General features: G+C 58.4%; 47 protein-coding genes, 2 tRNA genes and 2 pseudogenes. 40 read left to right on the top strand and 11 right to left on the bottom strand.

Annotated features, from left to right (window positions below; all coding sequences use genetic code 11):
• Nucleotides 1-202: 202 nt before the first annotated feature.
• From coxB to EXR36_03785, 4 genes and pseudogenes are all read left to right on the top strand, one after another.
• Nucleotides 203-997 (top strand): annotated as a pseudogene (gene coxB / locus EXR36_03770) (cytochrome c oxidase subunit II).
• Nucleotides 998-1,321: 324 nt separating this feature from the next.
• Nucleotides 1,322-1,798 carry an SURF1 family protein gene (locus EXR36_03775; GenBank protein MSQ58770.1) on the top strand — a complete coding sequence of 159 codons (477 nt, stop codon included), beginning with the start codon at nucleotides 1,322-1,324 and terminating at the stop codon, nucleotides 1,796-1,798.
• Between the two features lie 49 nt (nucleotides 1,799-1,847).
• Nucleotides 1,848-2,345 (top strand): cytochrome C oxidase subunit I, encoded by a 498-nt coding sequence (locus tag EXR36_03780; protein MSQ58771.1) that lies wholly within the window; start codon nucleotides 1,848-1,850, stop codon nucleotides 2,343-2,345.
• Nucleotides 2,346-2,402: 57 nt separating this feature from the next.
• On the top strand, nucleotides 2,403-3,305 hold the full coding sequence (locus EXR36_03785; protein MSQ58772.1) for a protoheme IX farnesyltransferase: 903 nt from the start codon (nucleotides 2,403-2,405) through the stop codon (nucleotides 3,303-3,305).
• 72 nt (nucleotides 3,306-3,377) lie between these two features.
• On the opposite strand, the gene EXR36_03790 is transcribed toward EXR36_03785, so the two are convergent.
• Entirely contained in the window at nucleotides 3,378-3,890 is a 513-nt protein-coding gene (locus EXR36_03790; protein ID MSQ58773.1) for a DUF1269 domain-containing protein, read from the bottom strand.
• A gap of 185 nt (nucleotides 3,891-4,075) precedes the next feature.
• On the opposite strand from EXR36_03790, the gene EXR36_03795 reads away from it, so the two are divergent.
• From EXR36_03795 to EXR36_03825, 7 genes are all read left to right on the top strand, one after another.
• On the top strand, nucleotides 4,076-5,284 hold the full coding sequence (locus tag EXR36_03795) for an MFS transporter (GenBank protein MSQ58774.1): 1,209 nt from the start codon (nucleotides 4,076-4,078) through the stop codon (nucleotides 5,282-5,284).
• Nucleotides 5,285-5,579: 295 nt separating this feature from the next.
• Nucleotides 5,580-6,932: a c-type cytochrome gene (locus EXR36_03800; GenBank protein ID MSQ58775.1), complete on the top strand. Its 1,353-nt coding sequence runs from the start codon at nucleotides 5,580-5,582 to the stop codon at nucleotides 6,930-6,932.
• Nucleotides 6,933-6,984: 52 nt separating this feature from the next.
• Complete coding sequence (locus tag EXR36_03805; GenBank protein ID MSQ58776.1) at nucleotides 6,985-8,832, top strand: cytochrome c oxidase subunit I; 1,848 nt, start codon at nucleotides 6,985-6,987, stop codon at nucleotides 8,830-8,832.
• On the top strand, nucleotides 8,829-9,500 hold the full coding sequence (locus EXR36_03810) for a cytochrome-c oxidase (GenBank protein ID MSQ58777.1): 672 nt from the start codon (nucleotides 8,829-8,831) through the stop codon (nucleotides 9,498-9,500). The genes EXR36_03805 and EXR36_03810 overlap by 4 nt, the downstream gene beginning before the upstream one ends.
• A gap of 16 nt (nucleotides 9,501-9,516) precedes the next feature.
• A complete protein-coding gene (locus tag EXR36_03815) occupies nucleotides 9,517-10,239 on the top strand; it encodes a bb3-type cytochrome oxidase subunit IV (protein MSQ58778.1) in 723 nt (240 codons plus the stop codon).
• An 8-nt stretch (nucleotides 10,240-10,247) separates the two neighbouring features.
• The gene (locus tag EXR36_03820; GenBank protein MSQ58779.1) at nucleotides 10,248-10,595 is read left to right on the top strand and encodes a cytochrome C oxidase subunit IV; all 348 of its coding nucleotides are present in this window, start codon (nucleotides 10,248-10,250) and stop codon (nucleotides 10,593-10,595) included.
• A gap of 95 nt (nucleotides 10,596-10,690) precedes the next feature.
• A complete protein-coding gene (locus tag EXR36_03825; protein MSQ58780.1) occupies nucleotides 10,691-11,278 on the top strand; it encodes an SCO family protein in 588 nt (195 codons plus the stop codon).
• 47 nt (nucleotides 11,279-11,325) lie between these two features.
• On the opposite strand, the gene rpoH is transcribed toward EXR36_03825, so the two are convergent.
• The 4 genes from rpoH to ftsY form a co-directional block, all read right to left on the bottom strand.
• Nucleotides 11,326-12,183 carry an RNA polymerase sigma factor RpoH gene (gene rpoH / locus EXR36_03830; GenBank protein MSQ58781.1) on the bottom strand — a complete coding sequence of 286 codons (858 nt, stop codon included), beginning with the start codon at nucleotides 12,181-12,183 and terminating at the stop codon, nucleotides 11,326-11,328.
• Nucleotides 12,184-12,259: 76 nt separating this feature from the next.
• On the bottom strand, nucleotides 12,260-13,165 hold the full coding sequence (locus tag EXR36_03835; protein ID MSQ58782.1) for an FtsX-like permease family protein: 906 nt from the start codon (nucleotides 13,163-13,165) through the stop codon (nucleotides 12,260-12,262).
• Entirely contained in the window at nucleotides 13,162-13,815 is a 654-nt protein-coding gene (locus tag EXR36_03840; protein ID MSQ58783.1) for an ATP-binding cassette domain-containing protein, read from the bottom strand. The genes EXR36_03835 and EXR36_03840 overlap by 4 nt, the downstream gene beginning before the upstream one ends.
• Before the next feature lie 19 nt (nucleotides 13,816-13,834).
• Nucleotides 13,835-14,791: a signal recognition particle-docking protein FtsY gene (gene ftsY / locus EXR36_03845; GenBank protein ID MSQ58784.1), complete on the bottom strand. Its 957-nt coding sequence runs from the start codon at nucleotides 14,789-14,791 to the stop codon at nucleotides 13,835-13,837.
• Here ftsY and EXR36_03850 point away from each other — a divergent pair, their 5' ends adjacent.
• From EXR36_03850 to EXR36_03870, 5 genes are read left to right on the top strand one after another with little or no spacing between them, the layout of a single operon-like run.
• A complete protein-coding gene (locus tag EXR36_03850) occupies nucleotides 14,792-16,189 on the top strand; it encodes an insulinase family protein (protein MSQ58785.1) in 1,398 nt (465 codons plus the stop codon).
• 13 nt (nucleotides 16,190-16,202) lie between these two features.
• Nucleotides 16,203-17,504, top strand: a complete 1,302-nt coding sequence (locus tag EXR36_03855; GenBank protein ID MSQ58786.1) for an insulinase family protein — start codon at nucleotides 16,203-16,205, stop codon at nucleotides 17,502-17,504.
• Nucleotides 17,488-18,057 (top strand): 16S rRNA (guanine(966)-N(2))-methyltransferase RsmD, encoded by a 570-nt coding sequence (gene rsmD / locus EXR36_03860; protein MSQ58787.1) that lies wholly within the window; start codon nucleotides 17,488-17,490, stop codon nucleotides 18,055-18,057. Before EXR36_03855 ends, rsmD begins: the two co-directional genes overlap by 17 nt.
• Nucleotides 18,050-18,532 carry a pantetheine-phosphate adenylyltransferase gene (locus EXR36_03865; GenBank protein ID MSQ58788.1) on the top strand — a complete coding sequence of 161 codons (483 nt, stop codon included), beginning with the start codon at nucleotides 18,050-18,052 and terminating at the stop codon, nucleotides 18,530-18,532. Before rsmD ends, EXR36_03865 begins: the two co-directional genes overlap by 8 nt.
• Nucleotides 18,533-18,534: 2 nt before the next feature.
• The gene (locus EXR36_03870) at nucleotides 18,535-18,801 is read left to right on the top strand and encodes a YfhL family 4Fe-4S dicluster ferredoxin (GenBank protein ID MSQ58789.1); all 267 of its coding nucleotides are present in this window, start codon (nucleotides 18,535-18,537) and stop codon (nucleotides 18,799-18,801) included.
• Here EXR36_03870 and mutM read toward each other — a convergent pair.
• From mutM to EXR36_03895, 5 genes are read right to left on the bottom strand one after another with little or no spacing between them, the layout of a single operon-like run.
• Nucleotides 18,770-19,582 carry a bifunctional DNA-formamidopyrimidine glycosylase/DNA-(apurinic or apyrimidinic site) lyase gene (gene mutM / locus EXR36_03875; protein ID MSQ58790.1) on the bottom strand — a complete coding sequence of 271 codons (813 nt, stop codon included), beginning with the start codon at nucleotides 19,580-19,582 and terminating at the stop codon, nucleotides 18,770-18,772. The genes EXR36_03870 and mutM overlap by 32 nt on opposite strands.
• Nucleotides 19,582-20,451, bottom strand: a complete 870-nt coding sequence (locus EXR36_03880) for a DUF4340 domain-containing protein (GenBank protein MSQ58791.1) — start codon at nucleotides 20,449-20,451, stop codon at nucleotides 19,582-19,584. The genes mutM and EXR36_03880 overlap by 1 nt, the downstream gene beginning before the upstream one ends.
• An 8-nt stretch (nucleotides 20,452-20,459) precedes the next feature.
• Entirely contained in the window at nucleotides 20,460-21,815 is a 1,356-nt protein-coding gene (locus EXR36_03885) for an ABC transporter (GenBank protein ID MSQ58792.1), read from the bottom strand.
• A complete protein-coding gene (locus EXR36_03890) occupies nucleotides 21,812-22,555 on the bottom strand; it encodes an ABC transporter permease (protein MSQ58793.1) in 744 nt (247 codons plus the stop codon). Before EXR36_03890 ends, EXR36_03885 begins: the two co-directional genes overlap by 4 nt.
• On the bottom strand, nucleotides 22,552-23,520 hold the full coding sequence (locus EXR36_03895) for an ABC transporter ATP-binding protein (GenBank protein ID MSQ58794.1): 969 nt from the start codon (nucleotides 23,518-23,520) through the stop codon (nucleotides 22,552-22,554). Before EXR36_03895 ends, EXR36_03890 begins: the two co-directional genes overlap by 4 nt.
• A 254-nt stretch (nucleotides 23,521-23,774) precedes the next feature.
• Between EXR36_03895 and EXR36_03900 the strand changes: the two genes are divergently transcribed.
• From EXR36_03900 to EXR36_03945, 10 genes are all read left to right on the top strand, one after another.
• Nucleotides 23,775-25,607 carry a tetratricopeptide repeat protein gene (locus EXR36_03900; GenBank protein MSQ58795.1) on the top strand — a complete coding sequence of 611 codons (1,833 nt, stop codon included), beginning with the start codon at nucleotides 23,775-23,777 and terminating at the stop codon, nucleotides 25,605-25,607.
• Nucleotides 25,608-25,622: 15 nt separating this feature from the next.
• The gene (gene lolB, locus EXR36_03905; protein ID MSQ58796.1) at nucleotides 25,623-26,216 is read left to right on the top strand and encodes an outer membrane lipoprotein LolB; all 594 of its coding nucleotides are present in this window, start codon (nucleotides 25,623-25,625) and stop codon (nucleotides 26,214-26,216) included.
• 20 nt (nucleotides 26,217-26,236) lie between these two features.
• A complete protein-coding gene (locus EXR36_03910) occupies nucleotides 26,237-27,091 on the top strand; it encodes a 4-(cytidine 5'-diphospho)-2-C-methyl-D-erythritol kinase (GenBank protein ID MSQ58797.1) in 855 nt (284 codons plus the stop codon).
• Between the two features lie 7 nt (nucleotides 27,092-27,098).
• Nucleotides 27,099-27,173: transfer RNA gene (locus EXR36_03915), tRNA-Gln, on the top strand.
• 79 nt (nucleotides 27,174-27,252) lie between these two features.
• Entirely contained in the window at nucleotides 27,253-28,203 is a 951-nt protein-coding gene (locus EXR36_03920) for a ribose-phosphate pyrophosphokinase (GenBank protein ID MSQ58798.1), read from the top strand.
• Between the two features lie 132 nt (nucleotides 28,204-28,335).
• On the top strand, nucleotides 28,336-29,049 hold the full coding sequence (locus EXR36_03925; protein MSQ58799.1) for a 50S ribosomal protein L25/general stress protein Ctc: 714 nt from the start codon (nucleotides 28,336-28,338) through the stop codon (nucleotides 29,047-29,049).
• Nucleotides 29,050-29,119: 70 nt separating this feature from the next.
• Nucleotides 29,120-29,692 carry an aminoacyl-tRNA hydrolase gene (locus EXR36_03930; protein MSQ58800.1) on the top strand — a complete coding sequence of 191 codons (573 nt, stop codon included), beginning with the start codon at nucleotides 29,120-29,122 and terminating at the stop codon, nucleotides 29,690-29,692.
• Between the two features lie 68 nt (nucleotides 29,693-29,760).
• Nucleotides 29,761-30,849 carry a redox-regulated ATPase YchF gene (ychF, locus tag EXR36_03935; GenBank protein MSQ58801.1) on the top strand — a complete coding sequence of 363 codons (1,089 nt, stop codon included), beginning with the start codon at nucleotides 29,761-29,763 and terminating at the stop codon, nucleotides 30,847-30,849.
• A 169-nt stretch (nucleotides 30,850-31,018) separates the two neighbouring features.
• Nucleotides 31,019-32,239, top strand: coding sequence for a DUF4102 domain-containing protein (locus EXR36_03940; GenBank protein ID MSQ58802.1), 1,221 nt, complete (start codon nucleotides 31,019-31,021; stop codon nucleotides 32,237-32,239).
• A gap of 19 nt (nucleotides 32,240-32,258) precedes the next feature.
• On the top strand, nucleotides 32,259-32,474 hold the full coding sequence (locus tag EXR36_03945) for a hypothetical protein (protein ID MSQ58803.1): 216 nt from the start codon (nucleotides 32,259-32,261) through the stop codon (nucleotides 32,472-32,474).
• 212 nt (nucleotides 32,475-32,686) lie between these two features.
• Here EXR36_03945 and EXR36_03950 read toward each other — a convergent pair.
• Nucleotides 32,687-32,809: pseudogene (locus tag EXR36_03950) on the bottom strand (DUF853 family protein).
• A gap of 129 nt (nucleotides 32,810-32,938) precedes the next feature.
• Here EXR36_03950 and EXR36_03955 point away from each other — a divergent pair.
• From EXR36_03955 to EXR36_04020, 14 genes are all read left to right on the top strand, one after another.
• Nucleotides 32,939-33,664, top strand: coding sequence for a YebC/PmpR family DNA-binding transcriptional regulator (locus EXR36_03955; protein MSQ58804.1), 726 nt, complete (start codon nucleotides 32,939-32,941; stop codon nucleotides 33,662-33,664).
• Between the two features lie 6 nt (nucleotides 33,665-33,670).
• Nucleotides 33,671-34,213: a crossover junction endodeoxyribonuclease RuvC gene (ruvC, locus tag EXR36_03960; protein ID MSQ58805.1), complete on the top strand. Its 543-nt coding sequence runs from the start codon at nucleotides 33,671-33,673 to the stop codon at nucleotides 34,211-34,213.
• The gene (gene ruvA / locus EXR36_03965) at nucleotides 34,210-34,791 is read left to right on the top strand and encodes a Holliday junction branch migration protein RuvA (protein ID MSQ58806.1); all 582 of its coding nucleotides are present in this window, start codon (nucleotides 34,210-34,212) and stop codon (nucleotides 34,789-34,791) included. Before ruvC ends, ruvA begins: the two co-directional genes overlap by 4 nt.
• 90 nt (nucleotides 34,792-34,881) lie before the next feature.
• Nucleotides 34,882-35,658, top strand: a complete 777-nt coding sequence (locus EXR36_03970; protein ID MSQ58807.1) for a hypothetical protein — start codon at nucleotides 34,882-34,884, stop codon at nucleotides 35,656-35,658.
• Between the two features lie 15 nt (nucleotides 35,659-35,673).
• On the top strand, nucleotides 35,674-36,714 hold the full coding sequence (ruvB, locus tag EXR36_03975) for a Holliday junction branch migration DNA helicase RuvB (GenBank protein MSQ58808.1): 1,041 nt from the start codon (nucleotides 35,674-35,676) through the stop codon (nucleotides 36,712-36,714).
• 67 nt (nucleotides 36,715-36,781) lie between these two features.
• Nucleotides 36,782-37,225, top strand: coding sequence for a tol-pal system-associated acyl-CoA thioesterase (ybgC, locus tag EXR36_03980; GenBank protein MSQ58809.1), 444 nt, complete (start codon nucleotides 36,782-36,784; stop codon nucleotides 37,223-37,225).
• Nucleotides 37,222-37,908, top strand: a complete 687-nt coding sequence (tolQ, locus tag EXR36_03985; GenBank protein ID MSQ58810.1) for a protein TolQ — start codon at nucleotides 37,222-37,224, stop codon at nucleotides 37,906-37,908. The genes ybgC and tolQ overlap by 4 nt, the downstream gene beginning before the upstream one ends.
• Nucleotides 37,909-37,912: 4 nt before the next feature.
• On the top strand, nucleotides 37,913-38,341 hold the full coding sequence (gene tolR, locus EXR36_03990) for a protein TolR (protein ID MSQ58811.1): 429 nt from the start codon (nucleotides 37,913-37,915) through the stop codon (nucleotides 38,339-38,341).
• Nucleotides 38,341-39,165 (top strand): cell envelope integrity protein TolA, encoded by an 825-nt coding sequence (locus EXR36_03995; protein MSQ58812.1) that lies wholly within the window; start codon nucleotides 38,341-38,343, stop codon nucleotides 39,163-39,165. Before tolR ends, EXR36_03995 begins: the two co-directional genes overlap by 1 nt.
• A gap of 104 nt (nucleotides 39,166-39,269) precedes the next feature.
• Nucleotides 39,270-40,610 (top strand): Tol-Pal system protein TolB, encoded by a 1,341-nt coding sequence (tolB, locus tag EXR36_04000; protein MSQ58813.1) that lies wholly within the window; start codon nucleotides 39,270-39,272, stop codon nucleotides 40,608-40,610.
• Between the two features lie 355 nt (nucleotides 40,611-40,965).
• Nucleotides 40,966-41,325 (top strand): peptidoglycan-associated lipoprotein Pal, encoded by a 360-nt coding sequence (gene pal / locus EXR36_04005; protein MSQ58814.1) that lies wholly within the window; start codon nucleotides 40,966-40,968, stop codon nucleotides 41,323-41,325.
• A gap of 11 nt (nucleotides 41,326-41,336) precedes the next feature.
• Nucleotides 41,337-42,185: a tol-pal system protein YbgF gene (gene ybgF / locus EXR36_04010; protein ID MSQ58815.1), complete on the top strand. Its 849-nt coding sequence runs from the start codon at nucleotides 41,337-41,339 to the stop codon at nucleotides 42,183-42,185.
• Nucleotides 42,186-42,250: 65 nt separating this feature from the next.
• Nucleotides 42,251-43,366 carry a YeeE/YedE family protein gene (locus tag EXR36_04015; protein MSQ58816.1) on the top strand — a complete coding sequence of 372 codons (1,116 nt, stop codon included), beginning with the start codon at nucleotides 42,251-42,253 and terminating at the stop codon, nucleotides 43,364-43,366.
• A gap of 81 nt (nucleotides 43,367-43,447) precedes the next feature.
• Nucleotides 43,448-43,523 (top strand) — tRNA-Lys (locus EXR36_04020).
• Nucleotides 43,524-43,691 lie beyond the last annotated feature (168 nt).

A 43,691-nucleotide genomic window follows, 5' to 3' on the forward strand; every position in this document is an offset into this window, starting at 1 on the left:
TACATCGAAGAATCCAGGCTGCTTGGGTTTGGGTTGCTTCCTGCGTTTGTCTTTCTTCATCGGCCTCGGGATCACTTTGCGCTTCGAGCCTTTTTATCACATCGATTCCATACACACTACTCTAGAATGCTGAATTATTAGAGGTGCCCTTAAGCAGCAACTCAAGAATTAACGGTAGATCGGTCAATACGTCGGGGAGATCATGACTAGAACACAACGCATGGCGGCGGGCCTTGCCCTGTCCTTTGTCGGCACTAGCGCCTGGGCGGAGTACAAGCTGGGATTACAGGCGCCGCAGTCTGAATTAGCGCAATCCGTCTATGATCTGCACACCATCATCACTTGGATTTGTGTCTGGATTTTTGCCGGCGTGTTCGGTTTCATGCTGGTGTCCCTCATCAAGCACCGCAAATCCGTGGGACATCAGGCAGAGCAGTTCCACGAGCACGCCGTCGTCGAGATACTGTGGACGGTCATTCCCGTAATCATTCTAGTTGCGATGGCGTTTCCCGCAACCAAAGCATTGCTGCACCAGCGCGATACTTCCTCACCCGACATCTCGGTGAAAGTCACCGGCTACCAATGGAAGTGGCATTACGATTATCTGCAAGATGGTGTGAGTTTCTATAGCAATCTGGCTACACCAAGGGATCAGATCGAAGGCAAGGCCTCCAAGGGAGAGCACTACCTTTTGGAAGTGGACAACCCCATGGTGGTCCCCATCGGTAAAAAGATCCGCGTGCTCTTGACCGCGGCCGATGTGCTCCATGCTTGGTATCTTCCCGCCTTCGCCGCTAAACAGGATGCGATACCTGGTTTCATCAAGGACTTGTGGTTCAAACCCACTGCCACGGGAACCTTTCGCGGCCAATGCGCGGAGCTTTGCGGTAAAGAACATGGCTTCATGCCCATCGTGGTCAAGGTGGTAACCGAAGACGAATACAAGCAGTGGCTAGCCGGCCAACGGGCGAAACAACCGGCCACCGCTGAGCCTCCCGCCCCAAAGGTCCCCGCCGCGCCAGCCGCGGCAGCATCAATCGGTGGTAAGGCCACCTACGAGAAGACTTGCCAGATGTGTCATCAGCCTGGTCTCATGAACGCACCTAAGTTTGGTGACAAGGCCGCTTGGGGCCCGCGGGCCGCCCAGGGTCAAGACACGCTCTACGAACACGCGATCAAAGGCTTCAAGACCATGCCACCCAAAGGGGGTGCGATGGATACGCCAGACGCGGACGCCAAGGCTGCGGTGGACTACATGGTCGAAGCGGCGAAGTAATCATCCCCGTCATCGAGAAAAAATCTAGGAGAGTGTAGATGGAAGCTGCTCGCGACCCACACCATCTTCCTCGACAACCGCGTTCGAAACGGTGTGGCGGGATTCGAAGTGATTACGCCTCTGGCATTGACGGACAAAAAGGCGGTGGCAATCAATCGTGGTTGGATGGCGGCGCCGCCGGATCGATCGATCCTTCCCAATACGGACACTCCATTGGACGTAGTTAAGGTGATCGGCGTCGTACTGCCGCCCTCCACCCTATTCCTGGAGCTGTCTCGGGACACCATCGCCGGACGGGTATGGCAGAACTTGGATCTAGACCAGTACGCCCGGCACACAGGTCTTGAACTTGTGCCGGTGGTGATACAACTCGACAACGACCTGTCCGATGGGCTCAGCCGGCAATGGCCTCGCCCGGATTTTGGAGCCGGCAAACATCGCGCCTACGCCTTGCAGTGGTACAGCATGAGTGTGGCCATCTTTCTTCTCTATCTATTGCTCAATGTCCGGCGCACAACGTAGCGGCAAATCTATTCTCATTCTGCTCGGCGTTATCGCCGTACTTCCTATTGTGGGATCCTACCTCCTGTATTCGTTCTGGAAGCCCGCCCCATTCGTCAATTACGGCGAACTGGTTGTACCCGAGGTGGTCATCACTCCCGCGCCAGACGACGCCATGAGCCAGACACTGAAGGAAGTCTCTGGAAAATGGGTGCTTGCCATGGCGGACTCGGGCTCGTGCGGGGAGTTTTGCCAGAAAAAGCTCTACTACCTCCGCCAGATCCGGCTGACCCAGGGCAAATACATGGGGCGGATAGAGCGCCTATGGATCATCACCGATGAGGTGAGGCCCAATGAATCCGTGCTGAAGGACTTTCAAGGTACCCGAGTCGTTTCCGCGCGTGGAAGTGCATGGGTCGGACGGATCCCGGTAAAAACCTCGCTCACCGATCATCTGCTCATCATCGATCCGCTTGGAAACGTGATCCTGCGCTATCCTCGCGACCTCGATCCCTCGGCGATGAAAAAAGATCTGCAACGGCTGTTACGAGCCTCTCGCGTTGGGTGAGTGATTTTTGCGGCGGGATGATAAACTTCGTGCCGCTTTCCGACAGCGATGATTCCAATGACCACCGGTACCACCACCTCCGCGCCGCTTCGTCTTAGGCTTCAGCAGTTCTTCGCGCTTACCAAGCCGCGGGTCGTATCGCTGATCGTGTTCACCGCGGTGATTGGGATGTTCCTGGCCGCGCCCGGATGGGTACCGCTGCAATCGCTCTTCTTCGCGACGCTGGGCATCGCGCTGATCGCAGGGGCCGCGGCCGCTATCAATTGCCTGGTCGAGCAGAAGATCGACGCGCTGATGGCACGCACACGCGGGCGTCCCTTGCCCATGGGACAGGTCTCCGCGGCAGAGACGCTGTGGCTCGCTGGTATGCTCGGCGGTGCCGGGCTTTTCGTGCTCTATGTCTTGGTGAACCCGCTCACCATGTGGCTCACGCTGGGGACCTTTGTGGGCTACGCCGTCATCTACACGGTGATTCTCAAACCTCTGACGCCGCAAAACATCGTAATCGGTGGGGCTTCGGGTGCCATGCCGCCGGTTCTGGGCTGGACGGCGGTGACCGGCGAGATATCCTCCGACGCACTACTGCTGTTTCTAATCATCTTCGCTTGGACTCCGCCGCATTTCTGGTCCCTGGCGCTTTACCGGACCAAGGATTATGCCCGTGCCGGTGTGCCAATGCTGCCGGTCACTCACGGAGCGAAATACACTCGGCTGCACGTGCTGCTATACACTATCGTACTGCTGGTGGTGTCCATTTTCCCTTTTCTAAGCCGGATGAGCGGCTTAATCTATCTAGCCTGCGCGCTGTTCCTCGGCGGATGGTTTCTGGCCTACGCAGTGCGTATGTATGTAGGTTACTCAGATGACCTGGCCAAGCGCACCTTTCGCTACTCGATCGTCTACCTCTTCGCACTATTTGCTGCATTGTTGATCGACCACTATTGGAAGATCCTGCTCTGAGATCGCGGCGACGACTTCCCCGCCGTGGCTCTGGCGGGGCGGTCGTGGCATCATTTAGGGATGGAACGCGAACTAGGGGAACGCCGGTATGCTGGACTCGACCCCATCGTCTTTGTCTTCCGGGTGGCGGTCGTGCAATAGCGTCTGAATCTCCTTGACACGCCGAAAAGGCACATCGACCATCATCAAGTATCGCCCTTCGTCGATATCCTTGCTGAAGACGAGCAACTTAGTATTGGGTACGCTTGCCGCGGCCATGCTCGACGCCCAAGTCCCGAACAACGCACCACCCGGGACCGTGATGAGGATGGTGACGAGCTGCAATTGGACGCCTAAGAGAGGCACGAATACGAGAACCGCGCCCAAAACCAATCCGCAGGCGCCTCCGATAACAAGGCCCAGTTCAGCACCATGGACCAAATCGGTCTTTTGCAGGACATTGGCCTCGTGCAATCCCTCCATGGGGGCACCGCGTCTTGCCAGGACATGGATGTGACCTTCGTAGATGCGGGCGAGCAGGAGATCGTTCATGGTCTGTTGTGCCGCCTTCAGATCAGGGCATATCACGTATAGTCTGCGTCGCATGGCAATATCCTCTCGGTCAAGACCACGGGATATAAAGGCCGATGCATTGAAACGCATGGCCGGCACATCGAAACAACTCTATTATGGGCCTTGTACCGGTTCTGTAGGGTCAAATCAACTCCCCCAGGCTGGCTGCGGCGGGTTTGCCCTTCTCCTTTATCCGGTTTTCTTACCCGATACCACCGATGAGCTCAACTGCCCGCTGGCGCACGCCGAACCTTGTGCTGATTTGCGGCGCGATGATTCTCGTGCTGAGCCTGGGCATTCGCCTGAGTTACAGTATGTTCGCGCAACCGATGAGCGTCGATTTTGCGTGGGGGCGCGGTAATTTCACCTTCGCATTGGCGCTGTCGAATGTGATCTGGGGACTGGCGCAGCCGTTTTTCGGCGCGTGGGCGGACAGGAAAGGCGCCGGGCGCGTAGTCGCGGTGTCCGGTTTGCTATTCGCCGGAGGTCTTGCTCTGATGACACTGGCTACGACCCCTTTGATGCTGTACGTCAGCTCCGGGCTGATGGTGGGTCTAGGGCTCGGTGGGGTGACTTTCGCCGTCATCCTCGGCGCGGTGGGCCGCGCGTTTCCGCCGGAGCGGCGCAGCCTCGCACTCGGCATTGCATCCTCAGGGGGGGCGTTCGGACAATTCCTGATGCTGCCGTTCGGGCAGATCCTGATTTCGGCAGTGGGATGGCAGAGCGCGCTGCTGGTGCTGGCCGGAACTGTCCTGGCGAGTGTTCCGCTTGCTGCGGCGATGGTGGAGCGGCAGCGTCCCCTGCACGCGGATGCCACCCCGCCATCGCTGCGTGAAACGCTTCGCGTGGCCTGCGCTCACACCGGATTCCGCTATCTGACGGCCGGCTTTTTCGTGTGCGGCTTCCAGGTGGCGTTCATCTTGGGGCAACTGCCCGCGTATTTATTGGACGTGAAGATGGCCCCCATGGTAGGGGTGAGCGCGTTGGCGCTGACCGGCTTGTTCAACATCGCGGGCCCCATTGTTTCCGGCTATCTGGGTGGGCGCCTAAGCAAGAAGTATCTGCTGTCGGGCATCTATATTCTGCGTGCATTGATCGTCACGATGTTTCTGGGAATTCCGGTTTCACCGCTGACGGCCTGTGTGTTCGCCGCAGCCACCGGTTTCCTCTGGCTGAGCACCGTGCCGCTCACCTGCGGCCTGGTCGTGCAGATCTTCGGCGTGCGTTTCGTGTCGGCGCTATTCGGCGTCGTTTTCCTCAGCTATCAGCTCGGTAATATTGTCGGCATGTGGCTGGCAGGGCATTACTTGGAACCCGGCGGTTCGTACGATCTTGTGTGGTTAGGCGGCATCGCCTCGGGGGTGATCGCAGCCATGCTCAATGTACTCATTGACGAACGGCCCCTCCAGGGCGCGGAGATGCGGTGATGGTTCCGGACTGGCGTGCCGTGCTTCGGTGGGCCGCGCTCGCGACCATGTGCCTAGTGCTCGCGATACTCGCTTTACGCGGGTACTATTCCACGCTGGTGCTAATCGACTTCGCCAACATAAGGCTTTGCACTCTCGCGGCGGCTGCGGCTTGAGGCTCTCGAAGCGCAAGTGGTAGGTAAGTAAGCCTTGAAGAATGTGTGCGGGTCGGTGTATTATCGTTTTCGGACGATGCTTCGTGCGGTTCATCCCATCTTGCCAACGGAGGTCCGTCCAATCAACGGAGGCCATAGCTATGATATTAGCAGTCGTGTTGGTGTTATTGATCCTTGGCTCCGTCCTGTTTCACTTCCTGAGCCCGTGGTATTTCACGCCGAATGCTTCCAATTGGGGCACGATCGATGACACGGTAAGCATCACGTTTTGGGTCACGGGAGCCGTCTTTGTCGCCATCAATTTGTTCATGGCCTATGCCGTGATGAGATACCGAAACCGCAAGGGAAATAAGGCGCACTACGAACCCGAAAACAAAAAGCTGGAGGTTTGGCTTACCGTGGTAACCGCCGTGGGGGTCGCTGCGATGCTGGCCCCCGGCCTGTTTGTGTGGGCGAAATTCGTCGAGGTGCCGCAAGACGCGGCGGTGTTCGAGGCGGTGGGCAAGCAGTGGCACTGGAGCTATCGCTTTCCCGGGACCGACGGCGTGATGGGCACCGTGAATGCTCGGTACGTCAGCGATAAGAACCCGTTTGGAATGAATCCTGACGATCCCAAGGGCCGCGACGATGTCTTGATCTCAAGCCCGGAAGTGCATCTGCCCCTCGGCAAGCCGGTCAAGGCGCTGCTCCGCTCTTTGGATGTGTTGCACAACTTCGCGGTAGCACAGTTCCGGGTCAAGATGGATCTGGTGCCCGGACTGGTCACCTACATCTGGTTCACCCCCACCCGAGCCGGGACATACGACGTTCTGTGCGAAGAATTATGCGGCATCGCCCATTTCACCATGCGTGGCAAGGTCGTGGTGGAAGAAAATCGCGAGTTTCAGGCGTGGTTAAGTAACTATCCGACATTCGCGCAATCCTTGGCCCAGGTGCCGGGCGATGCTGCTGCAGGGCAGCCACTGTTCGCAGTGTGTGCTGCCTGTCACGGCATGCAAGGGGAGGGTAACGTTGCGTTGAATGCGCCGAAGTTGAGCGGGCAAGGAGACTGGTATCTGAAACGGCAATTGAAGTATTTCAAGAACGGTGCCCGGGGTACACACGACAGGGATGTTTATGGTAAGCAGATGGCGCCGATGGCTGCGACGCTGGTGGACGCGGCTGCCATAGATAACGTGGTCGCTTATATCCAGACGTTGCCCGATAAACCTTCCCCCCCCACGTTGAACGAGAATGCCGCCATGGGCCAAAAGATCTATGCGACCTGCGCCGCCTGTCATGGTGCCCAGGGGCGGGGTGTACAGTCAATGAATGCCCCCCGGCTTGCCGGTATGAGTGATTGGTATTTGGTCACTCAGTTGAAGAACTACAAGCAGCGTATACGGGGCGCCCATCCAAACGATATGTACGGTACGCAGATGGTATCCATGGCAACGATTCTGGCCGATGACCAGGCAACCAAAGACCTAGTTACCTACATCAATACCTTTTGATAAAACTCACGCGAATCGAGCATCATCAAGAAATAGCGAAGAGGAGACATGAATGACCTATGTTGCGCATGACGAATCGGCATTCGTCCCACCCGCCGAAGTCGAAGAGATGGAACTCTACCATCCGAAAACTTTCATCGGGAAATACATCTGGAGCCAAGACGCCAAGGTCATCGCCATCCAGTACTCGATCACCGCCATTGGGGTGGGTTTGGTGGCTTTGGTATTGTCGGGATTGATGCGGCTGCAACTGGGATTCCCGCACACCTTTTCCTTTATCACACCAGGCAACTACCTTCAGTTTGTCACCATGCACGGCATGATCATGGTGATTTACCTGCTCACCGCGCTGTTCTTGGGGGGGTTCGGTAATTACCTCATCCCATTGATGGTCGGGGCCCGGGATATGGTTTTCCCATACGTAAACATGCTGAGTTACTGGGTCTATCTGTTCGCCGTGCTGTTACTGGTGGCGAGCTTCTTCGTGCCGGGCGGTCCCACGGGCGCCGGTTGGACCCTGTACCCGCCTCAGGCCATCCTAGAGGGCACTCCGGGGGCGACTTGGGGAATTATCCTGATGCTCGTATCGCTCATATTCTTCATCATCGGATTCACCATGGGCGGTTTGAACTACGTGGTGACCGTGTTGCAGGCGCGCACGCGCGGAATGACAATGATGCGTTTGCCCTTGACGATATGGGGCATTTTCATGGCCACCGTGCTGGCGATGCTGGCGTTTCCGGCCTTGTTCGTGAGCGCCATCATGATGATTTTGGACATGGTGCTGGGCACGAGTTTCTTCATGCCCGCAATCATTTCGAAGGGACAGCTCCTCGAGTTTAAAGGCGGCAGTCCGGTGTTGTTCCAACATCTGTTCTGGTTTTTTGGCCATCCGGAGGTCTACATCGTCGCGCTACCCGCGTTCGGCATCGTCTCCGACCTGCTCAGTGTTCATGCGAGAAAGAACATCTTCGGCTATCGCATGATGGTCTGGGCGATTCTGATCATCGGCGGCCTGAGTTTTGTCGTGTGGGCGCACCACATGTACGTGAGCGGGATGAACCCGTATTTCGGTTTCTTTTTCGCCACGACCACGCTGATCATTGCCGTCCCCACGGCCATCAAGGTCTACAACTGGGTGCTGACATTGTGGCGCGGCAATATCCACTTCACGGTGCCCATGTTGTTCGCCATTGGATTCATCTTTACCTTTATCAATGGCGGGATCACGGGGCTTTTCCTGGGTAACGTGACCGTGGACCTCCCGCTTTCCGACACGATGTTCGTGGTCGCCCATTTTCATATGGTCATGGCGGTCTCGCCTATCCTGGTGGTGTTCGGAGCGATCTACCACTGGTATCCCAAAATCACCGGGCGAATGCTGGACAATACTCTGGGAAAATTCCATTTCTGGGTCACGTTTCTTGGAACCTACGCCATTTACTATCCCATGCATTACTTGGGCTTCTTGGGCGTGCCCCGGCGCTACTACGCCGTCGAGAACATCGACTTCATCCCGCAGTCGGCGCACTCCTTGAACGCCGCTATCACCATCGCGGCGTTGATCACGGGCGCCGTGCAACTGGTGTTCTTGTATAACCTGATCTGGAGTTATTTCAAGGGCAAGCCATCGGGTGGCAACCCATGGGGCGCGACCACGCTTGAATGGCAAACGCCCGATACCCCGCCCAAGCATGGCAACTTTGGCGCGGCGCTACCGGCGGTCTATCGCTGGGCATACGACTATAGCGTACCGGGTGCCGAGAAGGACTTCATCCCGCAAAACCAGCCGCCAGGTCAGAAGACCAAAGGCATCGAGGATGCCCCTGATGCGAGCGAGCTTGGTCCACAAGGGCTCACCGCCTCGGACGTCCAGAAACCACCCGGCGGACACTCGTGACGATCTCCTTGGTGGTTTTGGCCGCTATTATGGCCATAGTGGTAGGGTGGCTATGGCGGCAAACGCTCGACGTCAAGCCCTGGATCGCGCAAGGCACGATGGAAAACGCCCGGGGTGAAAGTGCATTCTCCATCCCCTCCGTGAAGCTTGGTCTTGGTGTATTTCTGACGGTCGCCACGTCTTTGTTCGCGCTGCTCATCAGCGCCTATTTCATGAGAAGCATGAGCGGGGACTGGATTCCCTTGGCCGTCCCGAGAGTACTGTGGCTTAATACAGCAGTGCTGATCCTTAGCAGTGCCGCCATGCATTGGACATGGGTGGCCGCCCGGCGGGGACGGATGGATGGCGTAAAAAACGGCCTGACTGCCGCGGGGCTTTTCACCTTTACTTTTCTGGCCGGACAGCTCTGGGCGTGGCAACAGCTAAACGCCCCGAGTGACGTTGTATTGGCGAATCCAGCCAATGCATTCTTCTATCTTCTCACCGCGTTGCATGGCGCGCACCTGTTGGGCGGCCTGTGGGTCTGGGGCACGACCACCGCAAAAGTATGGTTTGGCGTTGAGGCCGGCAAAGTGCGCCTGAGCGTGGAATTGTGCGCGGTGTACTGGCACTTTCTGCTCTTGGTCTGGCTAGTTCTGCTCGCTCTGCTGTTGCATAAGTCTACATAAGGGGGGATTAAAGCATATGTCGCAACCCGCGCTGACGAGAGGGGCGGAAGTTCTGCCGCTATCTGAAGGCTTGCAAGGCGTCGTCGCCGACTGGTCTTCGGACCAGCGGGCATTCAAGGGCGTACCCTGGGGCAAGGCCATGATGTGGATCTTTCTCCTGAGCGATACCTTCATCTTCAGCTGTTTCTTGATTTCGTACATGACGGTACGAATGTCCACCACGGAGCCTTGGCCCAACCCCAGCGAGGTTTTTGCGCTGACACTCTTTGGCAACAAAATCCCCCTCATCCTGATCGCCATCATGACCTTTGTCTTGATCAGCAGTAGCGGGACGATGGCCATGGCCGTCAAATTCGGGTATGAAAAAAATAAAAAGGTGACCTTTATCTTGTTGCTGATCACCGCGGCTCTGGGTGCCACCTTCGTCGGCATGCAAGCCTTCGAGTGGACCAAGTTGATCATGGAAGGGGCGCGTCCGTGGGGCAACCCCTGGGGCGCGGCCCAGTTTGGCTCGGCGTTTTTCATGATCACGGGTTTCCACGGCACTCACGTGTCCATCGGCGTGATTTTCCTGATCATCGTGGCGATCAAGGTATTGCGAGGAGATTTGGATCGCCAGCGGCCAGGCTTTTTGACGGGTAGGAAGGGAAACTATGAGATCGTCGAAACCATGGGTCTGTATTGGCACTTCGTCGATCTGGTGTGGGTATTCATCTTTGCATTTTTCTATCTTTGGTAGGGGAGATCATGGAGCACGCGGAAGGACAACAGCAAGTACACGAGAAAGGGCAGCAGCATCCGATTGGCATTTATCTCAAGATCTGGGGCCTGCTGTTCGTTCTCAGCACCGCGTCGTATCTGGTCGACTACTTCCACGTTCAGGGCTACCTCAGGTGGTTTCTGATCATCGTGTTCATGTTGCTGAAAGCAGGGCTGATCGTTGCGTTCTTCATGCATATGATCTGGGAGCGCTTGGCCTTGATGTATGCCATCTTGGTCCCGCCGCTGTTGTTGATGGTACTTTTGGGCATCGGGGCGTTTGAAGCAGACTATACGTTCTTTACACGAGGTACGTTCTTCGGACACACGCCCTGAGCCAGGCTCGGTGATCGCCAGGTTGCCCGCGTGTCAGTGAGTCCGCCAGCGGAGTGCACAGCGCCGACCGGCGAACACGACTGGGAGATCCTGCTCTGAGACCCTTCGCCGCATTGGTGCTGTGTTTGGTAGTCCTCACGAGTTGTGACATTCGCCCAAAGGCGAGTTTCAATGCCACCGATATCACCGGAGCGGAGTTTGGCCGCGAGTTTGCCTTGGTCGACCACAATGGCACGGCACGCCGTTTGGCCGACTTCAAGGGCAAGGTGGTTGTCATGTTCTTTGGTTTTACCCATTGCCCGGATGTGTGTCCAACGACTTTGGCACAGATGGCCAAGGTGATGACGCAACTAGGCGAGAATTCCGCGAGCCGGGTTCAGGTATTGTTTGTTACCGTGGATCCCGAAAGGGACACTCAGGACGTGTTGAAGAACTACATCACCGCCTTTAACCCCAATTTTCTCGGCCTCAGGGGCGATCAGGATGCCCTTTCGCGCACGGCGAAGGAGTTCAAACTGGTGATCATGAAGAACGCCGAGACCTCTCCGGGCAACTACAGCGTCGATCACTCAACCCAGACCTTCGTCTACGATAGGCAGAATCGGTTGCGCCTGTTCGTGACCCACGGGCAGATCGAGGAAGCGCTGGCGCACGATATTGACCTGCTACTAAAGCAAGACTGAAACGCCGCAATCGCCGCGACGTAGTGTTAGCGCGGTTGACGGACGCTCTACCAGGCTGCGGGGATCAGCGCTCGCATCTTCTTCATAGCCTGCTGCTCGATTTGGCGAATGCGTTCCGCCGACACGCCGAATTCACCGGCCAAGTCATGCAGTGTCGCGGCCTCGTCCTCTGTTAACCAACGCGCCTCGATAATGCGGCGGCTTCGGCGGTCCAAACTACCGAGGGCGCGCTCGAGACCTTTGGCTTTAAGTCTCTCCGCTTGGTCATACTCGAGTATGCGGCCAGGTTCATCGTCCTGGTTCGACAGATAGGCGATGGGGCTGTAGGCATCGTCTTCGTCATTCGCAGGCTCTAGCGGGACATCTTGGCCGCCCAGCCTAGTTTCCATCTCCACGACGTCAGAGCTTCGCACGTTGAGTTGCTTGGCCATGTCGTCGGCTTCGACCCGGCTTAGGGTGCCCGAACTCTTTTTCATGCTGCGCAGGTTGAAGAACAGTTTGCGCTGCGCTTTCGTGGTGGCAATCTTGACGATGCGCCAGTTGCGCAGAATGTGCTCGTGGATCTCGGCGCGAATCCAGTGTACGGCGAACGAAACGAGGCGCACGCCCCGGTCGGGATCGAAGCGCTTCACGGCCTTCATCAAGCCGACGCTCCCTTCCTGGATCAAGTCGGAGTGGGGCAGCCCATAGCCCAGATATCCCCTCGCGATGGACACTACCAAGCGCAGGTGAGATAAAACCAACTGGCGCGCGGCTTCCAGATCGCCTTCTGCCTTGAATTGGCGAGCAAGCCGGGACTCTTCTTCCTCACTCAAGAGCGGGAATCGGTTGACGGCCTGGATGTATGCGTCCAGGCTTCCAAGACTGGCGGGTATCGGAAACGCTGCGGATAACGCATTGTTCATAGGGTAATTTCCTCCTTGGGGCAATATTAGCACTCGCGCCGTTAGAGTGCCAATACCAAAGAAGTTTCCCGCCTATTTAATATTCCAGGCGCCAAAGATGGCGGCTAACGGAGAGCCAAGCGCCCAGCAAGCCAAGTAGGCTCGCGGCCACCAGCAAGCTCCCGGCGTCCCAAACGCTTAGACCCTTGAGCTGAAACTGCCCGCTGTAAAACACCGCCAGATCGCTGAGATGGTAGTTAAGCCACGCCGCGATGAGTAATACCAATAAGCAGGCGACGACCGCCCCCGCAAGTCCTTGCACTGCTCCCGCATAGAGGAAGGGCCGGAGAATGTATCCGTGGGTAGCGCCGATGAGCCGGGTGACCTCGATTTCCTCTTGCCGGGTTAGAATTTGCAGGCGAATCGTATTGAAGGTGACGGCGATCACCGCTCCGCTCAATAGCAGCGCCAGCACGGCCACCAGCGCCTTGCCCACGCGCAACACAGCATAGAGCTTCCTCGCCCATTCGGCGTCGGCCTGAACGTGCTGGACCTTTGGCCATGCGCTCACCGCCAGCCGTATGCGTTCCAGCGTCTTTGGATTGTGGTCCTTGGCGGTGATCACGAAGGCGTCGGGCAGGGGGTTTTCGCCCAACTCTCCCAGCACATCCCCCAAATTGCTGCCCGCCTTGAGTTCCTCCAAGGCCTTATCCTTGGGAACAAAGTGAAAGGAGCCGGCATCGCCTAGCTTCTCCAACGCCTGGTTGGTCTTCGCAACATCACTCTGGGCCGCGTCCATGGCCATGAAAACGCTGAGTTGGGGTTCGCGTGACATTTGCCGCGACGTGCCTTGAAGGTTATCCAGGATCACATAGAGCACGGCGGGAAGGCTCAGAGCGATGCCGATCACCGACGCATTGAGAATCGCGACGACAGGACGAGTGCGGAAGCGGGATAGCACTTCGCGAAAAGACGTGAGTTGCTGGTTGGCCCACGGCTTCAAGCGCTCACCCGCCCTTCTTGTAGGGATAGCACGCGTCCTTGAAGCCGCGCTGTCACCTCGGGATCATGGGTGGCCACCACGCAGGTGACCCCGCTCGAGTTGAAAACGCGTAGCAATTCGGCGATTTCAATCGCGTAGGCGGGATCCAGATTTGCCGTGGGCTCGTCGGCGAGCAGCACCCTGGGGTTGTGGACGATCGCCCGCGCAATGCACAGCCGCTGCTTCTCTCCGCCAGACAACGTTACGGGGAGCGAGCTCTGTCTGGCCAATAGACCAACACGCTCGAGAGCGGCACGGGCTCTTCGAAGACTTTCGCTGCGCGCGACGCCTAGAATATCCAGAGGGAGGGTTGTATTGTCCAGCGCCGAGCGGTCATAGAGTAATTTATGGTCTTGAAACACTAGGCCGAAATGACGGCGGAAAAAAGGGACCGATCCGCGCCGCAATGCGCCGACATTCTGGCCATTCATCATGATGGTGCCCGAAGAGGGCCGCTCGATGGCTGCCATCAATTTCAGCACGGTGGTCTTGCCAGCCCCCGAATGCCCGATGAGCACCAGCATTTCTCCGCTCGCCACCGAGAAGGATGCACCGGCGAGGGCGGTGTGCCCGCCTGGATAGCGCTTGGTGACCTGCTCGAAGTTAATCACGCCATGCTCACATTCTTATTTAGTCGAACAGGGCGTCCACATAATCCTTGGCGTTGAAGGGGCGAAGATCGTCGATGTCCTCGCCCACCCCCACGAATCGAAGCGGTATGGGCTTGTGGCGCGCGATACCGGCGATGGCGCCACCCTTCGCCGTACCGTCCAGCTTCGTCAGCACCAAACCCGTAAGCCCGAGGGCATCGTCAAAGGCCTTTACTTGCGCCACCGCATTTTGCCCCGTGTTAGCGTCGAGCACGAGCAGCACTTCGTGGGGTGCATCGGGTATCACTTTGGTGACGACGCGCTTCACCTTCTTCAACTCGTCCATCAAGTGCAATTGAGTGGGCAAACGCCCCGCGGTATCCGCCAGCACGATGTCGGTCCCCTTGGCGATGGCCGACTGGAGGGTATCGAAGATCACCGCCGCCGGGTCACCGTCTTGTTGGCTTATGACGGTGATCTGGTTGCGCTCGCCCCAGGCGCGCAATTGCTCCACCGCGGCGGCGCGAAAGGTATCTCCCGCGGCCAGCATGATGGACTTGCCTTGGCCGCGAAAATACCACGCCAGCTTACCGATGGACGTGGTTTTACCGGCTCCGTTCACGCCAGCCACTAAAATGACAAAGGGCTTTTTTGGGGGAATCACAAGAGCTTGAGACAACGGAGACAGTAGTTCCAAAAGGCATTCCTTGAGAAACCTCTTCACTTCGCTGGGTTGCGTGACGCGTTCGCGCGCTACTCGTTGCTTGAGTTGCGCGAGCAGATATTCGGTCGGCGCGACACCGATATCGCAGCCGATGAGGATGGTCTCCAGCTCTTCGTAGAGCGCGTCGCCGATCTTGGCGTGGCGGCCGAGCAATTGCCCGAGCTGGCTACCCAGTTTGTCGCGCGTTTGCGAGAGACCTGCCTTGAGGCGGGTGAGCCAACCCGCGGGGTTCTCTCCCGCGGGTTGTTTGTTAGACTTCAGAAAACCAAGCATATGGACGCCACAATGTCGCGGGTGCGAATTCTATCTTACCGGTATTGGCGGTTAGCACTATTCGCCAATGCCGCGCTTTTCCTTGGCGCGGCCGGCGCAAATCCTCTGGATCGTACCCTTTCCAATGGCATGAAGGTCATCGTCAAGGAGGATCATCGCGCGCCCGTGGTGGTCTCCATGGTTTGGTACCGCGCCGGTAGCATCGACGAAGTCAATGGCAAGACCGGTGTCGCGCATGTGCTCGAGCACATGATGTTCAAGGGCACGAAGGAGGTGCCTCCCGGAGAATTCTCGCGCCAAGTGGCACGCGCGGGCGGGCGTGACAACGCTTTCACCAGCCGGGATCACACTGCTTACTTTCAGCAGTTGCAAAAGTCGCAGTTGCCACTCGCATTGAAATTGGAGGCCGACCGCATGGCTAACCTGGTGCTCTCCGACGAGGAATTCGCAAAGGAGATCCGGGTGGTGATGGAAGAGCGCAGGCTGCGCACGGACGACCAACCGCAAGCGCGCTTGTTCGAGCAAATCATGGCGGCGGTTTATGTGGCCCATCCCTACCGCACCCCCATCATCGGATGGATGAACGACCTGGAAAATATGACGGCCGAGGACGCGCGCGAGTGGTACCGGCGCTGGTATGCGCCCAACAATGCGGTTCTGGTCGTAGTGGGAGATGTCAAAACCGAGGAAGTATTCACGCTCGCGCAAGAAAAATTCGGTGGCATCGCGCGACGCCCGCTAGCCGCCCGTAAACCCCAGAAAGAGCCTGCGCAAATTGGCACCCGGCGCATTACCGTGAAAGTTCCCGCTGAGTTGCCCCGGTTGGTCATGGCCTATCAAGCGCCTTCGCTGCGCGACGTCAAACAGGACTGGGAGCCCTACGCGCTCGCCGTTCTCTCGGGCGTGTTGGACGGGCACGATGCGGCGCGCTTGGAAAAGAATCTCGTGCGGGAGACGAAAGCCGCGCTTTCAGCCGGCGCATCGTACAACGGGGTCAATCGCGGAGAAGCGCTTTTTTTCCTGGACGGGACGCCCGCGCCCGGGAAGTCTGTCCTAACCCTTGAAGCCGCGCTAAGAGAAGAAATCCGAAAAATCGCCGAGGACGGTGTCAGCGAACAAGAATTAAAACGCGTCAAGGCGCAAGTCGTGGCGAGCCAAGTCTATCAATTGGACTCCATGTTTAACCAGGCGCGCTTGATGGGCGCCTTGGAAATATCCGAATTGCCCTACGACTCCGCGCGCGAGCAAGGCGAAAGACTTCTCGCCATCACCAGCGCGCAAGTAAGCGCCGTCGCGAAGAAATACCTCACCGATGACAATCTCACGGTGGCGGTGCTGGACCCGCTGCCCGTGCAAGATCGTAAACCCGCCGCGGTACCGCCTTCCCTGCGGCACTAAGTAAGGACCTCGCATGCGACTGCTCTTGATTTTTCTCGCATGGGCGTGGGCTGGTCTCGCAACGGCCGCCTTGCCCATTCAACATTGGAAGACGAGCACCGGCGCACGCGTGTACTTCGTCGAGAGCCACGAACTTCCCATGCTCGACGTGAGTGCCGAGTTTCCCGCGGGTTCCAGCCAGGACACGGAGAAGAAATCCGGGTTGGCGGCCATGACCTTGCGCATGATGCGCCTGGGTGTTCAAGGTTTGGATGAGAACGCGATTTCCGAACAACTCGCGGACGTGGGCGCCGCGCTCGGAATGAGCTTCGACGTGGACCGGGCCGGCTATTCGCTACGGACCCTAAGCAAGAAGGAATTTCGCGATGCGGCGCTCGCCATCATGACCAAGGTGCTGAGCGAACCCACCTTCCCGGAGGCAGCGCTCGCACGCGAGGTGCAGCACTCCATATCGGAAATGAAGGAGTCCGAGATCAAGCCTGAAACCGTTGCCGCGCGCGCCTTCTCCAAGATGGTGTTCGCCGGCCACCCCTACCAACTGCGAGCGGGCGGCGAAGCCGGTACGCTTTCAACGCTGACGCGAGCGGACTTGGCGGAGTTCCATGCGAAACATTTCAACACGTCTGGTGCCGTGGTCGCGTTGATGGGCGACGTCACGCGCACGGAAGCCGCTCTCATCGCCGAACAACTGACGGCCGGATTGGCGCGCGGAAACAAGCCGGCGCCCATTCCCCCGGTGAACATGATCCTCAGGGGCGAAGAGCGGTTCATCAGTCACCCATCCGCCCAAGCTCACATCCTAACCGGCGGGCCGGGCGTGAAACGAGGAGACCCCGATTATTTTCCGCTGCTGGTGGGCAATTACATTTTTGGGGGCGGGGGTTTCAACTCGCGCTTGACCCTGGAGGTGCGCGAAAAGCGCGGCCTGACTTACAGTGTCTATAGTGCCTTTTCGCCATACCGCGAGGCGGGGGCCTTTCAGATTGGACTGCAAACGCGGCGTGACCAGGCCAAGCAAGCCTTGCAAGTGGTGCGCGATACCCTGAAGACCTTCGTGACCGATGGGCCCACGGCCGCCGAGCTGGAAGGGGCAAAGCAGAATTTGATTGGCGGATTTCCCTTGCGTATCGATACCAGCCGAAAAATTCTGGAGTACCTCGCGGTGATCGGTTTCTACGATTTGCCCTTGGATTATCTGGAGCTATTCCCAGAGCGGATCGCGCAAGTGACGCTCCCGAAAATCAAGGAGGTCTTCGCCAGAAGGGTGGATCCCTCGCGTTTGGCGACCGTGGTCGTCGGTGGCGAAAACAACTAAGCTTGCGCGTGCGCCCAACCGTGTGCGAATCATCGGCGGAGAATACCGCGGCCGTATCCTGCGGTTCCCCGCGTCGGTTCAGTTGCGGCCCACGCCTGATCGCGTGCGCGAGACGATCTTCAACTGGCTGGGACAAGACCTCACGGGACGCACATGCCTGGATCTGTTCGCCGGTAGCGGAGCGCTGGGTTTCGAGGCCGCATCGAGAAATGCCGCGGACGTGGTCATGGTGGAGCAAGACCGGAACACTTTCGCGGCTTTGCAGGAGAACCAGCGCTTGCTGGGCGCCGGTAGAACCCAGCTCGTGAACCGCAATGCGATAGAATTCCTGGGTAAGGAAGCGCGGCGCTACGACGTCATTTTTCTCGACCCGCCTTACGATTTTGGGAAAACCGAAGAACTTTTCACCCACCTACCCGCTATTCTCGCCGTCGGCGGGATGGTGTACCGGGAAGGGCCGCGGTTCCTAGCAGAGTCTGGGCAATGGGTGTCCTACCGGCAAGCGAAAGCAGGCGCTGTCCACTACCAACTTCTCCAATACAACCATGCCTAATGCGGTCTATCCCGGTACCTTCGATCCCCTGACGCGCGGGCACGAAGATCTTGTACGCCGCGCCGTGCGCCTCTTCGACGGCATCACTATCGCCGTGGCCGATAGCGTGGCGAAGCGCCCTTTGTTCACGTTGGCTGAGCGAGTGGAAATCGCACGCGAGGCCTTCGCCGATCTTGCGTCCGTGCAAGTGGTAGGGTTCAAGGGGCTATTGATGAATTTATTGCAAGAGCGCGGCGAGCGCGTCATTCTGCGGGGCTTGCGCGCCGTTTCGGATTTCGAGTACGAGTTTCAACTGGCAGGGATGAACCGGCAACTTTATCCCAACGTCGAAACGGTTTTTCTCACTCCCGCCGAGAGCCACATGTTCGTTTCCGCCACCATGGTGCGGGAGATCGCGACTCTGGGCGGCGATGTCAGCATTTTCGTGAATCCGAAGGTAGCCCAGCGTCTCTTGACCAAGGTCGGCGGCGCATAACCATGGCATTGTCGATCACTTCCGAGTGCATCAACTGCGACGTGTGCGAACCCGAGTGTCCCAATGCCGCCATATCGGCGGGCGAGTTGGTCTACGAAATAAACCCTAGCCGGTGTACCGAGTGCGTGGGACACTTCGCAACGCCGCAATGCGTGGAAGTGTGCCCGGTGGATTGCATCATCGTGGATGTGGCCAACACGGAAACGAAGGCGCAACTGGAGCGTAAGTACGAAATGCTTACCGCTGGCAGCGCGGGCAATAGAACGTAGATCGCTGGCTGACGCTTGCCAGCTTGACTGGGGCGCCGCACACACGGCAAGGTTCACCGTGGCGGTCGTAGACGAAGTAGCTTTGCTGAAAGTAGCCGGAGGAACCGTCGGTGTTGGTGAAGTCGCGCAAGGTGCTGCCGCCTGCTTCGATGGCACTGCTCAAAGTTGCGCGGACGGTTTCCACCAGTGCGCCGCAGCGCGCGACACTTAGTTTGCGCCCGGCGAGGCTTGGGCGAATGCCGGAACGAAATAGCGCCTCGTTGGCGTAAATATTTCCAACTCCCACGAGGATGCGGCTATCCATCAGCAAGTTCTTGATGGGAGCCGTGCGCCCGCGAAGTTGGCCGTGGAGCCATTTTCCGCTGACCTCCGCCGAAAAAGGTTCGGGCCCCAGATGCGCAATCAACTCATGTTGTTCTGGCGGGGCTTGCGTCCACAGCACGGCGCCGAAACGGCGTGGGTCGCGCAATCTCATGAGCTCGCCGCCGAATTCAAGATCGAAGTGATCGTGTTTCGCCGCGGCGGTACCCGTGGGAATAATGCGCAGACTGCCCGACATGCCAAGGTGCACGATCAGCCAGCCTTGTTCGCAATCCAGCAGTAGGTATTTCGCCCGCCGGTTCACGGCCTTCACACGCAATCCTGGCAAGATCGCGGGCAACTCCCTTGGAACCGGCCAGCGCAGATCGTGACGGCGGATCACCACCTTGGTGATGCAACGGCCTTCGATATGAGCTGCGACGCCGCGCCGCGTAACCTCGACTTCAGGCAACTCCGGCACTATTTCTTCTCGGTGCCGGCGCCAGGGGGCGCGGGTTCGGGCTTGGGTTCGAGTAATCGCTTGCCGGCTTCAGTGGAGTATTGAAATTGCAGCTTCTCGTCCGTGCGGGCGAGGATCAGGTCCGGTTCCTTCTGCAGCACTTCCAGGGCCAGCGTTTTACCACTGGCCAGTTTGACTCGTATCTGCTCGATGCCTGGTTTTCCCGAGTAGGGTTGTGTGAACAGGCTTGAGGATAACCGCCAGTCATCCGTCCACCGGTTCAAATCATCCTGGCTCAATTCGCCTTGCTTGGACTCGCGCCGTATCACTACCCACTTGCCGTCTTTTTGTTCGGCTGCGATGGCGCTCAATTCGAAGGCCACGGGCTTTTCACCCTCGGCGAAAAGGCTGTGGGTGAGCAGGCGGTCGGGTTTGCTGGGAATTTGCTGCGCGTAGTAGGATGGGATCAAGTACACGCTGCCTTTGCTCAATACGTATTGGTCCTGTGTGAGGGAGTTGGTGGTGCCGAAACTGAGCGCGTGCTCGCCGAAGCGCAGCGTGGTGGCCGGCTTATCCAAATCGAAGCGCGCCAGGTCGCTGGCTTCCAGCTTCTCCTTGCTCTTCACCGAAAGGATGTCCAGCATGCGGTTGACTTGGCTCGCGTCCGCGCGCGCGGTCATGGGCGAGGTGAGAGACCACAGGTTATCTTTTTTCACCAACTCCATCGTGTTGCCAGCCCGCTCTATCACGAGTTTCTGTATCTGGGCTGGGCTAAGAGAGGCTATCGCGTGTTGTACCGGCTCCTTGGTCCCTGGTTTGAAGTAGGCGTAAAGTCCCAGGCCGGCGAGGACCACCAACAACGCGATGTTGAGCCACCAGCCTTTACGCATCGTTCTTCCTATGCCTTACGCCGCCGCCACCAGATCATGCCACCGGCCGCGAGAAACGACACGGGGATGAAGACGAGAAAACTCAAACCCAGAAATCCCAGCTGCGTCTGATTCATGGAAAGTTGGCTATCCACTTTTTCGCGAGGTTGAACCGTGATGAGGCCTTCGTCGTCCGTGAGCCAGTTGAGCATGTTGATGCCAAGATCGAGATTGCCTCCCGAACCGAGATAGATGTTCGCCAGGAAGTGCCCCGTTCCCACTACAACCACCCTTTGCTTTTTCTCCTTGACGTTACGCTCCAAGGCGCCAGCGATCACGATTGGCCCGTGTACATCGCGCTTCTCGTCGAAGGTGTAGGCCTTGCTCTGCGTGTTGCTTTCGAGCCAACCCCTCGGCGAAACCTCCACCAGCGGTGAAAAACGCCAAGTCTTATCCTCGGCATTGGTGGCGATGGCGCGCGCGAAAGGAAAGGCGCTATTTAATTGGAAGTTGGTGGTGATCGCATGCATCCCATAGTTCGACGAGATGGACACCGTCGGTTGAATGCGCAGCGCCGCGGCATCGGGGTCGACGACGATACCTGGCGTAAGGTTCAAGCTCAACAGGTCCGCGATGGGTTGCAGCCCGTGTAGAGGCTCTTGGTCGAGGAGCCACAGTAGCGCGCCGCCTTTTTCCAGATAGCGCTGTAATTTCTCCACTTCTCCGGCGAGATATTCCACTTGCGGTTGCGTGATCACTAGAACGGCGGCGTTATCGGGAACCTCGGGCGCGATCGCAAGATTGACGCTGTTGACCCGAAAACCCTTATTGCCGATTTGGCGGCCGAACTCGCCCAGATCGTGGTTGGCCTGGCCGTTTAGTTTGCGCTCGCCGTGGCCGTCGACGAACATCACCAAGCGCTCCTTGTTGCGCACCAGGCGCATGAGGACGTTGGCCATCTCGCTTTCGGTGAAGTTGGTCAAGTGCTGGCGGCGTTTCTCGTATTCGATGACGAGTTCACCGTTGCTGCGCACCCCCGCCTCGGCGGTTTCCTTGGGTTGTTCGCGCGGATCGACGAAACTCAACACGATGCCGGGCTTGATGCGCTGGTAGGCCGCGATGAATTCCTTGATCTGCCGCTGCAAATCTCCCAGCGCGGCATCCTGGGGCGTGGCATAGGCGGTGACCTGGATGGCGCCTTTGATTTTTTTCAAGACATCCACGGTGGGTTGGGTCAGCGAGTTGCGTTTATTCTGCGTGATATCCCACTCGATCTTGCTGTCCTTGAGCACATAGACCACCAGCACGGCGATGGCGATGGCGAGCACGGCAAAGGAGCTGTTCTGTAGTAGCGACTGAAGCCGTAATTTTTTGTTCGCCTTCATGCGCGCACCCGGTCGCCTTCCAGGCGGCGCACCGCCAGCCCCGTGAACAATAGCACCAGCACCACGTAATAGGCCGCATCGGCCAAGGACAACACGCCCTTGGCGAAACTCTCGAAATGGCGTACCAGTGAAAGCATGTGCATCGCGCTATCCGGATCGGAGGTGCCGATGTTGATCAACCACAGGAGCAATAGCACGGCATAGGTTCCCACCGCGGCGACAATGGGTTGTGCCGTGAGAGACGATAGGTACAAGCCTATGGCCGCGAACGTGGCGCACAGGAGCAGCAGCCCCATGGTATTGGCGGCCAGCATGCCGGTATCGATTTTTCCACCGGTCAACAATGCCACACCCATCAACGCGATCAATCCCACGGGAATGGCCAGGAAGGCGAAAAGGGCCGCGAGCTTTGCCACCACGATCTGCGTAATGGACACGGGCGCGGAGATCAGGAAGACCAAGGTTTGATTGCGCCGCTCTTCGGCGATCAAGCGCATGGACAGCAGCGGCACCACCATCAACATGAATATGGCGGCGGTGCCGAACACCGGCGTGATGACCCACTCGGTGATGCCGGGAGCGCCCGGGTTGGCGGCGATTTGCATCTGAACATCCAAGTAGGATTGCAGCCTGGACAGGAAAATCCAGGCGCATACCAGCTGTAAAAATGCGAGCACCACCCACGCCAAGGGCGAGGAGAACAGGATGCGCAATTCCTTGGCGGCGATAGTTCGGATCATGCGGCCCCCTTGGCCAGCGGCGCGGGCTCATCGCCCTGCGTCAGTTGCGCGAAAACGTCCTCCAAGGAGGCTTCCTCGCCCGCCAAATGGAAAAGCCCCCAATTGCCCTCCACCGCTGCGCGCACCAGCGCGTCGGTGGGGTCCTGGTGGTCCGCGTGAAACACCCGCAATAATCCGTCACGCCCCGGTTCCACCGCCGTGACCCCAGGCAGCGCCTTGATGTTGTCCATGGAAGGGGAATGTCGCAGGCCAAGGCGAATGGTCTGAGCCTTGCGCGAGCGCTTCAGGGCCTCGATGCTGTCGTTGTAGACGATAGTGCCCTGATACATGATTTGCACGCGATCGCATATGGCCTCCACCTCGGGCAGGATGTGCGTGGAGAGGATGACGCTGTGCTTGCCTCCCAGTTCGCGAATGAATTCCCGGATGTCGCGAATTTGATTGGGGTCCAATCCCACGGTGGGCTCATCCAGTATCACCACGTCCGGGGAATGGATGATGGCCTGCGCGATGCCCACGCGTTGCTGGTAACCCTTGGAAAGGGTCCCGATCACCCGCCCTCCGGCGTCCCACAACCCGCACTTGCGTTTGGCGTTGGCCACCGCCTCGGTGGCCTGCTGCTTGGGAACGCGGTGCAGCCGGGCGGCCAGGCGCAAGAACTCGTCCACGGTGAGTTCGCGATACAAGGGAGGCGATTCGGGCAGATAGCCGATACGAGTTTTCGCTTGCGTGGGATGTTCCAGCAGATCCACGCCGCAAATGCTGACGCTGCCCGTGGTGGGGGCGAGATTCCCCGTGAGCATTTGCATCGTGGTGGTCTTACCAGCGCCGTTGGGGCCGAGTAGGCCTAATACTTCGCCACGGCGCAATTCGACATTGACGTCCCGCACGGCGCGCTTATCCCCGTAGTTGCGGGACAGATCCTGGGCGGATACCGTTACTTCAGATTGGTTGGATTCGCTCATGTAGGAATGCAAATGGAATAACTGGACGCCAAGTGAAGCACGAGTTAACCACGATTGATCCACGTTGGGTTAGCATGGGCAGGTAACTTGCTCCTGGTTTTTCCCGAGTGGCTTGAGGCGGGCCGCAAATATACCTAAACTGGAGCCCATATTGAAAGACGTTCGCGCTTGGGCTTACCCGTCGCGACCCAGTTACAAACCCCAGCGCGGCAGCCCGGTAACGAGTTGAGCGCCCAGTAAGTAAGGATTTTGCCATGCCCATGCCGCAGGGTTCGGTTTTTATCTCCGTAGTTTATTTGCTGGTGTTCGGGGGCTGCGCGCAGTCCGGCACGGCTGTAAGGCCCGCTTCGAACTCTGTCCATCTTGCTTTCTCGGACGTGCTTTTGAGCCAGCTGAGCGATCCAGCCGAGGACAACGCCAGTGAAGGGATCACTCCCGGTGGCGATGAGCGCGCCCAGGGCGCCGCGGAGGAAGCTGTTCCGCGCGGCTCGCTTCCCCAGCGAGCTCTCGACCAGGAAATCCTCTACAAGTTCCTGTTGAGCGAAATCGCGGGCCAGCGCGGTAACGCCCAACTTGCCGCCCAGGGTTACTACGATCTTGCCAAGAGCACGCGCGATCCGCGCTTGGCGAAGCGGGCCGCGGAAGCGGCGTCCCACGCCAAGATGAATGCCCTTGCGCTGGATGCGGCATTGCTTTGGTACGACACGGACAAGGGCAATAAGCAGGCGCAACAAGCCCTCGCCAATGCCTTTGTATCGGCCAACAAGCTCCAGGAAGCCAAACCCCATCTTCAGCAACTCATCGCCAAGGAAAGTAATCCCGTGCAGGCGCTCTTGCAGCTCAACAACCTGCTGTCGCGCCACCAGGATAAGAATGCTGTACTCACCTTGGTGAGGGACGTGGCGAAGTCCTACCCCAAAGCCCCCGAGGCTCATTTCGCCGTCGCGCAGGCCGCGGTGGGTGCGAGCAAGTTCGATGTGGCGTCCGCGGAAATCAAGGAGGCACTCAAGCTCAAACCCGATTGGGAGGCCGCGCATCTTTTCAACGCCCAATTGATCCAGCAAAGCGAATCGCCCGCGAAGGCCCAGGAATATTTGCGCGGCGTCGTGGAGCAATACCCCAAAGCCAAGGATCTGCGGCTGGCATACGCGCGCGCGCTGGTGAACGGCAAGCAGTTGCCCGCCGCGAAAGCTCAGTACGAGAAATTACTGGAAGAATTACCCAATCACGCGGATTTGGTGGTGACCACCGGTCTCATCAGCTTGCAGCTCAACGATTTTCCCTCGGCGGAACGCTATCTCAAGCGCGCACTCGACCTGAATTACAAGGATCCCGAAGCCATCAAGTTCTATCTCGGGCAGACCTTCGAGGAGCAAAAACGGACCGGCGAGGCCATGAAGTGGTATCAGTCCGTGGAAGGCGGCGAACAATACGTTTCCGCGCACACGCGCTATGCTTTTTTTCTTGCCAAGCAAAACAAATTGAGCGAAGCGCGCCAGCACCTGAAACAAGTGCGCGCGGAGGACGAGGAGCAGAGGATTCAACTCACGCAAGCCGAAGCTCATATATTGCGCGAGGCCAAATCTTTCCAGGAATCCTACGATCTGCTCAAGAAAGCGCTCGAAGGAAAGCCTGACCACCTCTATTTGCTCTACGATCTCGCCATGGTGGCGGAGCGCTTGCAGAAGATCGACGTGCTGGAATCGAGCCTCCGGCGCGTGATCCAGCTCAAACCCGACCACGCCCAAGCCTACAACGCCCTGGGTTACACGCTGGCCGATCGCAACGAACGCTTGCCCGAAGCCAAGCAGTACGTCGAGAAGGCATTGAAGCTCTCCCCTGGGGACGCCTTCATTCTCGACAGTCTAGGTTGGGTGCACTACCGCATGGGCAATCACAAGGAAGGCTTGGAGTATTTGCAGCAGGCCTTCGCCCAGCGCCAGGATCCAGAGATAGCGGCGCACCTGGGGGAAGTTCTTTGGAAGAATGGCCGCCAGGCGGACGCGGAGAAAATTTGGCGCGATTCCCTCAAGGAGCATCCCGAGAACGATGTGCTGGTGGACACCGTCAAGCGCTTCCTGCGCTGAGTTCCGGCGCGGAGAGTGCGTTCCTGCTTGGTAGGTCTTGTCGCGGCGTTGGTGCTCACAGGGTGCGCGAGTAGCGCCAAGCGAGACCTCGCGCCAGCTGACCCAGCGGCCATTGAAAGTTTCGAGCTCAGCGGCCGGGTGAGCGTCAAGGTCAAGGCGGAGAATAAGGGTTATCCGGGAAAGATACGCTGGCAGCACCAAGGTGCGATGGAGGATCTATGGATCTATACGCCTCTCGGTAATCTCGTGGCCCATCTGGAGCAAGACGAGAACACTGCGGCGATCACCACGGCGGAAGGGGAGGAATACCGCGCCGGCACCCTGGCTTTTCTCGCGCGCGATGTCCTGGGCTACGATCTGCCCATCGATGCCTTGCAATACTGGGTCCGCGGCCTAGAGTGGCCAAAGGGCCGCACGAGCCGCGTGGTGAAAGATGACAAAGGGCGCTTGGCCGTGCTGGCACAGGACCACTGGGAAGTGTCCTATCAAGCGTGGGGCGATCACGATGGGTTACCCTCGAAAATGATCGTGGAAAACGAAGAGATGAAGCTAAGCCTGGTCATAGACCAGTGGCGGTTGCGCGATCTGGGCGAAGGGGAGAGCAAATAGCCGCATTTGCGGGGTGCACGCTGAGAATTCCTGCCCCGGCCAAACTCAATTTGTTCCTGCATGTCACCGGCCGCCGCCCGGACGGCTACCATCTGCTCCATACCCTCTTCCGCTTTATCGAGTATGGCGATGAGTTGTCCCTCACCCTGCGCCCGGATGGGCAGGTGAGCCGTGGCGAGGGGCCTCGAGAGGTGGCGCCGGAACAAGATCTCAGTGTGCGGGCTGCCCGGTTGTTGCAGGCCGAAACCGGCTGCAAACTCGGGGTGGATCTGCGAATCGTCAAACGCATTCCCATGGGCGGCGGGTTGGGAGGAGGGAGTTCGGATGCCGCTAGTGTGCTAGTGGGATTGAACAGGCTCTGGGGGCTTGGGCTTTCCCGGCCAGCGCTCATGGTCTTGGGCGCTAAACTGGGCGCGGATGTTCCGGTTTTCGTGTTTGGGCGAAGCGCTTTTGCGCAAGGGGTCGGCGATGAGTTATCCGCTATTCGCATCGCGCCCGCCTGGTACGTGGTGCTAACTCCAAGCATCCATGTGGCCACGACAGCGGTTTTCGCTGAGCCGAAATTGACACGAAATTCGAATCCCCTCAGAATACCCGCCTTTTTTGCAGGGCAAGGACGTAACGACCTTGAGGCCGTCGTCCGGGAGCGCCACGTGGAAGTAGACCGGTGCCTGCGCTGGTTGGCCGAACAAGGGCCTGCAACCATGAGCGGTTCCGGGGCCTGTGTGTTCCGTGCGGTGGATTCAGAGGCGCAAGCGCGGGCAATTCTCGCGAGGCTTCCAGAAAACATGGCCGGGTTCGTGGCGCGCGGGTTGGATCAACATCCCCTGTACCATTGGCTTAACCATGGGCTTGGCGCGGGGTCCGAGAAATAAAGTCTGTTGGGGAGTCGCCAAGTGGTAAGGCAGCGGATTTTGATTCCGCCATTCGTAGGTTCGATCCCTACCTCCCCAGCCAATCAACGGCAGGATTTAGGAGCTGGGGTGCATTTCCCCAGATCCTAGATCCTAGCTCCTAGCTCCTCGAATTCGATCCCATGGCCTACGATAGTTTGATGGTATTCACCGGCAACGCCAATCCGCGCTTGGCGGAAGACGTGTGCCGCCATCTCAATATTCATCTTGGGCGCGCCACGGTCGGTAAGTTCAGCGACGGCGAGGTCATGGTGGAACTCCTCGAGAATGTTCGGGGCAAGGACGTTTTCGTGTTGCAGTCCACCTGCATGCCCACCAACGACAACCTCATGGAAGTCGTGCTCATGGCCGACGCGCTCAAGCGCTCCTCGGCGGGGCGTATCACCGCGGCGGTTCCCTATTTCGGTTATTCGCGCCAGGACCGGCGGCCGCGCTCGGCGCGGGTGGCCATCAGCGCCAAGGTGGTGGCGAACATGTTTCAAGCCGTGGGTGTGGACCGCTTGCTGACGGTGGACCTGCACGCGGACCAAATCCAGGGTTTCTTCGATATTCCCGTGGACAATATCTACGCCGCGCCTATCCTGCTGGGAGATATCTGGAAGCACGGGCACCAGAATTTGGTGGTGGTGTCGCCGGACGTGGGTGGCGTGGTGCGAGCCCGCGCCCTGGCCAAGAGGCTGGAAGCCGATCTCGCCATCATCGACAAACGGCGCCCACGCCCCAATGTCGCCACGGTGATGAATATCATCGGCGACGTGGCGGGACGCACTTGCATCATCATGGACGACATGGTCGATACGGCGAACACCCTATGCGAGGGTGCCTCGGCCTTGAAGGAGAAAGGCGCTGAGAAGGTGATGGCGTACTGCACACACGCGATACTTTCCGGCAACGCGGTGCAACGAATCCGCGGCTCGGCGCTGGACGAAGTGGTGGTGACGGATACCATTCCCCTGCGCGAGGAGGCGAGGCAATGCGGGCGTATCCGCCAATTGAATATCGGAGAGTTGCTCGCCGAGACCATGTTGCGTATCAGCAACGAGGATTCGGTGAGTTCGCTCTTCATGGAGTAGCCAAGGGCGTGAGACGTGAGACGTGAAGTGCGATGGGAGCAGCAGTTCCTCTCACGCTTCACGTCTCAAGCTTCACGCTTCGTCGTCAACCCGTTATCTGGTCGCGGATAACGTCACTAGGAGTAAGAAGTCATGTCAATCGAAGTTAATGCAAGTCCGCGTTCGGCACAGGGCAGAGGTGCGAGCCGCCGCCTGCGCCACGGCGGCAAGGTACCCGGAATACTCTATGGTGGCGGGCAGGATGCGGCAAGCATCGAAGTGGATCACAAGGACTTGCTGGCCAAGCTCAAGTTGGAGGCTTTTCACGCGTCCATCTTGAATCTCAACATGGGCAGCGAAAAAATGCAGGTGTTGCTGCGCGATTACCAGATGCATCCTTTCCGGATGGAAGTGGTGCACGTGGATTTTCAGCGCGTTGCGAAGGACCGCAAGATCCACATGCGCGTACCCCTGCACTTCGTGAACGAGGAGATCGCGCCCGGCTTCAAGACGGGTGGTGGCGTTGTCCAGCACGTCATGTCGCAACTTGACGTGATCTGCCTGCCCGCGGATCTGCCCGAGTACATCGAGGTCGATCTCTCCACCTTGCAGATCGGCCACTCCATCCACTTGGCGCAGTTGAAGCTGCCTAAGGGTGTGGAATCCACCCAGTTGCGTTCGGGAGACGATGCGGTCGTCGCGACCATTCCAGTGCCAAGGGCAGAAGCCGTGGTGGTGGAAGAAGTGGCTCCGGCTGCCGCCGCCGCTGCCGCTCCGGCTGCCGCCGCCGCGCCCGCCGCGGGTTCGGCGAAAGCACCCGCCGCCGCGAAGGCACCTGCCGCCGCGAAGGGCGGAGACAAGAAGTAAATTTATCCTTTGGAACCAGGGCCCGCCTGGTGAAGACCAGGCGGGCCTTTTTGTTTGAACTTTTCAAGAGATCACTAGGATGCGGCTCGTGGTAGGGTTGGGCAATCCGGGACGGCAATACGAGCGCACCCGCCACAACGCCGGGTTTTGGTGGGTGGAACGTCTCGCCCAGATGGCCAAGGTGGAACTGCGTCCGGAGCGCAAGTTCAGCGGCTACGTGGGGCGCATCCCATCGCCCTGCGAGTGTTGGCTCCTGCTCCCCCAAACGTATATGAATGCCAGCGGGCAGGCGGTTGAAGCGCTTGCCAATTTCTACAAGATTGCCCCGGAGGAAATCCTGGTGGTGCATGACGAACTCGATTTGGTTCCAGGTGCCGCCAAGCTCAAGCACGGCGGCGGGGCAGCGGGACATAATGGATTGAAAGACATAGCGGCGAAATTGGGACAGAGCTTCTGGCGCCTGCGCTTAGGCATCGGGCATCCCGGTCAAAGGGATGTGGTGGTGGATTACGTGCTGCACCCCCCTAGCCAAGAAGACGCGGAGCTGATCTCCCAGGCCGTGGACCGCAGCCTGAAAGTTTGGCCCTTTATCCACGTGGGTGAGATGGAGAAGGCGATGCATGCATTGCACACCAAGGGGTGAGGCGTGAGGCGTGAAGGGTGGGGGCCTAACGCTTCACCTCTCACGCTTCACCCTTCACGGAACTCACTATGAAATGCGGAATCGTCGGCCTGCCTAACGTAGGCAAATCCACCTTGTTCAACGCGCTTACCAAGGCAGGTATCGCGGCGGAGAACTACCCCTTTTGCACCATCGAACCCAACGTCGGGATTGTGGAGGTGCCCGATGCCAGGCTGGCGGCTCTCGCGGCCATCGCCAAGCCGCGGAAGGTCGTCCCTGCCATCGTGGAGTTCGTCGACATTGCGGGCCTGGTCGCCGGGGCCTCCAAAGGCGAGGGCCTGGGAAATCAATTTCTCGCCAATATCCGGGAGACCGATGCGATCGCCCACGTGGTGCGATGTTTCGAGGATGCCAATGTCGTCCATGTCGCAGGCAAGGTCAATCCCGTCTCGGACATCGAAACCACCAACACCGAACTGGCGCTCGCGGACCTGGCTACCGTGGAAAAGCAATTACTGAAGTACGGCAAGGCCGCCAAAGCCGGCGGAGATAAGGAAGCTCAGCGCCTGGTCGCCGTACTGGAAAAGGTGCTGGTGGCCTTGAACGCGGGGCAGCCCGCTCATTCCCTGGATTTGTATCCCGAAGAGCGGCACGTGCTCAAGCCCATGTTCCTCCTTACCATGAAGCCCACCATGTACGTGGCCAATGTCGCCGAGGGCGGGTTCACCAATAACCCCATGCTCCGCCAAGTGGAGGAGTACGCCGCCAAGGAAAAGGCCCCGGTCGTGGCCATCAGTGCGTCGCTGGAAGCGCAGATCGCCGATCTGAGCGACGAGGACAAGCAAGTGTTTCTCTCCGATGCGGGTCTTCAAGAGCCTGGATTGAATCGCCTCGTGCGCGCCGCTTATCAATTGCTAGGCCTTCAGACCTACTTCACGGCCGGGCCCAAGGAAGTGCGCGCCTGGACCATCCACACGGGCGATACAGCCCCGAAAGCGGCCGCCGTGATTCACACGGACTTCGAGAAGGGCTTTATCCGCGCCGAAGTGATCGCTTACAACGACTATGTGAACCTGAAGGGCGAACAAGGCGCCAAGGAGGCAGGAAAGATGCGCCTCGAAGGCAAGGAATATGTCGTGCGCGACGGCGACGTCATGCATTTCCGCTTCAACGTCTAAATGCGTTTTCATGTCATGAGCTATCCTAGAGGATCCGGTGTATTAAAAAATATCAAGTATTAACAAATATATAGTAGTTCATTGGCATTCGCTTATTTCCGTTGCAAGCCGAAAGTAATGCGGGTATCGTTGAGGGTACTGAATCAGGATACCAACGGAGATACCCGCAATGGCCCTCACTGATACCCTCATTCGCAATGCCAAGCCCATAGCGAAACCCGTAAAGCTGGCCGACGGCAGCGGGCTGCACCTAGAGCTGCGACCGACCGGCAGCAAGCTATGGCGCTACCGCTTCCGGCTGCACGGCAAGGAAAACGTTTTCGCATTGGGCGAATATCCAGCGCTCTCACTTGCCGATGCTCGGCAGGCTCGGAATGATGCCAAGAGCCTAGTTAAGCAGGGCATCAATCCGGCAGATCAACGCAAGCTAGACCGTCTCCAGGCAACTCACGCTTCGCGGGAAACCTTTGAAGCGGTGGCGAAGGAATGGGCCGAAAACCGAGCCGTTGAATCCAAATGGTCGGACTCCTACCGGCAAGGCGTGAACCGGGTACTTGAGGGTGATTTAATCCCCGCACTCGGGAGCCTGCCCATGCGTCAAATCAAAGCGGCACATCTGCTGGCGGCGCTTAGGGGTATCGAAAAGCGGGGCGCTCGCACGGTTGCGGCTAAGGCTCGCTTCCTTTCCTCCGAGATTTGGCGCTATGCGGTGGCGACCCTGCGCGCCGATAGCGATCTGGCGGCGTCATTACGCGGTGCAGTGCGGATGCCAGAGCATGAGCATCATCCTTCCCTCAAGCGCGACGAAATACCCGCATTCCTTGCGGCGCTAAACAACTATTCTGGCCGGAAAGAAACAGCGACTGCACTTAAGTTGCTGCTCCTGCTTTTTCCGCGTCCAGGCGAATTGCTCGGGGCCGCTTGGGCTGAATTTGATTTAGATGCGGCGCTTTGGCGGATACCGGCGGAGCGTATGAAAATGGGCGAAGAGCATTTAATCCCGCTGCCGACCCAGGCTGTCGATTTGTTGCGAGGGCTCAAGTTTCTGACTGGCGACTATCCTTACCTATTCCCGCACCGCGATCACCGATTAAAGCCAATGACCGATGCCGCTTTGCGGCAAGCCCTCCGTGTCTTGGGCTACTCGCGCAAGTTGACCCCGCACGGATTCCGGGGGACGGCAAGCACCGCGTTAAACGAATTAGGTTACCGGGGCGACTGGATAGAAAAACAATTAGCGCATGAGGAAAGCAAGCGGAGCCGCGCTTCGTATAACCATGCCATATATCTCGAAGATCGGCGGAATATGCTTCAAGGGTGGGCTGACCTGATAGACGAAATGTCCGATCCGAATAGCAAAGTGACGCCGATCAAGCGGGCGGCGGCGTGAAATGTAAAAGGGGGACGCGATGAGAATCATTAGGTTGATTACTTACGCGGGGATTGTGTTTAGTGTTGCAGGGTGCGATGGATTGGATAGTGACTTTTATCCTTACCGGATGAACGGCCTGAATGCATACGCTTACAACTTGGATTCCGGCGAATCCTTCTTTGCTGGGTTTATTGAGGCAAATTACTTCAAGCGCGAAGCGGCATTAGTGCAGTGCGCCGATGCTGCTTCCTGAAAGGCGCGGCAATTGCACATGCAAAAATGGGGTTATGTTTGCTGTACGGCTACCAGTGAAGAAAGCTGCGTGACGAAAGTAAAATAGGCATTGTTGTAAATGTCGCAGATTGCTGTCGGAAAAGGGTGGTCTTCCCGTGACTGGAGTCCCAAGGTACTCGGCCTTCGCGTCCGTGATATAGCCCTCGCGTACGCGTTATGGCGTTTTAACTGAATTTGCAAGGTCACGGTCTTACCCGTCCCTGTCGCGCCCGTGATCAGCCCGTGGCGGTTGGCGAGGGCGGGGAGCAAGGCGATTTCTTCAGGGCTTTTCGCGACGACTAATGGAGCGGCCATGATCGGTTCCGGGCGAGATTACGAGAATTACGAGGAGGCCCTATGCTACACTTTTCGCCATCGAGACTCGGTCTTCAACCCTTTCTCCAACCCTCAACACCGTGGCAATAATTGCCACCACTGGACGTCATGGCAGGTCATAGCAAGTGGGCAAACATCAAGCATAGAAAGGCCGCGGCCGACGCAAAACGCGGCAAAGTCTTTACCAAGCTCATCAAGGAAATCACCGTTGCGGCCCGCGTGGGCGGTCCCGATCCAGGCATGAATCCGCGATTGCGCTTGGCGGTGGACAAGGCCTACGAATCCAACATGCCCAAGGATAACGTCGAGCGCGCCATCAAACGCGGAAGCGGTGAATTGGAAGGCGTGAATTACGAAGAGGTCCGCTACGAAGGTTACGGCATCTCTGGGGCCGCCGTGATCGTGGATTGCCTTACCGACAATCGTACGCGTACCGTGGCCGATGTGCGCCATGCCTTTAGCAAGCACGGAGGCAATCTAGGTACGGATGGTTCCGTGGCGTTCTTGTTCAAGCATTGCGGCCAGATCGTATTCGCGCCTGGGACGAGCGAGGACAAGGTGATGGAGGCGGCCATCGACGCGGGCGGAGAAGACGTGCTCACGCACGAGGATGGCAGCATTGAAGTGGTGACTGGCCCGCAGGATTTTCTTCGCGTCAAGGAAGGCTTGAGCAAGGGAGGTCTCAAGGCCGGTCTCGCGGAAATAGTCATGAAACCCTTGAACGAGAGCGTGCTCTCCGGCGAAGACGCCGCCAAGATGCAGAAATTGCTGGATGCCTTGGACGCGCTCGACGACGTGCAAGATGTCTACACCACCGCCGTCCTGGACAACTGATAGCGCGTGACAGCGGCCGCGCAAAGCGTTCGAATTCTTGGAATCGACCCTGGGCTGCGTGTGACGGGCTATGGCGCCATCACGCGCGCGGGCCAGAAGGTTAGCTACCTCACCAGTGGTGTTATTCGCACACCGGAAAAAGGCACGCTGCCCGAGCGCCTCGGCGCCATATTGAGCGGGCTGGGCGAAATCATGGATGGATGGCAGCCCGAGCAGGTCGCGGTGGAAAAAGTGTTCGTCAACGTCAATCCCCAATCCACGCTTTTGCTTGGGCAGGCACGCGGGGCCGCCATCTGTGCCGCCGTGGCGCGCAAGTTACCGGTCTCCGAATACACCGCGTTGCAAGTGAAACAAGCGGTCGTCGGTAATGGTCATGCGGCCAAGGAGCAGGTGCAGGAGATGGTGCGCCGTCTACTCGTGCTGTCCAAGAATCCCAGCGCCGATGCGGCCGATGCGCTGGCGTGCGCCATTTGCCATGCCCATGGCGGCCTGGGTCTTGGGCGCTTGGGCACGGCGGGATTTCGCATGCGCAATGGCAGGCTCCTATGATCGGGCGCCTGGCGGGAACCCTCGTCGGCAAGCAGCCCCCCACGGTGGTGATCGACGTTCAAGGCGTGGGCTATGAGGTGGATGTGCCCATGAGCACCTTTTACCAATTGCCGGCTAACGGCGCGAACGTCACCTTGCGGATCCAGATGATCGTGCGGGAGGACGCCCATCTGCTTTATGGCTTCGCCAGCGAAGGCGAGCGCCAGGCGTTTCGCCAACTCCTTAAGGTGAGCGGGATTGGACCGCGCACCGCATTGTCCGTGCTCTCGGGGATGACCGTGGACGAGCTTTATCGAACCATTGCGGCGCAAGAGACCGCGCGCTTGACCCGCGTCCCCGGTATCGGGCGCAAGACAGCCGAACGATTGCTGCTCGAACTCAAGGATAAGCTTGCCCCCGTGGCCGGTTCCCACGAAACTGGCACGCAAGCGTCGGCGCGCGGCGATGCCTTGAACGCGCTGGTGTCGCTGGGTTACAACGAGCGCGAGGCCGCCGCCGCGTTGGCGAAGGTGGATAGTGCATTACCGGCGGGAGACGCCATTCGCCAAGCATTGAGGCAACTATCGAAGGTACTATGATTTCCTTGGCCGCCGGCGGCCAAGAACGAATGATGTAGAGATTGGATAGACCGCATCGCGATGTGACACGTTAAAGAACAGGAGGGAAAAGTGGGTAGGGCAAACGCAGGATGGCGGGTGGCAATGGTCATCGCCGGCATCGTTCTAACGGCGGCGGCAGGCGCTCAGGGCAAGCAAGAAAAAATCGAGCAACTGATCAACATGCACGATCTGAAGACGACCGTGGCCATCGGCAATTATTTTCTGAAACAAGAGAGTTTGAACGCGGCCCGAACCCAGTTGTACCGTCTTGGCCAAGAACAAAAGCTCGGCAAGGATTGGGGTCCCAATGACCCGCAATGGAAGCAAGCCGAGGAAGCCATGGTCAAGGTCATGATGCGCGACGCGCAACGCGATTTTGCGAGCTTAGAATGGCTGTTGCCCGAGTGGCGGGAATTGTCCAACAAGGAATTTGACGAGACGGAATTGGATACGCTGAAAGCGCATTTCGCCACGGAGGTAGGCCGCAAGCAATTGCAGATCACGGATCATGGCGTGGCTTTTCATGTGATGGCCGCGCTGACCCTCGGCGGGCGTATGCAAGGCATGGTGCCAGGCGCGGAAGCGGAGCGGCGTGAGATGCAAACACTCTACGACCAGGAAGACCGGGAAATGCGCTTCGACATCAACGAGAATCCGGAGAGTGTTCGCTTCGCCATGTCGCCGGTTGGAAAAAAATACTTCGTCAACGCAGTGCTCAAGGTAACGGGCCGCATCAGCCAGCGGCTTTATCGAACGGTGGGAGAAATGCCCAAACGTGCCGAAGCCGCCTTGCCCGAGGCGGCTCCGGCGCTCGATGCGTTTCGCGCGCGCTCCCGCCAAGGATAGGGCCCGCGCGGACCCATGACCGCGATCGAGACGGACCGCCTTGTGGCGCCGGACACCATGCCTCAAGAGGAGGCGGTGGAGCGTGCGCTGCGGCCCAAGGCGTTACAGGAATATGTCGGGCAGGAGAAGATCCGCTCGCAACTTTCCATCTTCATAGAAGCGGCGCGTAACAGGAAGGAATCGCTGGATCACGTGCTGCTGTTCGGTCCGCCAGGATTGGGCAAAACCACGCTTGCCCACATTATCGCCAGGGAAATGGGCGTGAACTTGCGCCAAACGTCGGGACCGGTGCTCGAGCGCGCGGGAGATTTGGCGGCATTGCTGACCAATCTCGAGCCCAATGACGTCTTGTTCATCGACGAGATCCACCGGCTAAGTCCGGTGGTGGAAGAGATTCTCTATCCCGCGCTCGAGGATTTTCAGATCGACATCATGATCGGCGAGGGGCCCGCGGCGAGGTCGCTGAAATTGGACCTGCCCCCTTTCACCTTGGTGGGGGCGACCACGCGCGCTGGAATGCTGACCAATCCGCTACGGGACCGCTTCGGCATCGTGTCGCGCCTGGAGTTTTATACGGCCGCGGAGCTTACCCGCATCGTGGAGCGTTCCGCCGGATTGCTGGGCGTGCGCATAGAGCGGGAAGGCGCGGAGGAAATCGCCAACCGCTCCCGCGGGACCCCGCGCATTTCCAACCGCTTGCTGCGGCGCGTGCGGGATTTTGCCGAGGTCAAGGCACAAGGCGTGGTGACGCGAGAGGTGGCGAACAGCGCGCTGTCGATGCTGGACGTGGATCCCATAGGGCTCGACGTGATGGACCGAAAGCTGTTATTGGCGGTATTGGAGAAATTCAGTGGCGGACCCGTGGGCCTCGATAATCTTGCCTCGGCCATCGGCGAGGAATCGGACACCATCGAAGACGTTCTGGAACCCTATCTCATCCAGCAAGGGTATTTGCAACGCACGCCTAGGGGAAGGATCGCGACTTTGGCGACTTACCGGCACTTCGGGCTCACCGTTCCCAGCCAGTCTCTCCAACCCGGCTTATGGGGAAGGTAGCCTATCTAATGGCCTGCCGCCGCATTATGACGATGGAATCGGGTTTATCTCTTGCTTGTAACTTAGTTTGACAAGTTTCCGAGACTCCCCCAGATTCGTTCTTCCAGTGAGGGTGTATTTCCAGGACACCGATGCGGGGGGCGTGGTATTCCACGCTACATACTTGAACTTTTTAGAGCGCGCGAGAACTGAGTGGTTGCGCAGTCTGGGGATCGCATTGGGCGCGCTGGCCGCTGGCGAACAGATGTTGTTCATCGTACGCAGGTTGCAGGTGGATTTTAGAAAGCCCGCCAAGCTCGACGATCTACTGCAAGTCGGTGCCAAGCTCGCCAATCTTGGACGTGCCCAGATCACGCTGAAACAGCAGGTGGCTAGAAACGATGAACTATTATTGGACGCACAGGTAAATCTCGCTTGCGTGAGCCCTGGGGATTGGCGCCCAGTACCATTGCCCGAAACGATTCGAAATCAACTCGGCCCACCGCAAGGCCGGCATAAGGAAAAAAAGTGAACGTCACCCAAGATCTCTCGGTCATCACGCTGGTCGCAAACGCCAGCTTGCTGGTGAAATTGATCATGGGCATCCTGCTTTGTCTTTCGGTGCTCTCTTGGTGGTTTATCTTCCGCAAGTGGTTGGTGTTGCGCGACGCGGACAAAAAGGCGGATGACTTCGAGCGCACGTTTTGGAGCGGCCCGGATCTAAACGCCCTCTACCAATCGGTGGTGAGCGCGCGCCGTGCCTCGGGCACCATGGAGCGCGTGTTCGAGTCGGGTTTCAAAGAGTTCGTCAAACTCAAGCGGCAAACGGGGCTCACCGTTTCGGTGGTGATGGACGGTACCCGCCGGGCCATGCGTGCCACCTACCAGCGCGAAATGGACCGCCTGGAGGCGCATCTCGCGTTTTTGGCGACGGTGGGAGCGGTGAGCCCATATGTGGGCCTGCTCGGAACGGTGTGGGGCATCATGAATGCGTTTCGCGGACTCGCGAACGTGGAGCGCGCCACGCTGGCCAACGTGGCACCAGGAATCGCCGAAGCCTTGATTGCGACCGCCATAGGATTATTCGCCGCCATTCCCGCGGTGATCGCCTTCAATTACTACTCCCGCCACATCGAGCGGCTATCCACGCGTTTCGATAGTTTCATGGAGGAGTTTTCCAACATATTGCAACGCCAGGGAAGCGGCGGAAGTTAGAGACATGGCAGCCTACGGCAAGCGCGGGGGATCGAACCGGCTCATGAGCCAGATCAACGTCGTGCCATATATCGACGTGATGCTGGTCTTGCTGGTGATTTTCATGGTGACCGCGCCTCTTATCAGCACCAGTTACGTAGATTTGCCGCAAATCTCCAAGTCCAACGCTCCGCCCGCGGTGCCTATCGAGGTGGTCATCAAGGCCGACGGCAAGCTCTACATGCGCGACAAGGACAAGGGCGCCGAGAAGCCCATTACGCTGGATGGATTGCTGGCAAGCATCAAAGAGAAACAAACTCGCAATCCCGACCAGCCTGTCGTCATCGCCGCCGATCAAAGCGTGCTCTACGGCAAGGTGTTGGAAGTGATGGACGCATTGCAGCGTAACCACGTGAAGAAAGTCGGCCTACTTGCGAAACCGAGGCCAAGCTAATGCAAGCGGGCCATCCCGAACCGGGGCGAATACCCTCCGGATTGCTTGCCGTCGGAGTTCACCTCGCATTCTTCGCCTTGATATTTTTTGGGGTGAGTTGGCAAACCAGGATTGTCGAACCCATCGTCGTGGACATGTGGGAAGAGCTTCCGAGCGAGAAACCCGCGCCAGTGGTGGCGCCACCCCCAGCCCCCAAACCCCCGCCCAAGGTTGAGGTGAAGCCGCCCCCGCCTCCCAAACCGGAGACGCCGAGCAAGGCGGACATCGAACTCAAGGCTAAACAAGAACTCGAGCGCAAACGCAAGAAGGAAGAGGCAGACCAAAAGAAACAAGAGGAGGAGAAAAAGAAAGAGGAGCTTCGCAAGAAAGAGGAAGAGCGCATCGAGGAAAAGAAACGCGCCGACGAGGAGCGCAAGCTTGAACAAGAAGCACGCAGGCGCGAGGATGCGCTGTTGGAGCAAAAGACCAAGGAAGACGAAAAGAAAAGGAAAGACTATGAATTGCGGCGCAAGCGCGACGCGGAACAAGCCTCCGCGCAGATCCGGCTACTGGAAGAGCATATCGGGCGAATTCGCGCCAAGATCCAAAGCAAGGTTAACCTGCCTCCCGGACTCGCCGGTAATCCGGAAGCACACTATAGCGTGACCCTTTTGCCTGGCGGTGACGTGTTGGAGATAAGGCTGGTAAAGTCCAGTGGTGTCGCGGCCTACGATCTCGCCGTCGAGCGGGCTATCAAGGCCTCCGAACCGCTGCCGGTGCCAAGCCAGCCCGAATTGTTCCAACAGCTACGAGTCATCAATCTAAAATTCCGGCCGTTAGAATAGGTCGGCGTTATCCGCATGGTTAGCTCCTAACGCATGAAAGGTTTGGTAACGAGTGCGATACGTGACCATCTACCCGATAGGTTCTATAATTTAGGCTAATGCCAATGTCCTTTCGATCTCGCCTCATCCCAGCGGCTCCGCGGCCGGCCGCCGGCCATTCGTGGGGAATGTTGCTGCCGGTGCTGGTGGCGCTCGCGTTCTTGGCCGTGCGACCCGCTTCGGCGCAGCTCACCATTGAGATTATCGGCGGCGGGCAAGCCAAGCTGCCCGTAACCGTGTTGCCTTTCGCGGGCGAGGAGCTCTTTCAACACCGTATCAATGAGATCGTGTCGGCGGACTTGCTGCGCAGCGGATTGTTCAAGCTCGGCGCCCCCGGGGACGCAAGGCCCTTCCCGGCGGAGCCGGCCGAAGTGAAATTCGGCTATTGGCGCGACAAGGGCGATCAGACCTTGGTCATTGGGAAAGTCAGTCAGCGCCCCGACGGGCGGCTCGAAGTGCGGTTTCGCCTGATGGACGTCACCAAGCAAGCGCAACTGGCTGGCTATTCCTACGCCGTGACCGTTCAGCAATTGCGTGCCACGGCGCACAAGATCGCTGACGTCATTTACGAGAAGCTTACCGGTGAACCTGGAATATTCGGCACTCGCATCGCCTACGTTGCCAAGACCAGCACGCGTTTCGAATTGCACGTGGCCGACGCGGATGGCTTCAATTCGCAGTTCATATTGGCGCACAAGGAACCCATCATGTCGCCGGCTTGGTCGCCCGACGGTTCGCAAATCGCCTATGTATCTTTCGATCGCCGAAAATCCATCGTTTTCTTGCACAACCTGAAAGATGGTTCGCGGCGTATATTGGCGAATTTCGAGGGCAGCAATAGCGCGCCGGCCTGGCATCCCGATGGCAAGCGCTTGGCCATCGCACTTTCGCGCGATGGTTCGGGGCAGATTTATATAGTTAATGCCGACGGTTCGGGATTGCAGCGTCTTACCCACAGCAATTCCATCGACACGGAACCGAGCTTCGCGCCAGACGGGAAGTCGCTGTTATTTACTTCGGACCGCGGCGGTAGCCCGCAAATCTACCGAATGTCCGTGAGCGGCGGCGAAGCCGAGCGCATGACCTTCGATGGTAGCTATAACGTGACACCGCGCTACAGCCCGGACGGGAAATCTTTTGTGTACGTGCAACGCAATGGCGGCCGCTACAACGTCGCCATCATGGATCTTGCTAGCCGGCAAAGCCTGGCGATCACCGACAACCCCTTGGACGAATCCCCGAGTTTCGCGCCTAACGGAAAACTCGTTTTGTACTCGTCGGTAGGCAAGGGCCGCAGCACTCTTGCCGCCGTTTCAAGCGATGGAAGGATCAAGCAGCGCTACACGGCCCAGGCACAGGATGTCCGAGAGCCGGCGTGGGGACCGATTCTGGCGGATCGTCAATAGGCAATCATCGATAGGGAGTTATTTAATGAATAAAGTGTGGGTAGGATTTGCCGCCGCGTTGTTGCTTACCGCGTGCGGAGGAAAGGGTTTCCTGGGTGGTAATCAAGCAGCCGTCGAGCAGCGCGACTTGTTCGAGAAGAAGGAGGCGGAGAAGAAACAATCTCAATCGGCCGAGCAGCAGGCCAAGGAAAAGCAAGTGGCCGAGGAGCAGGCGCGCTTGAGGGCGCTGGCGGCGCAGCAAGCGCAACAGAACGGCGGCTCGCCAGGGACAGCCGATCAGGGCGAGCAACCGGTGGTGGCTCCGCTTCCACCCACTTCGCTTACGGAACAATCGTTGAAGGATTCCTCCGCGGCGATGAACGACCCGGGCAATCCGCTTTCCAAGCGCAGTGTTTATTTTGGCTACGATAGCGTGAGCGTGGAGTCGGAATACTCCCACATCGTGGAAGCGCACGCCAAGTTCCTTCTCGATCATCCGCAGGTAAAAGTACGCCTGGAAGGAAATTGCGACGTGCGAGGCAGCCGCGAGTACAACCTGGCCTTGGGCCAGAAACGCTCCGATTCCGTTAAACGCGCCTTCGCGCTACTGGGCGTGCCTGCCGCGCAATTGGAAAGTGTGAGTTTCGGCGAGGAAAAACCACGCATGCAGGGCGATACGGAAGAGGCGCACCAAGAGAACCGGCGTGTGGACATCGTCTACGACATGCCCAAGTAAAGGCCAAGCCCATGGGAGTTCAGCGCACAGCCTGTGCTCTTTGCATCGCTTCTCTACTTTGGGCGAGTGCGCCTGTGTTGGGAGAGGAATCCATCCTGCTGGCGCAGGCGGACATTGTGCGCGGTGACAAGAACCGCGGCGTGATCGAGCTGATGAACCAGATGGAAGCCCTTAGCGCGGACGTCAATCGCATGCGTGGCCAGATCGAGGTGCTCAGCAACGCCATCGAGGGCGCGCAGAAACGCCAGAAGGACATGTACCTGGATTTGGACAGCCGCATGCGGCGTTTCGAACAGGACGCTTCTCCGGAGAACCAAGCCAAGCGTGAGAAGCATCTTTCCGATTTGGAGGCGCGCATCAAGCGCTTGGAGCAAGAGGCTAACGCGGATACGGCGAAGCGAGACAAGCAGATCGGAGATTTCGAAGCGCGCATCCGCAAGCTGGAACAGCAGGCCGTTGGTACGGCTTCCGCGGCAGCGGCGCAAGACGTGGTTCGCCGCGCTTACGATGGCGCCATGAATAACTACAAGATGGGCGATTATCAGGGGGCCGTGTCGGCGTTCGATGCGTTCATCAAGCGTTATCCCACCGATGCCATGGCCGCCAATGCCAAGTATTGGATCGGGGATTCCTATTTCAATCTGCACGATTTCCGGGCGGCCGTAGGAGCGCAACAGGTCTTGATAAAAACTTATCCGGAGAGCTCCAAAATCCCGGATGCCATGCTGAATTTGGGAAGCGCTTACGCCGCGCTGAACGAAACGTCGTCCGCACGCAGCACTCTCGAAGATCTCATCGCGAAGTACCCCTCTTCCGAAGCCGCAGATAAAGCGCGCCAGCGACTATCGCGGCTGAAGTAGCGAATGCCTCTTGGGTGCGCGAGCGCCGGCGGCTAGAATAGAGCGCCATTTTCGCGCAAGCCGCCATGGACGATCCCCTCCAGCTAGCCGTGCTCGTCGCCTGGGCTTCCTTTGCCCTCGCCTTTTTGTTTGGGGTGATTGCTAACCGCACCCACTTTTGCACCATGGGCGCCGTGTCCGACGTCATCAACATCGGAGACTGGTCGCGCATGCGCATGTGGTTGCTGGCCATCGCGGTGGCCATGGTATGCACCAATGGGTTAGTGCTGGCGGGTATCTTGGACTTATCCAAATCCTTCTATACCGGCGAGCGCTTCCTATGGCTTTCCCATATCGCGGGCGGTGCACTCTTCGGCGTAGGTATGACCATCGCGTCGGGATGCGGGTCCAGGAACTTGATCCGCCTAGGTGGCGGTAATTTGAAATCGCTGATCGTGTTGGTGTGTATAGGCATCTCCGCCTACATGACCTTGAAGGGATTGTTTGCCTTGGCGCGGGTGAACCTGCTGGACTCCGTGGCGCTGCATCTACAGGGCGGGCAGGATTTGCCCAATGTACTCGTGCGCCACATTGGAACTGGCACATCCGTGGCGCGCATTGCATGCACCGCTGTGATCGCCACTTGTATCGCAATCTTCGTTTTTGCCGATGCGGGATTTCGCCGCAACCGAGAATATGTGACCGCCGGGCTTCTCATCGGAGTGATTGTCGCGGGTGGCTGGTATGTCACCGGCCGCATCGGTTATCTGGCGGAAGACCCCAACACCTTGAGCGAGGCTTTCGTTGGCACGAACTCCAAGCGCCCCGAGTCCTTCACCTTCGTGGGGCCCGTCGGGTACTCCCTGGAGTTGCTTATGTTATGGACGGATACTTCCCTGAAGGTCACCTTCGGTATCGCCGCGGTGCTGGGATTGTTTGCCGGGGCCCTCGTCTATTCCCTTGCAAGCAGGAGCTTTCGTTGGGAAGGATTCACGACAGCCGCTGACTTGCGAAATCACATCATGGGAGGCGTGCTCATGGGATTCGGGGGAGTGACGGCGCTGGGGTGCAGCGTTGGCCAAGGAATCACCGGGCTATCGACCCTCGCCTTGGGTTCATTCCTCACTTTCATTTCCATCGTCCTGGGCAGCGCCTTGACCATGAAATGGCTCTATTGGCGCACGCAACGCGGTGGTATCTGAATTCCCAGTACTACTTAAGTTCCTATTTCACTGCCTGAAGTTTGACACCCCCTAGGGGCATAAGTAGAATTCCGGCCCTTTGGGTGGTTAGCTCAGCTGGTAGAGCAGCGGACTTTTAATCCGTTGGTCGCGAGTTCGAATCTCGCACCGCCTACCAAATGAAACAATGGCTTGTATATAGGCATGTCATTTTTTATTTCTTCTGGGGTTACGCTGGGGTTACGTTCCCCTTTCGCGCCGCACCCTTAATCCGCACAATATTGAGTGACTGCAAGCCAGGATGGAACCGCTGGCAATTGCGGAAGGTGACTTAACTACCTACCGC

This window comes from Betaproteobacteria bacterium (assembly GCA_009693245.1).
Lineage (GTDB): Bacteria > Pseudomonadota > Gammaproteobacteria > Burkholderiales > SHXO01 > SHXO01.

What these genes read in the sequence shown, in the direction of transcription:
- EXR36_03805 (MSQ58776.1), top strand. Translation starts at nt 6,985, where the DNA reads ATGACCTATGTTGCGCATGACGAATCGGCATTCGTCCCACCCGCCGAA.
- EXR36_03890 (MSQ58793.1), bottom strand. Translation starts at nt 22,555, where the DNA reads ATGATCCGAACTATCGCCGCCAAGGAATTGCGCATCCTGTTCTCCTCG.
- EXR36_03795 (MSQ58774.1), top strand. Translation starts at nt 4,076, where the DNA reads ATGAGCTCAACTGCCCGCTGGCGCACGCCGAACCTTGTGCTGATTTGC.
- EXR36_03920 (MSQ58798.1), top strand. Translation starts at nt 27,253, where the DNA reads ATGGCCTACGATAGTTTGATGGTATTCACCGGCAACGCCAATCCGCGC.
- EXR36_04015 (MSQ58816.1), top strand. Translation starts at nt 42,251, where the DNA reads ATGGACGATCCCCTCCAGCTAGCCGTGCTCGTCGCCTGGGCTTCCTTT.
- ruvB (MSQ58808.1), top strand. Translation starts at nt 35,674, where the DNA reads ATGACCGCGATCGAGACGGACCGCCTTGTGGCGCCGGACACCATGCCT.
- rpoH (MSQ58781.1), bottom strand. Translation starts at nt 12,183, where the DNA reads ATGAACAATGCGTTATCCGCAGCGTTTCCGATACCCGCCAGTCTTGGA.
- EXR36_03870 (MSQ58789.1), top strand. Translation starts at nt 18,535, where the DNA reads ATGGCATTGTCGATCACTTCCGAGTGCATCAACTGCGACGTGTGCGAA.
- EXR36_03815 (MSQ58778.1), top strand. Translation starts at nt 9,517, where the DNA reads ATGTCGCAACCCGCGCTGACGAGAGGGGCGGAAGTTCTGCCGCTATCT.
- EXR36_03900 (MSQ58795.1), top strand. Translation starts at nt 23,775, where the DNA reads ATGCCCATGCCGCAGGGTTCGGTTTTTATCTCCGTAGTTTATTTGCTG.
- EXR36_03800 (MSQ58775.1), top strand. Translation starts at nt 5,580, where the DNA reads ATGATATTAGCAGTCGTGTTGGTGTTATTGATCCTTGGCTCCGTCCTG.
- EXR36_03955 (MSQ58804.1), top strand. Translation starts at nt 32,939, where the DNA reads ATGGCAGGTCATAGCAAGTGGGCAAACATCAAGCATAGAAAGGCCGCG.
- EXR36_03895 (MSQ58794.1), bottom strand. Translation starts at nt 23,520, where the DNA reads ATGAGCGAATCCAACCAATCTGAAGTAACGGTATCCGCCCAGGATCTG.
- EXR36_03945 (MSQ58803.1), top strand. Translation starts at nt 32,259, where the DNA reads ATGAGAATCATTAGGTTGATTACTTACGCGGGGATTGTGTTTAGTGTT.
- EXR36_03855 (MSQ58786.1), top strand. Translation starts at nt 16,203, where the DNA reads ATGCGACTGCTCTTGATTTTTCTCGCATGGGCGTGGGCTGGTCTCGCA.
- EXR36_03925 (MSQ58799.1), top strand. Translation starts at nt 28,336, where the DNA reads ATGTCAATCGAAGTTAATGCAAGTCCGCGTTCGGCACAGGGCAGAGGT.
- ychF (MSQ58801.1), top strand. Translation starts at nt 29,761, where the DNA reads ATGAAATGCGGAATCGTCGGCCTGCCTAACGTAGGCAAATCCACCTTG.
- EXR36_03885 (MSQ58792.1), bottom strand. Translation starts at nt 21,815, where the DNA reads ATGAAGGCGAACAAAAAATTACGGCTTCAGTCGCTACTACAGAACAGC.
- ybgF (MSQ58815.1), top strand. Translation starts at nt 41,337, where the DNA reads ATGGGAGTTCAGCGCACAGCCTGTGCTCTTTGCATCGCTTCTCTACTT.
- EXR36_03820 (MSQ58779.1), top strand. Translation starts at nt 10,248, where the DNA reads ATGGAGCACGCGGAAGGACAACAGCAAGTACACGAGAAAGGGCAGCAG.
- EXR36_03995 (MSQ58812.1), top strand. Translation starts at nt 38,341, where the DNA reads ATGCAAGCGGGCCATCCCGAACCGGGGCGAATACCCTCCGGATTGCTT.
- EXR36_03940 (MSQ58802.1), top strand. Translation starts at nt 31,019, where the DNA reads ATGGCCCTCACTGATACCCTCATTCGCAATGCCAAGCCCATAGCGAAA.
- EXR36_03790 (MSQ58773.1), bottom strand. Translation starts at nt 3,890, where the DNA reads ATGCGACGCAGACTATACGTGATATGCCCTGATCTGAAGGCGGCACAA.
- ruvA (MSQ58806.1), top strand. Translation starts at nt 34,210, where the DNA reads ATGATCGGGCGCCTGGCGGGAACCCTCGTCGGCAAGCAGCCCCCCACG.
- tolB (MSQ58813.1), top strand. Translation starts at nt 39,270, where the DNA reads ATGTCCTTTCGATCTCGCCTCATCCCAGCGGCTCCGCGGCCGGCCGCC.
- EXR36_03785 (MSQ58772.1), top strand. Translation starts at nt 2,403, where the DNA reads ATGACCACCGGTACCACCACCTCCGCGCCGCTTCGTCTTAGGCTTCAG.
- EXR36_03865 (MSQ58788.1), top strand. Translation starts at nt 18,050, where the DNA reads ATGCCTAATGCGGTCTATCCCGGTACCTTCGATCCCCTGACGCGCGGG.
- EXR36_03850 (MSQ58785.1), top strand. Translation starts at nt 14,792, where the DNA reads ATGGACGCCACAATGTCGCGGGTGCGAATTCTATCTTACCGGTATTGG.
- ftsY (MSQ58784.1), bottom strand. Translation starts at nt 14,791, where the DNA reads ATGCTTGGTTTTCTGAAGTCTAACAAACAACCCGCGGGAGAGAACCCC.
- pal (MSQ58814.1), top strand. Translation starts at nt 40,966, where the DNA reads ATGAACGACCCGGGCAATCCGCTTTCCAAGCGCAGTGTTTATTTTGGC.
- tolR (MSQ58811.1), top strand. Translation starts at nt 37,913, where the DNA reads ATGGCAGCCTACGGCAAGCGCGGGGGATCGAACCGGCTCATGAGCCAG.
- EXR36_03880 (MSQ58791.1), bottom strand. Translation starts at nt 20,451, where the DNA reads ATGCGTAAAGGCTGGTGGCTCAACATCGCGTTGTTGGTGGTCCTCGCC.